The organism is Photobacterium sp. DNB22_13_2, assembly GCF_052873915.1.
Window position 1 is genome coordinate 287,864 of sequence record NZ_JBNNXU010000007.1, and the last position, 52,454, is coordinate 340,317.

The 52,454-nt window shown below is 44.9% G+C and carries 46 protein-coding genes (1 of these 46 cut by a window edge); 24 read left to right on the top strand and 22 right to left on the bottom strand.

The window, feature by feature from the left end; translation table 11 throughout:
- Both ACVA58_RS13360 and ACVA58_RS13365 read right to left on the bottom strand, forming a co-directional pair.
- A protein-coding gene (locus tag ACVA58_RS13360) for a hypothetical protein (RefSeq protein WP_446510928.1) crosses the window boundary here: on the bottom strand, nt 1-215 show its 5' end (the start). 1,111 nt of this gene lie to the left of the window's left edge; 215 of the gene's 1,326 nt are visible here — the first part of the coding sequence; it begins with the start codon at nt 213-215; its stop codon lies beyond the left edge, outside the window.
- A 333-nt stretch (nt 216-548) separates the two neighbouring features.
- Nucleotides 549-1,472, bottom strand: coding sequence for a M14 family metallopeptidase (locus ACVA58_RS13365; RefSeq protein WP_446510929.1), 924 nt, complete (start codon nt 1,470-1,472; stop codon nt 549-551).
- A gap of 250 nt (nt 1,473-1,722) precedes the next feature.
- On the opposite strand from ACVA58_RS13365, the gene ACVA58_RS13370 reads away from it, so the two are divergent.
- The 4 genes from ACVA58_RS13370 to ACVA58_RS13385 all read left to right on the top strand — a co-directional run bounded on the left by ACVA58_RS13370 (nt 1,723) and on the right by ACVA58_RS13385 (nt 4,853).
- Nucleotides 1,723-3,171, top strand: a complete 1,449-nt coding sequence (locus ACVA58_RS13370) for an NAD-dependent succinate-semialdehyde dehydrogenase (RefSeq protein ID WP_446510930.1) — start codon at nt 1,723-1,725, stop codon at nt 3,169-3,171.
- Between the two features lie 134 nt (nt 3,172-3,305).
- On the top strand, nt 3,306-3,839 hold the full coding sequence (gene mog, locus ACVA58_RS13375; protein ID WP_039465743.1) for a molybdopterin adenylyltransferase: 534 nt from the start codon (nt 3,306-3,308) through the stop codon (nt 3,837-3,839).
- Between the two features lie 266 nt (nt 3,840-4,105).
- Complete coding sequence (locus ACVA58_RS13380) at nt 4,106-4,402, top strand: hypothetical protein (RefSeq protein ID WP_446510931.1); 297 nt, start codon at nt 4,106-4,108, stop codon at nt 4,400-4,402.
- On the top strand, nt 4,395-4,853 hold the full coding sequence (locus tag ACVA58_RS13385) for a GFA family protein (protein WP_446510932.1): 459 nt from the start codon (nt 4,395-4,397) through the stop codon (nt 4,851-4,853). The genes ACVA58_RS13380 and ACVA58_RS13385 overlap by 8 nt, the downstream gene beginning before the upstream one ends.
- Nucleotides 4,854-5,102: 249 nt before the next feature.
- Here the strand turns inward: ACVA58_RS13385 and ACVA58_RS13390 are convergent, their stop codons facing one another.
- Nucleotides 5,103-5,903, bottom strand: a complete 801-nt coding sequence (locus ACVA58_RS13390) for an AraC family transcriptional regulator (RefSeq protein WP_446510933.1) — start codon at nt 5,901-5,903, stop codon at nt 5,103-5,105.
- Nucleotides 5,904-6,063: 160 nt separating this feature from the next.
- Here ACVA58_RS13390 and ACVA58_RS13395 point away from each other — a divergent pair, with 160 nt between their 5' ends.
- The 5 genes from ACVA58_RS13395 (at nt 6,064) to ACVA58_RS13415 (ending at nt 11,269) form a co-directional block, all read left to right on the top strand.
- Nucleotides 6,064-8,517, top strand: coding sequence for a DMSO/selenate family reductase complex A subunit (locus tag ACVA58_RS13395; protein ID WP_446510934.1), 2,454 nt, complete (start codon nt 6,064-6,066; stop codon nt 8,515-8,517).
- Between the two features lie 14 nt (nt 8,518-8,531).
- Entirely contained in the window at nt 8,532-9,158 is a 627-nt protein-coding gene (locus ACVA58_RS13400; RefSeq protein ID WP_446510935.1) for a DMSO/selenate family reductase complex B subunit, read from the top strand.
- Entirely contained in the window at nt 9,155-10,000 is an 846-nt protein-coding gene (locus ACVA58_RS13405; RefSeq protein ID WP_446510936.1) for a dimethyl sulfoxide reductase anchor subunit family protein, read from the top strand. The genes ACVA58_RS13400 and ACVA58_RS13405 overlap by 4 nt, the downstream gene beginning before the upstream one ends.
- An 82-nt stretch (nt 10,001-10,082) precedes the next feature.
- The gene (locus tag ACVA58_RS13410; RefSeq protein ID WP_446510937.1) at nt 10,083-10,751 is read left to right on the top strand and encodes a TorD/DmsD family molecular chaperone; all 669 of its coding nucleotides are present in this window, start codon (nt 10,083-10,085) and stop codon (nt 10,749-10,751) included.
- Nucleotides 10,751-11,269 carry a 4Fe-4S dicluster domain-containing protein gene (locus ACVA58_RS13415; protein ID WP_446510938.1) on the top strand — a complete coding sequence of 173 codons (519 nt, stop codon included), beginning with the start codon at nt 10,751-10,753 and terminating at the stop codon, nt 11,267-11,269. Before ACVA58_RS13410 ends, ACVA58_RS13415 begins: the two co-directional genes overlap by 1 nt.
- A gap of 105 nt (nt 11,270-11,374) precedes the next feature.
- Here ACVA58_RS13415 and ACVA58_RS13420 read toward each other — a convergent pair whose 3' ends face one another.
- The 5 genes from ACVA58_RS13420 to ACVA58_RS13440 all read right to left on the bottom strand — a co-directional run bounded on the left by ACVA58_RS13420 (nt 11,375) and on the right by ACVA58_RS13440 (nt 17,820).
- Complete coding sequence (locus ACVA58_RS13420; RefSeq protein WP_446510939.1) at nt 11,375-12,823, bottom strand: class-II fumarase/aspartase family protein; 1,449 nt, start codon at nt 12,821-12,823, stop codon at nt 11,375-11,377.
- 120 nt (nt 12,824-12,943) lie between these two features.
- Entirely contained in the window at nt 12,944-14,434 is a 1,491-nt protein-coding gene (locus ACVA58_RS13425; protein ID WP_446510940.1) for a DASS family sodium-coupled anion symporter, read from the bottom strand.
- A 340-nt stretch (nt 14,435-14,774) separates the two neighbouring features.
- Nucleotides 14,775-15,677, bottom strand: coding sequence for a LysR family transcriptional regulator (locus ACVA58_RS13430; protein WP_446510941.1), 903 nt, complete (start codon nt 15,675-15,677; stop codon nt 14,775-14,777).
- A 661-nt stretch (nt 15,678-16,338) separates the two neighbouring features.
- A complete protein-coding gene (locus ACVA58_RS13435; RefSeq protein ID WP_446510942.1) occupies nt 16,339-16,845 on the bottom strand; it encodes a dihydrofolate reductase in 507 nt (168 codons plus the stop codon).
- Between the two features lie 282 nt (nt 16,846-17,127).
- Complete coding sequence (locus tag ACVA58_RS13440) at nt 17,128-17,820, bottom strand: helix-turn-helix transcriptional regulator (RefSeq protein WP_446510943.1); 693 nt, start codon at nt 17,818-17,820, stop codon at nt 17,128-17,130.
- A 511-nt stretch (nt 17,821-18,331) separates the two neighbouring features.
- On the opposite strand from ACVA58_RS13440, the gene ACVA58_RS13445 reads away from it, so the two are divergent.
- A complete protein-coding gene (locus ACVA58_RS13445; RefSeq protein WP_446510944.1) occupies nt 18,332-18,928 on the top strand; it encodes a tyrosine-type recombinase/integrase in 597 nt (198 codons plus the stop codon).
- Nucleotides 18,929-19,061: 133 nt separating this feature from the next.
- Here ACVA58_RS13445 and ACVA58_RS13450 read toward each other — a convergent pair whose 3' ends face one another.
- From ACVA58_RS13450 to ACVA58_RS13490, 9 genes are all read right to left on the bottom strand, one after another.
- On the bottom strand, nt 19,062-19,547 hold the full coding sequence (locus ACVA58_RS13450; protein WP_446510945.1) for a VOC family protein: 486 nt from the start codon (nt 19,545-19,547) through the stop codon (nt 19,062-19,064).
- Between the two features lie 345 nt (nt 19,548-19,892).
- The gene (locus tag ACVA58_RS13455) at nt 19,893-21,149 is read right to left on the bottom strand and encodes a cytosine permease (RefSeq protein ID WP_446510946.1); all 1,257 of its coding nucleotides are present in this window, start codon (nt 21,147-21,149) and stop codon (nt 19,893-19,895) included.
- Between the two features lie 78 nt (nt 21,150-21,227).
- Nucleotides 21,228-21,626 carry an allophanate hydrolase-related protein gene (locus ACVA58_RS13460; protein ID WP_446510947.1) on the bottom strand — a complete coding sequence of 133 codons (399 nt, stop codon included), beginning with the start codon at nt 21,624-21,626 and terminating at the stop codon, nt 21,228-21,230.
- Between the two features lie 48 nt (nt 21,627-21,674).
- Nucleotides 21,675-22,631 carry a carbamate kinase gene (locus ACVA58_RS13465; protein ID WP_446510948.1) on the bottom strand — a complete coding sequence of 319 codons (957 nt, stop codon included), beginning with the start codon at nt 22,629-22,631 and terminating at the stop codon, nt 21,675-21,677.
- A gap of 9 nt (nt 22,632-22,640) precedes the next feature.
- Nucleotides 22,641-24,053 (bottom strand): oxamate carbamoyltransferase subunit AllG family protein, encoded by a 1,413-nt coding sequence (locus tag ACVA58_RS13470; protein WP_446510949.1) that lies wholly within the window; start codon nt 24,051-24,053, stop codon nt 22,641-22,643.
- A gap of 13 nt (nt 24,054-24,066) precedes the next feature.
- Complete coding sequence (fdrA, locus tag ACVA58_RS13475) at nt 24,067-25,620, bottom strand: acyl-CoA synthetase FdrA (protein WP_446510950.1); 1,554 nt, start codon at nt 25,618-25,620, stop codon at nt 24,067-24,069.
- Between the two features lies 1 nt (nt 25,621).
- Nucleotides 25,622-26,494, bottom strand: a complete 873-nt coding sequence (locus tag ACVA58_RS13480; RefSeq protein ID WP_446510951.1) for a DUF2877 domain-containing protein — start codon at nt 26,492-26,494, stop codon at nt 25,622-25,624.
- Between the two features lie 9 nt (nt 26,495-26,503).
- Nucleotides 26,504-27,166, bottom strand: coding sequence for a cysteine hydrolase family protein (locus tag ACVA58_RS13485; RefSeq protein WP_446510952.1), 663 nt, complete (start codon nt 27,164-27,166; stop codon nt 26,504-26,506).
- 298 nt (nt 27,167-27,464) lie between these two features.
- Nucleotides 27,465-28,367, bottom strand: coding sequence for a LysR substrate-binding domain-containing protein (locus ACVA58_RS13490; protein WP_446510953.1), 903 nt, complete (start codon nt 28,365-28,367; stop codon nt 27,465-27,467).
- 242 nt (nt 28,368-28,609) lie between these two features.
- On the opposite strand from ACVA58_RS13490, the gene befA reads away from it, so the two are divergent.
- The 3 genes from befA (at nt 28,610) to ACVA58_RS13505 (ending at nt 31,106) form a co-directional block, all read left to right on the top strand.
- Nucleotides 28,610-29,380 (top strand): beta cell expansion factor BefA, encoded by a 771-nt coding sequence (befA, locus tag ACVA58_RS13495; RefSeq protein ID WP_446510954.1) that lies wholly within the window; start codon nt 28,610-28,612, stop codon nt 29,378-29,380.
- Between the two features lie 260 nt (nt 29,381-29,640).
- Nucleotides 29,641-29,919 carry a hypothetical protein gene (locus ACVA58_RS13500; RefSeq protein ID WP_446510955.1) on the top strand — a complete coding sequence of 93 codons (279 nt, stop codon included), beginning with the start codon at nt 29,641-29,643 and terminating at the stop codon, nt 29,917-29,919.
- Between the two features lie 167 nt (nt 29,920-30,086).
- Nucleotides 30,087-31,106 carry an adenosine deaminase gene (locus tag ACVA58_RS13505; RefSeq protein WP_446510956.1) on the top strand — a complete coding sequence of 340 codons (1,020 nt, stop codon included), beginning with the start codon at nt 30,087-30,089 and terminating at the stop codon, nt 31,104-31,106.
- A gap of 289 nt (nt 31,107-31,395) precedes the next feature.
- Here the strand turns inward: ACVA58_RS13505 and ACVA58_RS13510 are convergent, their stop codons facing one another.
- Entirely contained in the window at nt 31,396-31,944 is a 549-nt protein-coding gene (locus ACVA58_RS13510; protein ID WP_446510957.1) for a hypothetical protein, read from the bottom strand.
- A 137-nt stretch (nt 31,945-32,081) separates the two neighbouring features.
- On the opposite strand from ACVA58_RS13510, the gene ACVA58_RS13515 reads away from it, so the two are divergent.
- Nucleotides 32,082-32,564, top strand: coding sequence for a glutathione peroxidase (locus ACVA58_RS13515; RefSeq protein WP_446510958.1), 483 nt, complete (start codon nt 32,082-32,084; stop codon nt 32,562-32,564).
- A gap of 86 nt (nt 32,565-32,650) precedes the next feature.
- On the opposite strand, the gene ACVA58_RS13520 is transcribed toward ACVA58_RS13515, so the two are convergent.
- Entirely contained in the window at nt 32,651-33,622 is a 972-nt protein-coding gene (locus ACVA58_RS13520; protein ID WP_446510959.1) for a CHAD domain-containing protein, read from the bottom strand.
- A gap of 275 nt (nt 33,623-33,897) precedes the next feature.
- Between ACVA58_RS13520 and hppD the strand changes: the two genes are divergently transcribed.
- The 4 genes from hppD to ACVA58_RS13540 all read left to right on the top strand — a co-directional run bounded on the left by hppD (nt 33,898) and on the right by ACVA58_RS13540 (nt 38,624).
- Nucleotides 33,898-34,974 (top strand): 4-hydroxyphenylpyruvate dioxygenase, encoded by a 1,077-nt coding sequence (gene hppD / locus ACVA58_RS13525; RefSeq protein WP_446510984.1) that lies wholly within the window; start codon nt 33,898-33,900, stop codon nt 34,972-34,974.
- Between the two features lie 757 nt (nt 34,975-35,731).
- A complete protein-coding gene (locus tag ACVA58_RS13530; RefSeq protein WP_446510960.1) occupies nt 35,732-36,088 on the top strand; it encodes a hypothetical protein in 357 nt (118 codons plus the stop codon).
- 100 nt (nt 36,089-36,188) lie between these two features.
- Nucleotides 36,189-37,202 carry a LacI family DNA-binding transcriptional regulator gene (locus ACVA58_RS13535; protein WP_446510961.1) on the top strand — a complete coding sequence of 338 codons (1,014 nt, stop codon included), beginning with the start codon at nt 36,189-36,191 and terminating at the stop codon, nt 37,200-37,202.
- 273 nt (nt 37,203-37,475) lie between these two features.
- Complete coding sequence (locus tag ACVA58_RS13540) at nt 37,476-38,624, top strand: carbohydrate porin (RefSeq protein WP_446510962.1); 1,149 nt, start codon at nt 37,476-37,478, stop codon at nt 38,622-38,624.
- 123 nt (nt 38,625-38,747) lie between these two features.
- Here ACVA58_RS13540 and ACVA58_RS13545 read toward each other — a convergent pair whose 3' ends face one another.
- Both ACVA58_RS13545 and ACVA58_RS13550 read right to left on the bottom strand, forming a co-directional pair.
- The gene (locus ACVA58_RS13545) at nt 38,748-40,004 is read right to left on the bottom strand and encodes a maltoporin (RefSeq protein ID WP_446510963.1); all 1,257 of its coding nucleotides are present in this window, start codon (nt 40,002-40,004) and stop codon (nt 38,748-38,750) included.
- A 170-nt stretch (nt 40,005-40,174) separates the two neighbouring features.
- Nucleotides 40,175-41,074 carry a LysR family transcriptional regulator gene (locus ACVA58_RS13550; protein WP_446510964.1) on the bottom strand — a complete coding sequence of 300 codons (900 nt, stop codon included), beginning with the start codon at nt 41,072-41,074 and terminating at the stop codon, nt 40,175-40,177.
- 215 nt (nt 41,075-41,289) lie between these two features.
- Between ACVA58_RS13550 and ACVA58_RS13555 the strand changes: the two genes are divergently transcribed.
- Entirely contained in the window at nt 41,290-42,939 is a 1,650-nt protein-coding gene (locus ACVA58_RS13555) for a glycoside hydrolase family 13 protein (protein ID WP_446510965.1), read from the top strand.
- A 97-nt stretch (nt 42,940-43,036) separates the two neighbouring features.
- On the top strand, nt 43,037-44,131 hold the full coding sequence (locus ACVA58_RS13560; protein ID WP_446510966.1) for a tyrosine-protein phosphatase: 1,095 nt from the start codon (nt 43,037-43,039) through the stop codon (nt 44,129-44,131).
- A gap of 54 nt (nt 44,132-44,185) precedes the next feature.
- Here the strand turns inward: ACVA58_RS13560 and glgX are convergent, their stop codons facing one another.
- Entirely contained in the window at nt 44,186-46,135 is a 1,950-nt protein-coding gene (gene glgX, locus ACVA58_RS13565; RefSeq protein ID WP_446510967.1) for a glycogen debranching protein GlgX, read from the bottom strand.
- 358 nt (nt 46,136-46,493) lie between these two features.
- Between glgX and ACVA58_RS13570 the strand changes: the two genes are divergently transcribed.
- From ACVA58_RS13570 to ACVA58_RS13585, 4 genes are all read left to right on the top strand, one after another.
- Nucleotides 46,494-47,879 (top strand): carbohydrate porin, encoded by a 1,386-nt coding sequence (locus ACVA58_RS13570; RefSeq protein WP_446510968.1) that lies wholly within the window; start codon nt 46,494-46,496, stop codon nt 47,877-47,879.
- Nucleotides 47,880-48,014: 135 nt separating this feature from the next.
- Complete coding sequence (locus ACVA58_RS13575; RefSeq protein ID WP_446510969.1) at nt 48,015-48,932, top strand: MalM family protein; 918 nt, start codon at nt 48,015-48,017, stop codon at nt 48,930-48,932.
- 141 nt (nt 48,933-49,073) lie between these two features.
- Nucleotides 49,074-50,897: an alpha-amylase family glycosyl hydrolase gene (locus ACVA58_RS13580; RefSeq protein WP_446510970.1), complete on the top strand. Its 1,824-nt coding sequence runs from the start codon at nt 49,074-49,076 to the stop codon at nt 50,895-50,897.
- A gap of 243 nt (nt 50,898-51,140) precedes the next feature.
- A complete protein-coding gene (locus ACVA58_RS13585) occupies nt 51,141-52,328 on the top strand; it encodes a potassium/proton antiporter (RefSeq protein ID WP_446510971.1) in 1,188 nt (395 codons plus the stop codon).
- The last annotated feature ends 126 nt before the right edge of the window (nt 52,329-52,454 follow it).

The window sequence follows — 52,454 nt, forward strand, 5'->3', positions numbered from 1 at the left end:
TCCAGTACCGGCAGGTCAAATCGGTTAACAATCAGATTATTGAATTCCGCCTGGCGCTGGCGAGTAGCGAGCTGAGCCGTGTAGTCGAGCCATTGACTGCGATCTCTGTCGGTGGTCACTTGTTCAAGTTGTGATTGGCTGAAACGGTCAAAAGCAAGGTAGGGGAATGCTTTGTTATTGAGCACCTGTACATCATTAACTAGCTGTCGTTGCACTTCCTTTTTGAAAGCAGTTAACTGGTTGAGACAGCCTTGTAGATCTGCTGAATAGCCCGTGTGATAGGTACTAGAGCATGCGCTAATGAAAATAGCCATAGCTAACAAAAAGAATATGCGCATAGTTACCAATATTTATAACCTATTGAAAAATATTAATTATAGAAGGTTTGGTGGCTAAGTGCTGAGTTAAAACGGGAGATGCGTTGGAATTTGTACTACGGATTGAAGCGAATGGTAGCTTATGACAATCGTCGGAGGGGTTACATAAAAGAAAGCTGGAGTATAGTGCTCCAGCTTCTTGCTTGTATGGCTATATCGCGAGTGCGAAAATTAACCTAACTGCTTAATCACGTAATCCAGCGCGCCGGTAACCGCGGCAACTTGAGCAATATTGCATTCTTGGTCGGTGACTTTGTCGCTATCTGGGTATACTTCCGTCGTCGTGCCATAGGTACAATCAGACAGGCCATTACACAGGCTTAGATCTTTTAGCGGGTAGTTGATTACGCCTTCTTGCGTAACAGGTGAGCCGATGATTTTGCCGTTAGCATCTGGCGGAGCGATATGAGTGACTTTGCGAACCGAGTCAATTATGGCTTTTTGTAGTTCAGGTTGTGGGTTTTCAGTATCCCCCACGGTGTAGAAGCCATCAGGGATCATTTCTTCAAAATGATCTAAGCCGTCTCGTGCTGCGCGAGCGCGTCGGAATTCAGTTTCATCAGAGTCTGTCGTTTCGTGCAAGTCGACATGTACCAAGATCTCTACGCCAAGCGCTTTCACCATAGCCATTAGGCTAGCGGCTTCTTCCGATGGGCTGTTCTCGAAGAATGAACGGTTTGGATCAATCGCTTGTGGGTTCCAACGGTTGATCACTTCATAACCCCAAGGGCTAACACAAGGCGCGATGACGATATTGAAGTGCTCTGCGTATTTTTCAGCTTCAGTATCAGCAAACAGTAGCGCACCGTGTACACCACTGGTTTCGTAACCATGTACACCACCGGTTACTAACGCTGTTGGCTTATTGTTACTCCAGTTGCGCGATTTAATAACCAATAGTGGATAATTGGTTGGGTCATAGCTGAGTGCGCCATATTGGGAGATATCAAAACGCTCGCGAAGGGCGTCAATCTTTGTGACAACTTCTTCTTGGTAAGAGCGTTGAATTTCTTGCTGAGCGAGCCATTGCGCCTTCTCTTCGTTACCCCATGGCGTGCCTGGTGTTCCAATTGGATAGTTGTTTTCGCGTTTCATTCGATTGTCTTTTGTTGTGTGTGTTTGTCTTTGTTTAGACAGAATAATTTACTGTGTAATTTGACGCAATCGTATTGATATCTCAAATATGTCTCCGTGGTTACTATTTTGTGAATGGATGTGACGAGTTTCTTAGATACTTAGTCACAAATTGTCACTACTGTCTGAAAACACGATCAAGCTAACTTCATTATCCTTCACTAAGTCTTTATGCTGGTTACTAAACTGATGCCCTCGAGAGGAATAATTCGTGAAGCTACATGATCCCCAACTTTTAAAACAGGCCTGCTATGTAGCAGGTAACTGGGTGAGTGCGATTGATGATACCTATACACCAGTGACAAATCCCTCAACAGGAGAGCTGATTGCAAAAGTGCCAAGTTTGGGTAGGGATGAGACGCTTTCAGCGATTCATGCTGCCGGTAAGGTACAGGGTGACTGGGCTGCACGAACAGCAAAAGAGCGCGCGATAGTATTGCGCCGCTGGTATGAATTGATTGTCAAAAATACTGAAGATCTGGCTGCGATCCTCACCTTAGAACAAGGAAAACCCCTTATCGAGGCAAAAGGCGAAATTACCTATGCTGCCAGCTTTGTCGAATGGTATGCCGAAGAAGCGAAGCGTTCTTATGGTGAGTTAATTCCAAGCCATAAGTCTGATGCCCGTATATTGGTTTCCAAACAACCGATTGGTGTGGTTGGTGCTATTACGCCTTGGAACTTTCCAGCGGCAATGATCACACGCAAGTGCGGGCCTGCTTTTGCTGCGGGGTGTGCAGTGGTATTAAAACCAGCTCCTGATACACCGTTGACTGCGCTGGCGCTGGCTGAGCTAGCAGAAAGGGCTGGAATCCCTGCAGGTTTGTTTAGCGTAATTACAGGCGATGCGGTGGCTGTCGGCGGGGCCCTGACCGAAAGCCCAGTAGTGAAGAAAATATCTTTCACTGGCTCTACTGAGGTTGGCAAGCTGCTGATGGCGCAATCGGCCGCTACAGTGAAGAAGTTAGCGTTGGAGCTGGGTGGTAATGCGCCGTTTATTGTTTGCGATGATGCTGATCTTGATAAAGCCATTGCTGGGGTGATGGTTGCCAAATTCCGCAATGCTGGGCAAACCTGTATTTGCGCCAACCGAATCTATGTTCACGACAAGGTTTATGATGAATTTGCCGCGAAGCTAGTTGAGAAGGTCAAAGCGCTTAAAATGGCAGATGGTTTTGAAGAAGGGGCTAATCTTGGACCACTGATCAATACGGCAGCTGTTGAAAAAGTACAAAGCCATATTGATGATGCGATGGCGAAAGGTGCGACGCTTGCTTATGGCGAGCCCCAACCTGAAGGCACCCATTTTTTCCCGCCCCAGGTACTGACTGAAATGAACGATACTATGCTGATTGCCACCGATGAAACTTTTGGCCCGGTTGCAGCATTGTTCCGTTTCTCTGAAGACGATGAAGTGATCCGTCGAGCCAACCATAGCAGCTCTGGGCTGGCGTCTTATGCCTATACTCAGTCTCTGTCTCGTGCCTTTAAGTTCAGTGAGTCACTGGAGTATGGCATGGTAGGTATCAACGAAGGATTGATCTCTACCGAAGTTGCACCTTTTGGAGGGGTAAAAGAGTCAGGTTTGGGTCGAGAGGGGGCAAGACAAGGGCTAGAGGATTTTCTAGAGGTTAAATATACCTTAATGGGCGGCTTATAGTTGAGTTAACTCCGATTAGGTGTTTAACAATCCAAGAGAATTTCTTAAACTTGCATGCATGCATGAAGAAACATTACTTTCCTGCTTGCATGAAAGTACGAATGGATAACAAGGCCCAGCCTGAGGAACAACCAATGACTAAAGCAAAAATCGGCATCGTGACTGTCAGCGACCGCGCTAGTGCAGGTGTATACGAAGACATCTCTGGACAGGCAATTATCGATACACTGAACGACTACCTGACGTCTGAATGGGAGCCGGTATACGAAGTCATCCCTGATGAGCAGGATGTGATCGAAGCTACGCTGATTAAGATGGCCGATGAGCAAGACTGTAGCCTAATTGTAACTACAGGCGGTACCGGTCCAGCGAAGCGTGATGTGACTCCTGAAGCCACAGAAGCAGTATGTGATCGCATGATGCCGGGTTTTGGTGAACTAATGCGTGCTGAGTCATTGAAGTTTGTACCGACTGCAATTTTGTCGCGCCAGACTGCTGGTCTGCGTGGTGATAGCCTGATTGTTAACCTGCCGGGTAAGCCGAAATCGATCCGTGAGTGCCTGGATGCCGTATTCCCTGCGATCCCTTACTGTATCGATTTGATGGAAGGCCCATACCTTGAGTGTAACGAAGCGGTGATGAAGCCTTTCCGTCCAAAGAAAAAGTAAAAGAGAATAGCGAACGGCAATGAATACGCGCACGACGCTTAAATTGACCGTGTAATAAAGACAAGCCGACTGAAAAGTCGGCTTTTTGCGTATTACAGCAGTTGATTTTACAACCAATTAACTTCACGTTGTCACACTAGCGTTGTGAAGTGATTTGGATATAACGCTTTCTTGACCACTTGATCCAGTGCATATTGCACAGGGGTAGGATTTAGGTAACATCAGTCTCGTATGTTTATTCGTTGATTGAAATGGAATCCATCTTTATGTTGTTGGAACAAGCTGTAGAAATAATAGAGTACACAGATAGTGATACTCTGGCTCAGGCAATGGACGCTTTTAATGAAACAGGCATCGTTTCAGGTACAAAGTTTCCTTTTTTGAATACGGTATTTGATAATGCACCAGTTGAATTGAGTGAGCGTCTTGGTGTTGTGGGTTTTAAAGGGTGTATTAATCTCGCTGAAGTAATTACCCGCCAGGATATTAGAGGTTATGTGATTTTTGATTCCGAGCGTTTTAGTTTGGCAGAGGCAGTCAAGTGGGGACAAACTAATGACTAAAGTTACGGGAAGTTGCAGCTGTTGTTCTATCAAATATCAGATCACAGGTCCTGTTCAAAAAGTGGTTAACTGCCATTGTGATCACTGTAAAAAAATGAATGGTTCGGCCATTTCGACGTATGTAGCCGTGCTTGATAGCGATTTTGTTATTACCCAAGGTGAAGTAAAGCAATTCGCTATCTCAGAAAAAGCATCTAAATACTTCTGTGGCGATTGTGGTACGCCTTTATTCAATGAGTACATTAAACACTCAGGATTGAAAATGCTGCATCTTGGTGGCTTGGATTCAATCAATGATTTAACGCCGAGTATGAATCTATACAGTGAGTCACAAACAGGTTGGATTGGTGATGTTAGTAATATTCCAAGCCTGAAACAGAAAAAAGAGAGTGAGAGTGCAACTGATTGTTCAAGTTCTCGCTTGACGTGGAGTGATCTGGCGCTTAGCTAGAGGAGACAAACGACTTCTCATAAGTACAAGGACTGTACTGTTAACGTCCATCATCTTTCTATTATGGCTTTTGGGGCATTCCCTCAAGCCATAATGTTTCAATAATCTAGGTTATTGATAGCGGGTATTTTGAATAATCTAGATGATCCTTTGTTGGTTTCTAACTTCTTTTTAGAGGCGGTTGATAAAGTAGTCTGGCTTGAAAAATATTACCGCTATTATCAGTAATATTAAGGTTTATAACTAGCTTCATCGCCTGAATCGGTTGCTTTCCGAGATATATTTCCCTGGGGATTTTCCCAGCGCTTTACTGAACATCCTAATAAATGCACTGACCGACTCGTAGCCCAATTCATCTGATGTCGCTTGCACCGAGACATTATCAGATAACCGTTGTAATGCTTTAATTACGTGTAGCTGCTGTCGCCAACGTCCGAACGTTAAGCCAGTTTGCTGTACAACTAAGCGAGCCAGAGAGCGCTCGCTCATGGCAACATATTCAGCCCATTCTCCTACTGTGCGCCTGTCTGACGGATGAAGCCTCAATATGTTGGCAATGGTTTGAAGGCGTTGATCATCAGGGATGACAAAGTTGAGTTGCTGTACTTGCATGGTCGTTAGCTGCTGAATCAACACATCCATGATGCGGTCGCTATCATTATCCGGCGTTTCAAATTGATCAAGAGCTGCAAGGTGTTCTATTAGTTCTCGTATCAGAGGGGTAGTAAATAGTGTGCAGCACTTCTGTGGCATTGCTTGGAGCAGATCAGATTGAAAATAGACAAAATGAAAGCACGACTTTGTGGAGGGCTTGTTGACATGAATTTGCCCTGCAGGGATCCACAAGGCTGATTGGTTTGGCACCATCCAGATACCATCCTCCACTTCGCTGGTCATTGCCCCAAAAACAGGAAGGACGAGCTGATCCTTGTTATGGCTATGTCGATGATACTCCCGACCCTCAGGGTAATCGGTAAAGGTCGCTATGACCACTTTTCGGTCATACAGGTCAGGGTCAAACCCTTTAATCGTACTGTGATTTTGACTCATATCAATCCAAAAAAACCTTGGCTGTTTTTAGCAAGTTGAAGTCAGTATATGCAAATTATACATGCGATGAAACTGATAACCTGCGCTTCAATGTGTTCGTATCGGCACATTGCAAGATAACTAACCTCTTAGTTTTATGAGCAAAAATAGGACTCCCTATATGACTAGCTGGATAGATAAAATAAAAATACCAGAGATGAAACGACGTGAGTTCATCAAGTACACCTCATTATTTGGTGGGGCAGCGGTAGTGGGTACAGGGCTTCCTCTTAAAATGATGGCGGCCAGCAAGGATGATATCAATAGCGCTCCGGACCACACGGTTTGGAATGCCTGTTCGGTCGACTGTGGTAGCCGCTGTACTCTGCAGGTTCATGTCAAAAATGACAAAATCACTTACGTGGAAAGTGACACCAGAGGTGATGATAAGGTATTTGGACAGCACCAAATCCGTGCCTGTCTTCGCGGGCGATCCATTAAGCAAAGGGTATATAACCCTGATCGACTCAAGTACCCGATGAAGCGCATTGGTAAGCGGGGTGAAGGCAAGTTCGAGCGCATAAGCTGGGACGAGGCGTTAGATCTGATGGCTGACAAGCTGAAGTACACCATTGATACCTATGGCAACGAGTCTATCTTTGTCACTCGTACATCTGGCACCCTAGGCCGTCGTGTTGATGGCATTTACCCATTCCAACGATTCTTCAATATGATTGGTGGTTACCTAAGGCACCATGGTAACTACAGTAACTATCAGCTATTCAAAGGTATTCCATGGACATACGGGCCAAAGGATAACAGTACGACAGGATGGTTTGCCTCCAACTTCATGGGCAGTTATGCCAGTGAAATTGCCAATACCGATCTGCAGGTGATATTTGGTTATAACCCCGCCGAAACACGCATGAGCGGTGGTGGTATGGTGTATGAAATTTCACTTCAAGACCGTAAGCGCAAGCAGCGTAAGATTATTATCGACCCTCGATATACCGATTCGATGTTAGGTAAAGAAGATCAGTGGATTCCTATTCGCCCAGGTACTGATGCTGCGCTAGTGGAAGGTATTGCACACGTTCTTATCACTGAAAATCTGGTAGATCAGCCTTTTCTCGACAAGTATTGCCAAGGCTACGATGAAAAAACGCTGCCTGAAGGTGCAGAGAAAAATGGCCACTACAAGGCGCATATTCTAGGTGCTGGCCCAGACGGTATCGAAAAGACCCCTGAGTGGGCATCAAGCATTACCGGAATTTCTGTTGAAACCATCGTCAAACTGGCGCGAGAAATTGGCACAACGAAGCGAGTCTTTATCCATCAAGGACAAAGTATTCAGCGTCAAGCGGCTGGCGAGCAGCATTGTCGCGCAATTACGATGTTGCCTATTCTGACCGGTAATATTGGTTTGCCGGGGACGACGACTGGTGACATTCTCGCTTCCTATGGCTATCCCTTCCCGAACATGCCAACCGGTGATAATCCGGTCACTGCCTCGGTACCAATTAATATCTGGACTGATGCTGTTCATCGCCCAAGGGAGATGACGCCAGATCATGATGATCTGATGGGCACAGAGCGGTTAGAGCACGGCATTAAGTTTTTCTTCCAATATGCAGCAGGTCACTTGATCAACCAGCACAGCGATATCAACCGTAGTGCAAAAATCATCGAAGATGAAAGCATGATGGAGTTCATCGTGGTGGTTGATAACCATATGACACCTTCTGCCCGCCATGCCGATTTGATCCTGCCAGACATAACGATTCTGGAGAACAACGATGTGGCGAACGACTTCTACAACTCGGGTGCAATGGCGACGGTTCAGCCGATGATGAAGGCGATAGAGCCGATGTTTGAGTGTCGCAGCGCCTATGACATGTGTACCGATCTCGCCGAGCGCTTCGGTATTAAAGAAGCCTTTACCGAAGGCCGTACTCTCGACCAGTGGATTGAGTATGTCTACCAAGGTGCCCGTGAAAAAGATCCAGCCCTACCAACGTTGGCAGACCTAAGAAAGAATGGACCTTACCAGGTGCTGGCGCCGAAAGAGGATCATATTGCACTGAAGTCTTTCAGGGATGATCCGGCAGCGAACCCGTTGAACACGCCATCAGGAAAAATTGAGATTTACTCTCCTAGGCTGGCAGACTTGGCAAATACCCGCAAGAAGGAAGAGGGAGATGCGATCACGCCTATTCCCCAATATGTCACGACTTGGGAAAGTTGGCTTGATCCGAAGATCAAAAAGTATCCGATGCAACTGAGTAGCTACCACTCCAAGGCACGTGTCCACTCCACTTATGCCAATGTGCCAACGATAAGAGAGGCGGTAATGCATGCGGTTTGGATTAACCCATTAGATGCTGAGCCGCGTGGTATCAGCAACGGCGATATGGTTAGGATTTGGAACGACAGGGGTGAGACGCGTGTGCAGGCGAAGGTCACGCCAAGGATCAGACCTGGTGTGATGTCGTTAGCCGAGGGGGCGTGGTACAAGCCTGACCGCAAAGGTATCGATCATGGAGGATGTATTAACGTATTGACTAATGCCAGGCCAACAACTTTGGCAAGAGGGAACGCCATGGGAACCATGCTCGCCGATATTGCCAAGGTTTAGGAGGGGAATAGACAATGGCTCAACTAGGATTTTATATCGATACCAGTAAGTGTACCGGTTGCAAAACATGCCAGCTTTCATGCAAAGACAAAAACGATCTGCCTGTCGGTGTTAACTGGCGCAGAGTCTATGAATATGCAGGAGGCTCTTGGGTTAAACAAGCTGATGGTAATTATTCCAACACGGTGTTTGCCTATTACACTTCTATCTCATGCAATCACTGCGCATCTCCGGCCTGTACAAAGGCATGTCCAACCGGCGCGATGCACAAGCGTAAGAAAGATGGCTTGGTGGTGGTGAATGAAGATGTGTGTGTTGGGTGCCGCTATTGTGAAATGGCTTGCCCGTACGGCGCGCCGCAATACAGCGAAGAAAAGAAGCACATGACCAAGTGTGATGGCTGCTACGAGCGGGTTGATCAAGACAAGCAACCTATATGTGTTGAATCCTGCCCACTTCGTGCTCTTGAGTTCGGGCCTATTGATGCGCTTCGAGCAAAATATGGTGACACTGCGGATATTGCACCTTTACCGGATCCATCCATCACACAGCCATCACTGATCATCGGCACCAATCGGCATTCGCGCAAAACCGGCGATACAACCGGTGAAGTTTCCAATCCAACGGAGGTGGGGTTATGAGTGATTTGTCGTTAGTCTTTTTTACCGTTCTGGCCCAAAGCACCGTGGGGGTGTTTATTACCCTTGGATTGGTTGAGTTGGGAGCCAAACCAAACAAAAAAGCCATGAATCTGGCATTCGTTGCCCCGTTGGTGTTGCTAGCGATTGCTGCAATGGCTTCGGTAACCCACCTAGGGCAACCGCTGCGAATGCTCAATGTGATGTTCGGTTTGAAACATGCGTCAGCACTGAGCCTTGAGATTGTCGCGCTTAGCTTGTTCGGCGGTGCGGCGGCAGCCTATGCTGCAATGCGTTGGTTCGGGCGGTATGAGGCCTACCAAAAGTGGTGCTTGATGGCAGCGATGTTATTCGGGCTTACCCTTATCGCTGCGATTACCAATGTATACACCTTGGATACAGTGCCGGTATGGAACAGCAAGTGGACGTTCTTCCAGTTTTTGATGACAGCTGGTGTTGCCGGCCCTGTAGGGGCGGCTGCTTTACTAAGGTGGCATTCCGATAAAATTGGGGATAGCCATGAAAACATGGAGAAAGTGCTGGGCTTGGTTTTTCTGGCTGCGCTGTTTATCTCCATACTGGGCTATGTTGGTTACCTGTTCTGGTTGGGCCACCTCGATGTTGCTGGAAATCCGCTGATGATGATGGGCTACCATCCGAAGTTGGCTGTATTACGGATTCTATTGCTGATGGCTGGTTTGACCGCTGCTGCAGTTTCAGCTCTGCGTGGCAGTAAACAAACGACTTGGGTAACGCTTGTTTGCTTTATTACTGTTATTACAGCTGAGTTATTGGGTCGAGTTTTCTTTTTTGATATCTACATTAATGCCAGCTCTGGGCTGTAGCGTTTTCACGGTATAAAAAATAGTAAAGACAATAGGGTAGCTTGGGTAATACAGGCTACCTATTTTCTAGGAACAACGTGTTATGAATGAGTACCAAATAGAAAAAACGGCAGGATTTCACTTTGCTAGTTTATTCTTTTATCGATTATTTCATCAATCACCTGACCAGCAATGGATAGACAGCCTGAAAGCAGACGCTTTGTTTGAACAATGGCCGCTTGAACTACCGGCGGAACAGCAAACTATTTTGCGCCGTGTGAGCCTGTCACTTGAAGCGGATACCAGTGACTTGTCTCAACAGCTATCACAAGATTTTGCCGATCTTTTTGTCGGTCCAAATCAACTCCTGGCCGCACCGTGGGCATCGGTCTACTTGACGGCAGAGCAGCTTAATTGTGGTTTGCCGACTTTACAGGTCAAAGAGTGCTACGAGAAATTTGGTTTAACAATAGATACCGGTGAAGTGGAGCCTGAAGATCATATCGGACTGATGTTTGCCTTCTTAGCCTACCTGACACAACAAGGTTTGGAAGCGGTTGGGCACGAACAAAGTGCTGATGTATGGGTGTCCGGATGTAAACACTTTTTGGAAGCGCACCTGCTTACTTGGGCTCCTCGATTTCTCGAATTTGTTGAACAGCATGCCAATACTGATTTCTACGTGAGTTGTAGTCAGTTGTGTCGAGTCATGCTGGAACAACTCACGGTTTTCTATGGGGCAGATGTTAAGCCTGCAAGGCTGTTCAGATAATGTCGGATCCCACTCACTCGCCTTCGCGCCGGGGATTTCTAAACCATTTTCGCCCCAAGATCGAATCAGTATTGCCTGAGTCACTTTATGCCAGGCCTCCGTGGGCAAGGGAAAATGCAGCGTTTCTTGTCCACTGTACTCAATGTCATGAATGCATAGTGGCCTGTCCGCAAAAGGTACTTAAAGTCTCTGACGAGCAGGAGCCCGGGTTAAGCGGGCGCCCCATTTTATCGTTGGACCATGGTGTGTGTAATTTCTGCGGACAATGTGTTGAGGCGTGTGAATCCGGTGCTTTGTCAAAATTGCAGGGCCAGAGATTGCAGGTCATAGTCGAGGTAAGCAATCATTGTGAATCTGGCTACGGCCAACCGTGCAGTATGTGCGTTGAAACCTGTGAATCCGGTGCACTATCAGTTGAGCTCAACCAAAAACCACGGGTTGATGCCAACTTATGTTCGGGATGTGGTGAGTGTGGGCTCAGCTGCTACAGTACGGCAATATCCATGGTGAAGCGTTGATATCGCAAGCAAAAAGGCACCTGAACAAGGTTCAGGTGCCTTTAATCTATTAGCCTCTTTGGTTTAGCTCATTGGTTTAATGACTGATAGAGATCTGGTTACTCACTAATATTTACTTTTCACATATTCAACGGAACGTTCAACGATTTGCACCGATGAACCAAGGTAATTACTCGGCTCCATTATCTCGGCAATTTCCTGCTCGCTCAGGTGCTGGTTGATGGAGTGATTATTCTCAATCACATCAAGCAAGCTATCTTCTGGATCCGCTTTTTTAATGGCGTTCTTCACTAATTTGTAAGCTTCAGAGCGCCCAAGCTCATCAGTGAGGTGGTTCATCAGCGATTCTGACATCGCATAGTGATTGGCGGCCCCAAAGTTCTCGCGCATTTGCTCTTCATTGACAATCAAGTTGGCAAAAAGACGCTGGGCACGCTCAATAGACGCCGATGTCACCATGAAGCTCTCCGGAACCACCGACCATTCGAGAATCCAAGGGGAGCCCTGGCGGGCATCGGTGTGGCTCATCATGTCGAGTGCTGCTGAATTATACATCTTACCCATGCGGTAGAACCCACCCATGAACTCCGAGGCACGAGGGTTACGCTTTTGTGGCATGGTGCTACTCGCGCCGCCTTCACCTTCTTGCAGTTCATTTACCTGGGTGCGGCTGAGGTTATTCACATCATCCGCAACACGGCCTAAGGTGGCATTCACCATCGCTAGCGTCTGTACAGCTTCGGCAAAGACATCTCGGCTTGGGTTCCATGGGGCAATAGGTGCATTCAAGCCTATTTCGTCTGCATAGGCTTGCTGAAGAGCCAGCCCTTTATCACCGTATGGCGCTAAGGTACCCACGGTGCTGCCCACCTGAACAGTAATCCGTGATGCTGCTTCATCAAGCCTGTCGATGTTTCGTGCCAGCTCCATCATGTAAGTTGTGAGGTGAAGACCAAAGGTTGTCGGTATCGCATCTTGGCCGTTAGAGCGCGCAAGCATGACTGTTTCTTTGTGCTCTTCAGCTATATCGGCGATTTGCTTGACCAGTTTAACCAAGTCAGCACGGAGTAATTGTATCCCCTCGTGTACTTGAACCGCTGTCGCTGTATCCATAATATCTTGGGTGGTGCTACCAAAGTGCAAGTAATCCGACACGTTTTCATCACCGGCTTGCTTGAATTGAGCGACAAGGGAGCTAATCCCACGACCAACCTTATTGGTGCCTTTTTTAAGCTCAGCATAATCAATGGTCAGGCTTTCACCTGTTTTGGCAATTGACTCGTAAGCTTCAACCGGAATAATCCCCACATCTGCCTGTGCTTTGGCTAATGCGACTTCCGCTTTTATCCAGTTATTGACCATGGCTTTATCACTGAAAATGCGGCGCATTTCAGGTGTGCCGAATAGATCACTATATACTGCAGACTCAAATACACTGATACTTTCTGTCGATAAGTGTTCTTGTGCTATTTCTTTATTACTTTCACTGGCAGCGGTTGCCGAAAATACAGCACATAACACAGCGAAAGCGGTTTTCTTCAGTTTTATATTCATTTGATTGCCTTTCCTTTGGGTGCACAAAACCGCGAATCTGTTTGTAAGATCCACAGCTTTAAAACACCTAAATCGATTAATGATTAATTAGCATTGCTTTTTATTCTGCTTCAATTTAACTTAAATAATGCCCAGTAGGTTCCACCAAATTAAACCCACGGTCATAAAGACAATGAAGCCAGTAATAGCGATAACCATACCGACTTTCATCCATTCGCTATCAGTGTGGAATCCATAACCCATCAATAGCGGGTTACGAGCATGGCTGTAGGTACTGAGGTTACAACCTAGGTTGGTGATACCCGCTACCGCCAAAACAGCAACGAGCGGCGATACACCCAGTGTCATGAGTGCACCGATGATCACTGGCGCCAAGGCAACCACTTTGGCCGTTGCAGAAGCAAAGAAGTAGGCAGTGAACAGGTAAAACGCCATCATAGCCGTCAGGAACATAGTCGCACTTGCCCCGCTCATGCCCGTAGACAACAAGTCAGAAACCCAGTCGCCTACCCAAGCTGTAAAACCAAGTGCTTTAAGTTGACCCGCCATCCCCATTAGTACGGCAAACCAGATGAGTGTATCCCATGCCCCTTTTTCTGATTTAATGTCATTCCAAGAAAGTACGCCCATTAATAGCAAGGCGGCCAGTCCGATAAATGCAGCAGAAGTGGAGTGTAGGCCAAGTGTTTTACCTCCAACCCACATCACAATCAGAGCGATAAATACGCCAACTAATTTCCATTCACTGAATGACATGCCACCCATTTGCTTTAGTTCTTTTTTAGCAAAAATAGGAGCTTCTGGTGTTTGTTTGGTTTCTGGCGAAATCACGCGGTACAGCACAAATGGCATGACAGCCAAAAGCGCTAATGCTGGCAATAACAAGTAGAAAGCCCAATCTGCGAAGCTAAGGGTGATGCCAGCAACGGTTGATGCGATACCGACCAGTGCAAGGTTTCCGGCAAAGCCAGTTTGGAAGCCAACGGCAGAGGCATCGTTCATCGCACTAGAGCTGGAAATTAAATACTTGCCTAGCTTTTTGTCAGATTCGTTGATGGTCTTGGCAAGGGAGTTAGCAATAGGGGAAACAATCGCCGCACGCGCGGTATTACTTGGCGTTGCGGGGGCAATAAGAAAGTCGGCGATGCCTAAACAGTAGGCTACCCGTAGTGAGGAATGTCCGAATTTGCTCAGCAGTAATAATGCAATGCGTCGGCCTAATCCAGTTTTTGCAAAGGCTCTTGCAATCATAAAGGCAATAATAATGAGCCAAATGAGTGAGTGGTTAAAATTACTCAGTGCCGTTTCAATCGTTTCTTTCGCGGTTGTTTCACCCCCCGGCCTTAATAGGGTGTAAATAGCTAAGCTGATAATCGCGATTGAACCTGTCGGTAATACGTTTGCGACAATAGCGGCAATGGTCGCAATAAAAACAATGGCGGTTTGATAAGCGACAACATCGAGGCCGCTGGGTGGGCTAAATTGCCATAAAAGGGTACTGATTAATAAAATAAGACTTAACGGAAAGACTTTCGCAACAATGAATGGCTCAGAGTTAACGGCTTTACCTGCTAACCCTTCAGGCTCTGGGGTTGCGGTTATGTGACTCATATATATCCCTCTATATTATTTTCACCAGTTAGGCAGTGTGCTATTTACCGCCATTGCGTGAAAAAATAGCAACCGGGATTTCTTTCAACAATCGCAATTAAAACAAGCACTCTTGCATCAAATACAACTATTACTGTCCAATTAATGCCTTCATCTGAAACATGTATTGATGTAATGACTAACCATCTGATTAAAAAGCAAAATGATGTGAAGGAAACTGCTGGCTTACGTGCGCATATACCGTAAGTTCGCTCAGTTAAGACTGATTCGTAAGCCAAGAAAAGTGCGGAAATGAGAGCTAGCGCAAACTAGCCCTTAGTGGTTAGAAAGGAGGGGGATGCTAAAAACCATGTTTATTCTTATATTCGGCGGCCACGGCTTGTATATTCTGTTTAAATAACTGAGATGCTTCAGAAAGCTCAAAGTTAGTTGGTTCAAAAAAAGCAAAGTCGAACATAAAGTCGGTGTTGAGAGGCACAATAGAGACGTTCTTTTCGCCCAAGCTATGGGCGGTAAGTGGGTCGCCAATGGTATATCCATATCCTGATGCCACAATGCTACATGCGCTATAAGACGTTGCGACTTCAATCACAGGCTGACTTTCCCGGCCTTCAGTGTGATATAGCCCCTCGATATCTTTTGCTAGTAGAGTGTCTTTGATCATTGATACCATTGGCATACCATCCAGATCGGATAACGTAAGCTCAGAGCGCTTTGACAAAGGATGGTTATACGGCAACACAACAACGGTTGGCAGTGAGCAAAACGTCTCGGTCACAATTGCGGGGTGTCTAGTGGGTACACGTCCCAAGCCAATATTAAACTGGAAGCCCGCCACCCATTTCTCCAACGTCCTCATTGCTTGTATCTCAACGTGTACTTGCAAATCTTGACGTTGCTGGCAAGTCCGCGCAACGGCTGGCGAAAGAATATGCCTGACCAAACGCGGAATACCGACGACTCGCAATTTCGTATTTTCGTTACGCTTAATGTCTTCGATAATATCGGGGATGTTATCGAAACCATATAAAATACGGCGAACCTCTTTGTAAAACGCCTCACCTTTGGCTGTAGGTTTTAGACTGCGCTTTTCACGGGAAAAGAGTGCAAAGCCGATTTCAGCTTCTAGCTGGCTGAGCTGACGGCTTGCCGCCGATTCACTCAAACAATGTTGGTCGGCTGCTTTGGCTAACGATCCCTTTTCCATGATAGTCGCGAAAATCTGTAATGACTTCAGATTCATATATCCATACTCTTAGACTTTTAACGCCAGTAGAATATACGAAATAGAGAGGTAAGGGCAGGGGAAGCCAGAAGGCTATCGCATCTTAAGCAACTGACGTTGGGATGTGATTCAAATAGAGTAATATGGGGAGATCATATTCACACTCTTAGTGAAAGACTTAAGCCCATATAGAGGAAGTACACGGTTACTTTCTCTGAGTTGGCTGTGGCTGTGTTTAAGACAGCGATGAGGACTTGGCCTGTATAAACTAGATTCAATTGTAGGCTTGAATCGTTTTTGCCCCTTTCCTTGTTTCAGCTTGCTGACAGTTAACTTCATCTAAGCGTTATTTGACTTACTTTCTCTCATGTCAGTGACGAGATCCTCAAGATGCAAGAAATTACTAATTTTTAGTTGGGTCAGAATGCGGGTAGCAGGTCAGAGCCTGAGAAGAGGTAAAAAGCAACCCCAGAATTAGTCCGCATCCTTACTATAACATTAGTAATGGTGGGCCAAATGTAATACTAACCATTACAATGCTGAGCCTTAACGACTTCTGTTTTTTTAAAGTCAGCGATTGGAATTTCTGGCTTCATAAGACCCATCAACAGGCTAATGAATCAGACATAGTTTAATCCATTAACCTCCATAAACTTGTTGATAAATAAAAACAGATGAATTATTTATCAACTTTATAAGTAATGGTAGATCCGCCTTCCCAGAATACACGATCTACTTCTGTTTTAGCGATATTTCTCCATGAGTCAAATAGAATATCGCCAGGAGTCAATACGTTGTCTGTGTAGACAACAACCATTTCATCAGCATATGGCAGGAATAATTCCCATGTGGTTTTTCCGCCTGTAACAAGCAGCGTTTCGTCACTATCACTGAATTTCTCGACCAGTTGTTTAAAATCAGTCACAACCTTCGCATTGTTGTTTCCCATGAGATCAAAATCTTCATCCTGAGATAAAACGTAGATGTTCATTCCTTCTACTTCGTTGGCGTAAAAGGCTGGATAGGTAATACCTCCGCTGGCGATATTCTCACCGTAGAAAAGTCGACCTAGCTCTGCCTCAAAGTCTTTCCCTTTTGGCCATTTTGCTACCCTGTTTTGCATATCCTGAGGATCTTTGCAGCCAATCATATTGCTGTCATCGGTCATAAATACTAGTCGGATCATGAAACGCTCCTATATTTGTTGTTTGTAAAATGTTTTATAAACGCAAAGTGCGTCTGCTATTGCATTATGAAATTAAGAACACTGTGTATTTTAAGAAGGCACTCAATATTCAGATTGAGATATTCTCTTTAAGTAAAATTCTTCAAGTCCTGTTACTATGAAATAACTGGCGATACTGGACTCTCATCTGCCTTAAGTACCTGCCTGCATCACCACATGACTGCTCTAAGTGCAATGCCCATCACAATGGCGTACGCTGTAAGTACACAGGGGTAAATACGTTTAAACTAAATGGCTATTGATGCACAGTGAAAGACAATGCGGCAAAGATTTAGACTCTGTCAGGCTGAATGCTTCTTCAAGAACCGACAATTGTTCGATTCGATCGAGATGAAAGTGGCGATAATCATCACTTTGTTCGCACCATGCCACTAATGTCCAGTTGTTTCCCCAGAATATCTGCCCTAATGGCTGCAGTACGCGCTCAGTCACAAGGCCATCTTCAGTTATGTAATGAACTGAAACTTTATGTTGCTTATCAATTGCATGCCTTAGTAACTGCCCCCGCTTGGCGATATCAGACGGAATATGATTGTCAGCAACAGCCATCGGGAAGGACTCGATTTGCTTCTTTACTCTGTCCGGCAGCACTGACTGTATTTTGGTTGACGCACTTTGAGCGGCTTTTGCAAGTTCTTCGTCTGACCAAGCTCGAACCATGCGCATACCCAGTTCAAACGCTACCATCTCTTGCTCTGTCAGCATCAAAGGAGGCAGGTGTGAACCAGCTTGTAGCATATAACCTACTCCGGTTTCTCCCTGAATGGGAACACCGGAATTTTGCAGGGACTGAATATCGCGGTAGATAGTCCGTTCACTCACATTCATTACTTTCGCAAGCTCAGTTGCGGTAACGGCATAGCGCTTTGAGCGTAGCACTGTCAGCAGGTCAAAAAGTCGTTCTGATTTACTCATATCAATTTCTATCCACCCGAACTTAGGGAATTCCATTTATTTTAATTACTTGGTGATTAATAGCTAACGATTCAAAACCGATAAGTGACTTTGCTCGCCAGTCGTTCGTGCAAATCAATTGTTCAGTCGAGCGCGGATATTTTTTACAACTACTGTCAGTTATTTTTAATGAATGTTTATAGCTCTGCTCAAGAGGCGTCTTCTCTCTGACCATGTCGTTGGCGTTGAAATAATAGTATCTGACAGGAGTGTCAGTTTCTGTCAGTAGTGTGGACAAATATTCTATTTTTAAACGCTGTCTGCATTTAAGGTGTTGATTATATTTGATTTTTATGGGGAAATTTGTTTTTCAAAAATTCTATCTATATTCTTCAAGGAAAGTTGCCTCAAAGTCGGTGAGCTATTTTATAGCGTTAGTGTTAACTCATTTTGTCCATGACTTTCCTAGCTAGAGTGTCCCGCTAGCTTTCCTAATATCCTAGTTGGCCAATAACATTCGAAGGAGGTCTACATGAGGAAGCAATCATCAAGGGCATGTAGCGGCATAAAAAGGCCATTCAAGCTTGAAGAAATCTGGCGAATCAGAACTCGATTAGAGCTTGAAAACGATTTGATGCAGCTTGCACTGCTTAATCTGGCAATTGATAGTAAATTGAGAGCCAGCGATTTACTTCAACTCCACGTATACGACGTATCATCCCAAGGAGTGATCTACGAAAGGGTGCAATGCATCCAGGAGAAAACTGGTACTGATGTGCATTGCGAGATCACGCCAAGAACGCAGCAAAGTATCAGCCAATGGATCTATTCAGCCTCTCTAGAAGCAAGTAATTACCTTTTCCCGAGTTCTCGACGAAAGGGGCAACCTATAAGCTACTCTTTTTATCGTTCAATAATCAGGAGTTGGGCGAGCAAACTGGGGTTGAATGCAGATTATTATGGAACGCATTCCATGCGTCGCACTAAAGCCACATTAATCTACGCTCGGACAAAGAACATCAGGGCAGTGCAACTCTTGTTGGGGCATTCTAAGTTAGATAACACTGTTCGTTACCTTGGCGTTGAGTTGGAAGACGCTCTGAGGCTTTCAGAACAAACCGACTGCTAGAGATAGCAATTCAGGCTTTTCTATGTGCTGAAAAGTCTGTGCCCCGAAATGTATAGTGTCAAACCAATAGGGCTGACACAACGTGCCAGCCCTTTTAGATTTTAAATGTTACGCTGAAGCGGAAACTTTGAGTTTACTCGTAATCTGACGCGTAAGTTTCTTCGTAAGTGTGCGAGTAAAGCTCGAATAAGTTGCCAAACGGGTCTTCTAGATAAACCATTTTCGCTTGCTTGCTGTCATCTTCTGGGTGGTAACGCATGATGTCCATGCGAACCTTACCGCCAAACTCTTCAGTGCGTGCAATCACACCTTCGAAATCATCAGTTTGTAGGCAGAAGTGGAAAATACCAATGCGAGAAAAATCAACTTCGTGTCGTTCTTGGCGTTCTTTCATTTCGAACAGCTCTACACCAATTCCGTCATTTGTTAATAGGTGGGCAATGTTAAAGCCTTTAAAGCCTTCACCGAAAACAGCAATACACATGCGGCCGATAGCGGTTTCGCGCTCTTCTTCAACCTGAGTGTTGTTCATGACAATCTTAAGACCTAGCGCTTTAGTATAAAACTCAACCGCTTTATCCATATCACCAACCATGATACCAATGTGATTCATTTTCATAACTTGCTCCAATTCAATTCTTATGTTGCTTATTTAAGTGAACTGCATCTGTAATGCGTTTCGATGGGAGAAGTATATGGATAACAACCTAGAATTAAAAATTATCAAAATTTATTTTTTTGATAATTATTTGTTATGATTGGGTGTCGTAATTATGTCTCTATGCGGCGATACCTTTAGCTCGTTTTTGTCCAATTATGTTTTACTCGTGAAGGTGTGACACATAATTATCAATCAATTATACCTTTCACTTAATAATCATTTCTTCGCTACAACTCAAAAGATTCCCTCAACAATGCTAAGGGAATCTGGATTAAGATTGATTGTCTAGGTTTATCCTATTGATTATGCCTGCTTGGTTTCTAGCTTATTTTTGGAGGTGACAATTCGAGAAACTAGGAAGTATCCGAGTGATGCGACCAAAATAGAATCTAATGACGGGATACCCGTGAGGGTGAACCAACCATTGACGGTACAAAAACCAACAAGTGAACCGACACCCCAAGCAACAAACGTGTATGGCTTAATGGCCGGATCGTTTTCCAGACTTACTTCGTCATAGCCTTTACGGCGATTGATAAAGTAGTCGGCAATATAGATGCCTGATATTGGTGGAGTGGCAATACCAAGGAACAATAGGAATGGAATAAACCATGCCATGATGTCCATGCTGCCGACGATAGTCGCAAGAATACCCAGTGCAACGGTTATCTTCCATTTAGGGAATTGAGAGAATAAGGTTGAAACAACGAGTGTGCCTTGGAACATATTTCCGGCATTACCAGTGATGCAGGCGAAAACCAACAAAATAGCAGCTGGAAGCGTGGTACCAATGACCGCCATTGCTGTTAGTAGTGAACCTTCTGAGGTCATTGAGCCCGGAACCGCACCGACCAAGAACAACACCGGATAAGCTAAACCAAACGTCAGGATACCCGCGAGTATGGCGTGTTTACGGTTGCGTACAAAGCTGCCAAAGTCAGGAGAGGTTGCGACCAGAACAATAATGGTACCCACTACTGAAGAGACTGCGGCGCCAAAGCTCAAGCTACTGAGTTTCTCTGCCACAGAAACGGAGCTGTTAAGTGCCAAGTACAAGATAACAAACATCAACAGGGCAATGATTGGCACTGCAAATTTTGACACTTTCCCCAGCGCTTCAAAACCAAAGGCCGTAGAGGCAACGAAAATGACACAGCCAACTGCAACGATAACTGGAACGGGTAGATCAAGGCTGAACTGGGTTGCAAGCAGATCGTGCACACTATGGCCAAACATATTGGCAGTAACGGCTATCCAGCCAAAGAGGCTGATGGCCATAATAATATTGATGGCCGTTGCCCCTTTGCTACCGAAGGAGTATTTCACGATACCGTAGGTGGGCAAGCGGGCTTTTTCACCAATGGATATGTTGATGACAGCTAGTACGGTTAAGATAATGCTACCCACTGCGATAACAACAGCAGCAGTACCTAAATTTAATTGGCTACCCAAACTTGAGGAGGCCAGCAATACTGGTGTCACAAGTATCCCCAGCAGGATCATTGCTATTTGGAAGCCAGACGCAGTATTGGATAAATCCGTTTTATTTCTACTACTCATATGATTATGCCTTTCGTTCACGATTTAATTCGGTTTGAGATGTTCCATGGGCAATAACGTGATGGTGTACTGTTGTCTTTATTCTTCCATCACGTTTTGGGCTTCGGTGTAGCTGCGCCAGCCACCGGTTGCGGTGATTTCACGTTGACCCTCGACTAGCCAAGGTTCGCCAAGAACGCCCAACACTTCAGAACCATCGGCTAGTTTCACTTTGCCGATAGATAACCCCGCAGGTTCATTGCTAAGTACAGATGCGAAGGCTTCCATTGGTAGCTCCCAAACTTCAAGCTCAACACTGTTGCTTGCTTCTATGGTGCGGATCATCGCAGGGTGGACATCATTGATAGACCACAGGCGGTAGTGGTTGTCGGTTTTGTCTTCACGAATGAATGTCCCGCCAACATTGGTAAGGTTTGGGTTTAGCTCAAGGCCGCGCATCAAGGTGCCGTTTACGGCTAAAAGGGTAGTGTTTGACATCAGGTGTACTCCGTTAAAAGGGGCCCGGTCATGCCGGACCCAATTGAATTAGTGGTTGTTGCGAATCCAAGTACCTGTCGTACCATCAATGGCTTGGATTAATGTGCTGGCTTTGGTGATCACACCTGCGCCGATGGGGTTACCGTCAAGAAATTGAAGCAGAGCATCAACTTTGGGCTTCATTGAGCCTTCACCAAATTGGCCTTGTTCCCCTAGTGCTTTGGCATCACTTGGCGTGAGCTGATCGAGCCATTGTTGCTCGGGAGTACCAAAGTTGATGGCGACTTTCTCGACGCCCGTCGGGATGATCAGCATGTCGGCCTGCAACTGTTTGGCAAGTAACGCGGAAGAAACATCTTTGTCGATTACCGCTTCGACTCCGATCAAGTCCCCACTTTCATTGCGCTCAACCGGAATACCACCGCCGCCGCCGGCAATAACCAATGAACCGCAATCCAGTAAGGTTTTGATACTTTCGAGTTCAATCACTTCCTGCGGGCTTGGGCTGGCAACACAGCGACGCCATCCACGGCCAGCATCTTCCATAATGTGCCAACCTAGCTCTGCAGCATGTTTCTCGGCTGTCGCCTTATCCATGAATGAACCGATGGGCTTATTCGGTGCCAGGAAAGCCGGATCTTGCGGATCAACACGAGTTTGAGTTACCAATGTGACTACTGGGCGAGCCAGTCCACGGCGTTGTAATTCATTGCTCAATGCTTTTTGGAACATGTAGCCGATCGCGCCTTGGGTATCTCCGACGGCATAGTCGACCGGAACTGGGGCAACTTCATGGGCAGCCAGTTCTGAGCGGCGCAGAATAAAGCCGACTTGCGGGCCATTGCCGTGAGTGAGCACCAGATCCCATCCACGCTCGATTAAATCCACCAGGTAACCAACGTTATTGGTTACGGTTTGATACTGATCCTGAATAGAGCAATGTGCGTTATCGTCAATCAGGGCATTGCCACCGAAAGCCACAACAGCTAAAGGTTTTTTATTCATCTCTGGCTCCTAGCGGTAGTGTTGGGTTGCGAGTGAACGTAATGCATCAACAAAGCATTTCATTGGCGCGGTGGTGATACCGGCACCAATTTGTCCCACACCGGCTTGTTTGTGTGCGATACCGGTATTGATAATTGGCAGTACGGAATGATCAGCGACCTTGCGGGCATCAATACCTGCAGCCGTTGGTGCAAAATTCAGTGCCGGAAGGGTAAAGGCCGGATTGCCCCCCAGTGTGATGGCTTGCATCGAGCGACTGTTGTTTGTTGCATCGGCTGGCGTGCCACCAACAAATTTTACGATGGCAGGTGAAGATGCCATGGCAAAGCCACCGACACCGGCGGTTTCGGTGATGGCGCTGTCACCCAAATCGGCCGCCGCATCATCGACGCCGTAACCGGGGAAGAAGAGTCCATCTACAGGGTTTGCTGGTGCTTGGAACCATGTGTTGCCAGTACCAGAAAGGCGGATACCGAAATTGACACCGTTGCGGGCCATCACGGTAACCATGGTGCTGTGTGGTACATTTTCAGCCGCTTTTAGCATGCTCTTACATGCAGCCATCGACAGGTTCAGGAAGAAATGATCGTTGGCAGTAACAAAACTCACTGCACGCTGAATTTGATCTTGAGGTAGTGAGGATCTCAGTAGTGCCGGAACCAGTTGCTTGAGTAGTAATCCCGTTGCTGCCGCATTGCGGTTGTGGACTTCATCTCCCATATGGAGTGCTTGCGCCATGATCGGTTTCAACTCGATCGGACCGGACTCTACCAGCATGGCCTTCATGGCCAGAGCAAGCTCGGTCCCCATCCATTCAAGGCGCTCAATAACCGCTTCGCTGTTAGCACCAAAGCGCAAGACTTTACCAAGTCCCTCATTGAAGTTGCTGTATACACGCTCATTATTATTTGCTGGGTTTTCAACGACCCAAAGTGGCATAGAGCGGCTGATGATGCCTGCCATCGGGCCTACGGCGTCATAGTGGTGGCATGGTTCAAAGTTGACCTCTCCTCTAAGGATGAGAGCCTCTGCTTGCTCAAGATCTTCTGCCCATTTTTCAAATAGAATAGCTCCCAAGATAGCGCCCTGAACCGGTCCACACATATCTTGCCAAGCAATAGGCGGACCTGCGTGCAATATCAGTTTGTTCGCTGCCAGTGCCGGAATTGCTTCGCCTGCTAGCATGACATCAACAAGCATTGGCTGGGCAGCAAGGTAGCGTTCCATGGCCGTTTGGTTTGCCAACTCAACCTCAGGTTGGTTTAGTAGACTCGCAAGGGCGAGACCGCCGTCACGGTCGCCACCTGCTGGTGGTTGCCAATTCATGGCAATGGCCTCACCACCGGCACGTTCAATGTTAGAGGCAAAGCTCGCGAGACCGGCATTAAGGACCGTAAGCTTTTGAGTGAAAAGTGCTTTCATTGGAATTACCTAATTAGCCAAGTTGAGAGACAAAATGAGCAGCAAGGTGCGCAGCATCAGCATTACTGTTTGCGACAAAAACACCGGTTTCTGTCAGTGAGTGACGGATCAATTCACGAGATTGAGGATCAAGCTCTGTACCGCAAACATGTGCAATAAAGGCCGGAGGATTACTCAGCTCGGTCTTAATCTTGTCAATAATGGCTAAGAGTTCGGATAATGGTTGCTCCGAGGCGCCATAGCCAAGCACAACATCAAATAGTACAACTGCAGTATTGGAGTCTTGGGCCTCTTGAAGAATGCGCTGATTACGCAAACTAGGGTCAATCATTGGGTGCGGGCGACCTTGGGTGAAGTCATCATCGCCTAGATCAACAATGGTATGCTGTTGGCTGTTCCAAACATCAGCAAGCAGGTTATTGCCCTTGCTTGGGGTGTTTGAGTATGCGCTAAGCCCATATTGAGATGCGATGATCTGAGCTTCATAGCAGAAGGTACCGCCAGCAAAGACTCCTCTGATATATCGCTGAGTTGCGGTGAGTTGGCTGTTTAGTTGTGTAAGCTGCAGCTCAGTCTCTTTTAGGTTCATTTGTGTCAGAGTTTGGGCTTGTGGGATCGCTTGTTTGTTGAGAATTGCCACAGCGACTTCAGCGGAGTGCGCCAGTGAGTCAGCCATGTATACATTGCTAAGTGAAGAGCCTGTGTCATTGGCACCAAGGAAATGAACGACAACAGGCTTCTTGATTAGCGAAGCGGTTTTTAGGATTCGCTCTGCAATGGCTTTTGCTGGTGGCTTCGATATCAATACAATGACTCGTGTATCATCATCGTCTGCTAGCGCTTCCAAACCATGTAACATAGAGACGCCACCCACCTCTTGGTGCAGGTCATGACCGCCAGTTCCCAAAGCTTGAGAGACGCCTTCACCAAGTTGATGAATACGACAGGTTGCTTCTTGTAAGCCGGTGCCAGAGGCAGCAACGACACCAACTGCACCGCGACGGACAACATTGGCAAAACCTAGTGGAATACCGTTAATAATGGCAGTGCCGCAGTCTGGTCCCATGACCATTAGTTCTTTCTGTTGTGCCAGCTGTTTGATTCGTTTTTCATCTTCAAGTGATACGTTGTCACTGAACATCATGACATTCAGACCAAGGTTCAGTGCTTTTATCGCTTCAGCTGCAGCATATTCGCCCGGTACAGAGATCAAGGCGAGGTTAGCATCGGGATGCTGCTCCAAACCAAGCGCAAAACTGGTGAGAGGTTGTGATAATTGCTTGCCATCATTGCTGGTATCTGGCTTGGCTGTCAGGGCCGTATGTGCCTGTTCGATGGCTTCATCACAGGCTTTTTCATCACCTCGAACTGCAATCACGAGGTCGTTGGGCTTTGCCGAGATGTCAGTACCAAAACCGGCATCAACCATGCGGGATAAGTTTGCCTCGGTACCCATAACGACCGAAGCTTCTTCGATGCCATCAATTTTATTAAGGCGGGCTGAAATCTGCATCAGGGATACAGAGTCCTGATAGAGGTTTTCAAACGCTTTATATTTAATAACCATATTAATACCAGTCAGTTTTAACTTGTTTACTCAGTAATAATTTCTTTATGCAGTACATAATGCCTGCAACCGTGTCGGCACCAGAGCTTGAACCAATATTGAGGTTGGCTGTTATTGTTGCTTCAATTATTCGTCTGTCTGTTGCCGTAAATAAGTGATAAATCAGCCATTGCACAGGCTTTGAAAAATGCCGTGATAGTGCCAGTGATAAATAATGGGCACTGATATCTGTTGTCTTCGTAATACCTTGTGGTACGAGTTGCTGCAAACGCTGGTAGGCTAGGTCTGCCGCAGGGTTTAACCTCTGTATACTGGCCAGCACGGCCATAACGCCGATCAGGAAGTCATCTCCGGATGGTGTCAGTCCTCTGCCATCACCTATGTTTTCAACGAGCGTCTCCGGAAAAGAGTGAATACAGCTCGGTGTGATTAAACCTAGGTGCTTTATATATTCATCAACAGAGCATAATGGCTGAATTTCTTTTTCAGAAACATGTTTAGTCAATACACTTTCCGCGATGAGAATGTTATTTTTAACGCTCTTTATATCTATGTTTAATAAAGGCGGTGCTTGCGGCCAATTAGTGGCTGATGAGGTGTTTATTGTCAGCGATGAAGGAGAACTAAAGCGTATAACACCTCCTCGCATAAATACCTTGTCACCCTTATTTACTTGTATCGTTAAATCTTTTTGTGACCCCAAATCGCACTGATAGGCGGTTGGGGTCGCAGGTAATGAGTCGTCAAGTAGGGATACCCAAGGTGTTTCTGTATGGTCAGTGATTATATTTACCGACCGACGAAAGACACTGTGAACGGTGCCATTGAATGGCTGGGTTGGACAAAGGTATCCCTTTGTAAGCGCAAAGATCATGTCAGCAGCTTACTTAAGTCCCTCGATAATATTTTCAGCATTAGATACCCAGCCGAAAATTGCACCCTGGGCTTTGATCATTTCCAGTGCATATTTCTGGAATTCAGGGAAGTACGAACCTACACAATCTTCTGGAATAATGCACTCATAACCGCGGTCATTGGCTTCACGCACTGTTGTGTTGACGCAAACTTCGGTTGTTACGCCGCAGACAATCAGTGTCTTGATGTTGTTGTTTTGCAGTATAAGGTGGAGATCTGTTTGGTAGAAAGCGCCTTTACCTGGCTTATCGATAATAGGTTCACCAGCGATAGGATAGAGCTCAGGAATAATGTCATGGCCTTCTTCGCCACGAATGAGAATACGGCCTTTTGGACCCGCTTCACCAATAAACGTCTTACCGCCGCGAGTTAGTTTCGCTGGTGGACAATCGCTAAGGTCAGCACGGTGACCTTCACGAGTATGAATAACCATCATTCCGGCATCGCGCGCTGCTTGTAGTACTTTTCCGCAAGGCTCAATGGCTGAGCGAACTAACGATACATCATTACCAAGGGCTTCACCGAAGCCGCCAGGCTCAACAAAGTCACGTTGCATGTCAATAACGACTAACGCTGTCGTTTCAGGGGTAAACTCGAGGGCAAAGGGTTCGGCATTAAATGTTCTAGTCATAGTTCAATAACCTTTAATTATTGGGTCAGGCTAACTCTTAGTGGTTAGCACAGGACTGATATTATCCAGCTATGACTAATTAAAAAAGTGAGTAAATTAGACCTGTGAAATCAAAGATTTTGATGAGTCAGGCTTTGATGTGTGACTCATCACATTATTATGGTGTTTAATGGCCAAGGTAGGGGGAAAATCACAGTTTATTTGCAGACATCGAAAAATCTGATGTGTCATTTCAGCTTTTTGGTGGGTGAAAAGGCCGAAAACCTGAACTGGATCACGGCGTCTTTAGAGGCGCTAATTAGTGGCACCACTGGTTCAGGTTTTCTGGTTGCATTAAGTACTCAATACACCAGTTCAATACTGGGCTTTCACGATTAGCGTGCCAGGCGTAGAACAGTTGTGTAGGTTGTTTGTGCTCGACAATAGCTTTCTTAATGACAGAGCCTTGATCGAGTAAGGTGTTGATGCGGTGGTGAGGCATATAGCCGATCCCGACACCTCTTTCGATCATCTTTATCGCCGTGGTTATTTCCGGAGCATAAATGACTTTTTGCCCCGTGAGCGACCAGGTGTCTTGTGGTGAAATATGTTGTGAAGTGTCTCTGACGACAATTGCGGGGTAATAACGCAATTGTTCGGCGGTTAATACGGTAATCTGGCTAGCTAGCGGGTGAGATTGGGCAACGATGAAATCCCATTCAATGTTACCTATAGAGTGATAGATGATCCCTTCCATTTTTGGTGCCGAGTGGGGGGCTCCTATGACCAAGTCTGCTCGCCGATCATATAACGCATCCCAACAGCCATTATAAACTTCCGCTTTGACTGAAATTTGTGTCGAAGGAAATTGATGATTTAGTTGTTCGATTAAATCAATGAGGCCATCTCGGTTAATTATATTATTTATAGCAATAGAAAATGAGACATCAACCCCTGTACTGATCATGGCGGTATTGCGAACTAACTCCTCATAGGAGTCGAGCATCCATTGGCTTTGGTCGATAAAATATTGCCCTGCAGGTGTCAGCTTTACCTGCCGACCAGTTCGGTCAAATAATGAAAACCCAAGCTCCTCTTCCATTTTTTTTACGGTATAGCTAACGGCTGATGGTACACGGTTGAGCCGCTCAGCGGCAACGGCAAAACTACCTGATTTAGCGATGACATGAATGGTTTTAAGCGCGTCTTTAGACAGAGGCATGCTGATATCCGAAATAGCGAGGTTGGTGAAATTATATGTTTTTGGCGATGACGATCAACGTTTTGCAACCATTTACAAGCTCAGCTTCACAGCTTGATTTCAATGCCATTCAAAATAGTTTCTTCATTTGAACGTCTTCTTTAGACTGCTTTCCACACATATGTACCTGAATCATGCTGATAGCCAGTTGTTACAAATTATAGAGGAGCTACTATTAACGTGAACGTGCGAGGAGAATTCAAATGAAACTGAAAATTGCTGTTGCGTTATTGGCACTTGCTATCACTCCGGTTCATGCCGGCTGGGAAGAGATTAAAGATGCGGCTTCAAATTTGGGCGAAGAAGTCGGTAAAGGCTCAAAAGAGGCCTGGGATTCAGTGTCGGACTTTTCCAAAGAGACATGGGACTCAGTTTCTGAATGGGGTGAGGATGCCTATAATACTGCCGGTGAGTGGACGGATGCCTCAGTAGAGAAAAGCAAAGAGTGGTTGGATGTTGCTGATGCAAAGCTTGATGAGATGCTTGAGCCAGAAACCCCAGAGGAAGCCCGTCTTGCCTTGAATACCATGGCTGATACGGCCTTGGTTCGGTTATTCAACGACCAGCCTTCTGCCAAACTTCTGTTTGACAGTGCTTATGGCTATGCCGTGTTTGATTCTCGTAAGTTCTCGCTCATGCTCCATACCAACCAAGGGGCCGGGGTCGCTGTTAACCGCACAACAGAGAAACATACCTATATGAAGATGTTTGGTGCCGGTCTTGCAGCTGGCTTTGGCGGTAAGTTTTACCAGCAGGTGATTTTCTTTGAAGACAAAGAAACCTTTGATGGCTTTGTTACCGACGGTTGGGAAGCGACTTCAGAAGTTGGTGCCGTAGCCGGGACTGAGAGTGCTGAGCTGGCAGCCAAGTACAATGGAGGAATGGCCATTTACCAGATTGGTGAAAAAGGCCTGTTGCTCGATGCTAATATATCTGGCTCTAAATACTGGATAGATACTGATTTGACTGAGTAGCAGCGATATACTCCCAGTTAGCGTTAATATGCTTATTAAATATCTACAAGATACCCAGTCAGTGTGCATTTGATTGGGTGTCTTTTCCATCTCAACGCCTGCAGATACAGGCCTTAAGATAACTTTTTGTGTTTTTTTGGGGATCTCGTTCATAAAATTGTCAATATCGTCTGATATTTTCATTTTTCTACGCTATGTTGGCCTTAGAATAGTGTTACAACACTATCATCCACGCAAAAAACAAAAAGATTAGGCTAGAAATGGACATCAAACGTACTTGGGGATTTCTTTCATTACTTATTGGTAGTGTTTCTCTTATTTTTGGCTTTATAACTATTGGCGGAATGATTGGCCAAGCGCAGGTTGTCTCTGATATGGGCTCGTTTATTAGCGCTGGTGGGGGAGATTATTTCCACTCTTTTAGCTCCCAATATGCCGCTAGTGAAGTTAAGCATAAATATCAACTATTGCTTAGCAGCGGTATTGTCATGATGGCACTTGGTGGCTTAATGATGCGCGGTCAGTGGTACCGCTACTAATACCAACCTACATAAATATTTGAACAGTCTTGCAGGTAAAATCGCTGTTTGCATAGGTATGCCTTGTCTATGACTTGGGGAAGGACCTAACTTTAACTACACTACTTTCAATACTGTCAGAGACTCCAAAGGGTAGAGAGCTTCACCCTTTCTGTGGAGGAAGAGTAATGAAAGGCTTTATCAGTGGTTTGCCCAAGGTTGAACTTCACCTTCATCTTGAAGGAACACTCGAGCCTGAGTTGATGTTCACTCTGGCCGAGCGAAATAACGTCACGCTTCCCTATTCATCAATTGAGTCGCTAAAAGCGGCTTATCAATTTCATGATCTCCAAGCTTTTCTCGACCTCTATTATCAAGGTGCCATAGTTCTCCAAACTGAAGAGGACTTCTATGATCTGACTTACGCGTACCTTAAGCGTTGTAAAGAAGAGCACATTATTCACACCGAGGTATTTTTTGACCCACAAATCCATACTCAAACCGGTATCCATTTTGATACCGTCGCAGGAGGGATAACACGTGCTTTGAAGGACGGAGAAGCCAATCTTGGCATCTCATCGGGTTTGATTATGTGTTTCCTGCGCGATCAACCAGAAGAAGACGCCATCGAAACCCTCAAGCAAGCGATAACTTATAAGGATGATATTGTGGCGGTGGGGTTAGATTCTTCTGAGTTGGATAATCCACCGGAAAAGTTTGAGCGTGTATTTGCGATGGCGAGGAATACGGGTTTTAAAACAGTCGCTCACGCGGGAGAAGAAGGGGCAGCCGATTATATTTGGGGTGCGATCGAAGCGCTTCACGTTGATCGTATCGATCATGGCGTGCGATGTACTGATGATCCTAAGTTGGTGCAATATTTGATAGACCATCAACTACCATTAACGGTATGTCCATTATCTAATGTAAAACTAAATGTTTTTGGTGAGATGACAGAACACAATATTGTCGATCTATTGAAGCAAGGTGTATTGGTTACGATTAATTCGGATGATCCCGCTTATTTTGGCAGTTATATAAATGACAATTACTTGGCTGTTGCCGAGACATTTGGTTTGACTAAACAGGAAGTGGCAAGATTCAGCGAGAATGCAATTAAAGCTAGTTTTTTGAGTGAGGAGAGGAAACAGTTACTGCAACAGAAATTAGCACATTATCTAGAGATTCAGTTTAGGCCGATTATCTAAAAAAAACGCCTATCAAATCCATGATAGGCGAGCAATAAATCGTTTAAGGAACAACATATTTGAAGTGTGATAATCATACAATCAGGGTAAAAAGCGTGCAACGATCGATGATGTAAAAGTTGTATGTTGTTTTGTTAAATGCCTTTATGTTGAACTGGTTAGCATAGATTAAATATTCAAACTATTTTATTGCCTGGGTACACCAGTTAATATCCTTTATTTTCCAATGGTTAAAGGAAGAGTATGTTCAAAGCAAAGCAGTTATGGTTGTATTTATTCGCTAAGTGCTTTAATTAAAAAGCGATTTTACGGCTTTCTGTAATGTTAATAACCAGCTTGGTTTCGGTTTGATTATGTGAGGCTGATCAACTCCTATGTAATAGGATTGCATGAATTGCTGTCGGACTTCTTCAGCATGCTGGCAGCTGTTTGTCGCGAGTAACTCGCTTACTTCTGTAGCTTGGTCATTGGCATAACTAAAATCAATGCCATTGAAGCCCTGACATAAAAACCAAATCATCCCAATGGCCTTCACCTCTACTTCATTCATTGTATGGAATTTCTGAGCATGCTCTTTCCCTACATGCTGTTGGAATAGTGTATCCATTTCTGAGATTTTGCTCTGCGTCGCTTGATACTCATCCAATACTTGTTGGAAAGACTGAGTAAATAAGCCCAGAGCAAGGTCTTGCTGTGGCTTTTCAGCTTTTTGTTCGCATACGCTGAGGAAAAACTCAGCGCGAAAATCAATGAACCCGTCAGCAAATTCTCGCTCGTCGTCACTAAATGGGAGTTGCTCAAAGCCAAATTCGTTCAATAAATGTTTTAATGGTTTCATACTGGGCTATTGGTAAATGTACGCTTAAGGCAGTATACGAAAATTAGAGCTAACTTTCTAAATCATTCACTTAGACTGTATAAACAAGAGGTTTGTGTATTTAAACACGACGTCCTAATTACTCAGAGGGAAATGTTATGTCAGGCTTTTATGGGCTTTCTGCCAGCAAGATCAACGGTGATGTTGTTGATATGAGCGAGTTTGAAGGGAAGGTTGTCTTGGTTGTGAATACCGCAAGTGAGTGTGGCTTTACGCCTCAATACAAAGGCTTACAGACGCTATTTGATAAGTATCAGGATAAAGGGCTGATTATCCTCGGCTTTCCTTGTAATCAGTTTGGCGGCCAAGAGCCGGGCGAGAACAGCGAAATCGAACAAGTGTGCCAGTTAAATTATGGTGTTAGCTTTCCGATGTTTGAAAAAGTGGATGTGAATGGACCAGATAGCCACGAAGTATTCAAATATCTAGCTAGTGCGCTGCCAGGCTTGATGGGTAAGAAAATCAAATGGAATTTTACAAAATTCCTGATTGGTCGTGATGGTAAGCCGGTGAAGCGTTTTGCCCCAACTAAAACGCCAGAGGCGATTGAAAAAGACATCGTCCGCGCGCTTAACCGCTAATACTGGTGTTAGCCCATACCTTTGTATGGGTTAACACTGCTTGCAAGGGCGATAACTTTAGTATTGTTCTATGAAAGGTGTGGCTATCAAGATGCAGGCTCTTGATACAAGGTATAGAAAAGGTCAAGGTTCTTGGGATGCCTAAAAAGGATAAGCTGTTCCACCGTTAACTGTTTTGCTTTTAAGTGATAATCCATATATATATCAATCAATTCCTCAATTGCTTTGTAGCGCCCGCTTTTTTGTTTCTGCTCTGTTAAGTAGTGTTTGAAAAAATTCAATTGGACTGATGAATCATTAAAGCTGCCGAGTCTATCCTGCAGAATCTTGAGTTGGGATATCTGCTGTTCAGTTTCTTTCACTGGTAAAACCGGGGCAAAGTATTCTAATAAATATCGGAATTTTTTACAGTCGATACGTAGCTGGTGGATGATAGTATCATCGCTATTGTCATCTATGTTATGGCACTGGCTTTCTATCTGTTTGAACTGGTGCCATAAAAAGCTATGTGCTGTGGTGTTGCATTCTAACTGTCCTTCGGCGGTAGGGTTGTCCCGCATGTTGTCAAACTGGGTAATTATCTTCTTGCATACAGACTTATATTCACCGGATTTCAACCATCCTTTGAGGTATTTCAATGATTTCCTACGCTGGGATTGAATATCGTCAAAGAAGCGGGTCAAGCCTTTGTGGTGCTGATGTTCGAGCAATGAAAAATATTGCTCCATATTTAGCAAGAAGACATCTAGGTCACGCATCAAATTGGTATGCTGCATCAGCTGCCTCAGGCACTCTTTCAATACCTCTTTTTCCTGCCTATGGAATAGGGGGCTGAGTTGGTTGATTAGCGAACGAGTCCTTCTCAATGCAACTCTGTATTGATGAATAAATTCTTCGTGATCATCTCGGATTATTCCCAGCTCGTGCCTTCTGGCATGCTCAAATTCATTAACAAGAAAATGGTATGTAGGCAGGTGTATTTCTACTTCGGGTGAGAGTTGTACCGCTGATTTTTTGCGTTTGGGTAGTTTGAGCTGGTCCCGCTTTGTCACTGTCATATCATATTTTCCTCCTTCATTAACTGTAGTGTGAATTTGATCTTTTTGGTGATGAGACAAGGAAAATCTCACTGACAAATAAGAAGAAAATGCAATTTGTGACGACTAGCTCATGAGTACTCAAAAATGAGTGATTGAAATTGGCAATGAGAGTTTACGTCTTTGCTTTACATTTCTGCAACAGGGTTTGCGGCACGAATTTCTCATCCTATAACGGAACTGCTAATTCTTTAGATAAGGTCATACGACCATGATGATTGATGACAGAAAGGATGATGAAGATGATTGAGAATCCATTAGGGACAGACGGCTTTGAGTTTGTGGAATATACCGCTCCAACGCCCGAAGGGATCGCAAACCTCAAACAACTCTTTCACGATATGGGGTTTGCTGAAGTCGCCAAGCACAAACACAAAATGGTGTGGCTATACCGCCAAGGTGATGTCAATTTTATTATCAACGGGGAGTTACACTCTCAGGCGGCAGGTTTTGCCGGAGTCCATGGTGCGAGTGTCAATGCCATGGCGTTCAGGGTTACTGATTCCGTTCAAGCTTTGGCATATGCGGTAGAGAAAGGGGCGACAGCTTGCCCTCCTCAGGCTGGGCCGATGGAGCTAAATATTCCCGCTATCTACGGTATTGGCGAGTCACTGATTTATTTGGTCGACAGATACGGTGATAGCAACATCTATGATATCGACTTCGATTTCTATCCCGATTACCCGGACCGCATGCAAGAGTGTGATGCAGGATTGCTCGTGATTGATCATCTTACCCATAATGTGAAACAGGGAAACATGGATTTATGGGCGAGTTTTTATGAACGTATTGCCAACTTTCGGGAAATACGACACTTTGATATCAAAGGTAAAATGACGGGATTGCTATCGCGGGCGATGACGGCACCCTGTGGCAAGATCCGGATCCCGATCAACGAGTCTCATGATGATAAGTCGCAAATTGCAGAGTACCTTAATCAGTACAACGGGGAAGGGATCCAGCATATTGCCATGAGTACTGATGATATATTCGGGACAGTAATGAAGCTGAAGTCGGGGGGCTTGATCTTCATGAACACACCCGATACCTATTATGATGGGATCAATAAACGTGTGCCGGGACATAATGAAGATGTTGCTAAGCTGAATGATTTGAAGATCCTGATTGACGGTGATGAGACGGGTATATTGCTACAAATATTTACTGACACTGTTATAGGACCTGTTTTTTTTGAAATTATCCAGCGTAAAGGTAATGAAGGCTTTGGGGAAGGTAACTTCCAGGCGCTGTTTGAGTCTATCGAGTTAGATCAAATCCGCCGTGGAGTACTCAAAGCTGAATCTGGTTCGTAGGTGGGCGGGGCGGATACCCATTTTAATGTTGTTAATTTTTTGCAAATGGCCGGTTTCTACCGGCCTTTTTGCGTCTGAAGTATACAAAGTGTTGATTATCAACTTATCTCTGTAGCTCTATTTGGCTCTCAGCATAAGGTGAAGTTGGATATGTTGGCAGTATTGCCACTTTGGCCTTCTTTGAGATTGAAAACGTCAGACTAATTCGTTAGTACAAGGACTTGTACTTGCCTGTGTAATAAAATTACACGACATAATGCTGTTGGTATGAAGCTATGAATACACTGTTTTTTGAGCGAAATCTAATCTGATCTCAGCCTCACATACAAAGTCATACTTAACATATCGACTGTTTTGTGATTAATGTCACTAATTTGCTTTGGGTGTGATTTTGTTATTTGCGATACCGATCAATATTTTTTTATTGATAATCTAGCAGGTACTATAATGTTGTAAAATTTCAGGTTGTTTTTGTGTTATCTGTCACGCTAAAGGTGGTTTTTTGGTTTTATATTGTGATGTTTATCGCAAATATGCTGCCACAGAATCGATGGGAGCATTTTGTGATATGTTGTTTAGGTATTAATTGAGTTGTCAGTTATACAGTTGTGGAGCTTTTTGTAGCTTGCAAGGCAGTGAGGTCGGTGTTCCCCCTCTGACCTCGCTGCTTCCCTTCCAGCCTAAATAAACCATCGGGGGGGATGGGCCAAGTCGAATATTAGCTTTGAAATGGTTAGTTGCAGTGTTGGAATCCTATATGGAACAGATGAAGAGTAAATTCAGTATTGAAGATATGGTCTCTGTAAATGGTGGTATGGTTGATCCTGATTTTGGTCAAGAAATTTCAGGGTGGATTGGAACTGTAGAGAGCATTCGCTACGCAGATGGGGTTGGCTATATTTACACCGTTCGTTGGAGCAATGAGACCTTGTGTGAAAATAGTGTTTTGCGTGTGTCTTGCGAAGAGTTGGGGCTCGACTTTGAAACTATGCAATTAATTGAGTCTGATGTGTGTTTATACTCGTCAGCACGGGCAAAGCATTTTGTTAAAGATTGTTTGTTTTTTCCAAGACGAGAGCGTGCGTATTCTTACTGTGATTATTCTTTCTGTTAGTCAAAGTTGACTCTAACCTTAACTTTTGATCTGTTTTACTTTTCATTTTTGTACTCTGTCAACATAATGAAAGCCAAGACAAAGCTAAAACGGGTTAGTTGTGGAAAAAAGAAAACGTATAACAATCGCCGATATTGCCAAACTGGCTGGGGTTTCCAAAACAACCGCTAGTATGGTGCTTAATGGTAGAGCATCAACTTTTCGGATCAAAGACGAGACTCGGGAAAGGGTTCTTGCTGTAGCGAAAGAGCAAAATTACTCGCCGAATGTTCATGCTAAATCTCTGCAAGCTAAACGCTCCGATGCGATTGGCTTGGTGATCCCCGATCTGACAAACTTTGGTTTTGCTTCTACTGCTCGAGAGTTAGAGCGTTTATGCCGTGAAGCAGGATTGCAGCTTTTCATTGCTTGCTCAGAAGATAATCCCGCTATCGAACAACAAGCTGTCGAGGGCCTGATCAAGCGCCAAGTCGACGGATTGATCATTGCCTCAAGCCAGACTGATGATCAGTACTATCAAGCGTTAACCAAACAGATCCCGGTGCTACAACTTGACCGTCATATTGGCCAATCATCTTTACCCATGGTGATCACCGACGCTACCAAGGTCACCGCCGAATTAATCAGTAAAACAGCTGAATCTGTCGATGAGTTTTATTATTTTGGTGGTCAGTTAGAACTATCACCGAGTCGCCACCGCATAGCTGGTTTTCAACTTGGGCTAAACCGGGCAGGTCTTCAATTAGATGATAAGTGGATTCGTCACCGCGACTACCAAACTGAGTCAGGCTATATTCTAATGGAGCAACTCCATAAAGAGCTTGGCCGGTTGCCTCAGGCACTGTTTACAGCATCCTATACCTTGCTCGAAGGGGTGTTACGTTATCTCAATGAAAATAACCTGCTAGATGCATTGCTTAATAAAGAAATGCGTCTCGTGACTTTCGATAATCATGATCTTCTTGATTGCTTACCTTGGAATATCGACTCCATTGCGCAAAATAACGAAGAGTTAGCCAAACGAAGCTTTCAGCTTATCCAGCTATTAATGACTAGCCAACATGTCAGCCCGACCATGTTTGCTCTGGATGCGTCTATTCGTTGGCGTAGCTAACTAGGCACAATCTTATTCCCACCAGAACTATAGGGCTGCTTATGCAGCCTTTTTAATGTCCTTCATGATTAATTTATTCTTCTAGCGTGTTTATGTGATCTCAATATGTGTAAGTGCAGACATATCTTGAGATCACAGTTTTTAAGAAAATGTCATTACGATCACAAAGCTAAACTGTTTTAGCAGCTTTTTCTCGATCAGCTAAACCGATTTAGCAATAATCACTTCGTACACAATGATTAGCATATATAACAATTATCCGGAGTGACATTTATGAAACGCAGTGGTCTATTCAAACTATCCCTAGCGGCAGTAGCAGTAGCTACATCTCTAACTGCAACAGCAGGGATCAGCATTGTCGATAATGAGCAAGGTAACTTTTCGATCGGCGGTGATGTTGAGTTTGATTTTAACTATCAAGACAATGATCAAGCAGATACGCTAAATACAGAAAATAAAGATTCTAGTTACAACCAAACTGGCCGTATCCTGATTGAATTTGCCGGTGAGCGTAAAACAGAAAGCGGTCACTACCTGGCAGTTAAGGCTCAACCGCTAATGGATTCTAACGGTGACGTTAATCTGGATGATGCTTATTTCTCATTCGGTGAGCAGGGTGGTTGGGATTTGCGTATGGGACGTTTTGAAGCCTACGATATGTTCCCTGTTGGTCAAGATACATTCCTTGAGTACTCGGGTGATACTGCCAATGATCTTTACCGTGATGGTGCGGGTTATGTGTATCAGATGAAGGAAGCGCGTGGCCGTGCCACTTCAGCGGGCCAGCTGATGTATAGCCAGAGTTTCGATAACTTATATGTTGAACTTGCCAGCGTGATTGGTGAACGAGCTGACTTGTTCGGGACTAATACTGAAGATGCCGGCGTTACCTATCACGGTCGTGAAGTTATTTCGAACAAAGATGCGATTGTTCTACGTCCAGTCGTCGCTTATCAGATGGGTGATTTTACTATCGCCGGTGCAATGGAAGCAAACCTTGTAAAAGACGCAGTAATTGATACTGAAGGCAATGATGTTAGTGACCGTATCGGTTACGGTATTACGGCAAACTATACACTGAACGACTTGTCTGTGAATGCAAATCTTGCTTATCTTGATGCGCTGAATGAAAAAGACACATCTATCGGTCTTAACGTGTTGTGGAAAGGCTTTGGCCTAGGTTACATCTATGGTGTGAATGACTTCGATGCGAAGTCTGATTTCTACGATGGTAAAGTGAAAATCGACACTTTCTATGCTTCGTATGAGTTTGCTGACGTGTTTGATGTAGAAGACTTCTCTATTTATTTAGGTGCTTTCCACACTAGTTTGAATGAAGAAGGGACGCGATTGAACGATGGTGCGATGTTTAGCGAGTTAGATGACAAAGGTGCTCGTGTGCGCTTTAAGTACTACTTCTAATAAAGCTTCTTAATAACTGTTATCTATTGTTCTTTTCAGTCCTTTTTTGGCAATAGGAAATGCTAATGCCGTTTTTTCTCGGGAAGTGATTTTCACTTCCCGTTTTTTATGTCGATTGGTCTATTACCACCAAGCCTCGAACTGAACACCTACGTTGAATTCAGAATCCACTGTTGAGACGACATTGTTGTCATCGATGCTATCAATGTTCGAGAAATAAGTACCGTATAGACGAATTTCAGGGCGGGCAAAGAAATCTTCTCCTGCATTCCATGCTTGGGCAAAAGTGATTTTCTGGCCGGAAAGATCCTTGCCACTGGTATCTTGGTTGTTGAAGTAACCTGCTTCAAAAATGGTTTTGTGGTGTTTGTCCCAGCTATAAACAGGACGAACCACGGCTGAAAAGTAAGTCAGGTCGTCATTTTGATTGGTTTCGATATCATCAATGGTGGATGACCAGAGCAGTTGGTGGCCCAGCTCAATATTTTCGGTTAGGTTGATTACCCCCCAGTTGATCAAACGATAGGCACTACCTCCATTTTCAGTATTCGCATGGTAAGTTGTACCTGCACCAAAGGTAGCCAGCTCGGTGGCATAACCTTCTGTACCGTATTGAACCACGGTTTTGTTGAAGCCGTTATCGAGGTTTTGCGTGATTTGGGCTGTCGCCATCACCCCATCTTTACTGTCTTTGGCTTCTTGGGATGCATCATCTGACGGATTGGTTATTGCGTAGTTAATGCCGAACTCTAAATCGGCATTGGTCCAAAGATCAATCCCGGCATAACGCATGTCGATGACATTGACATTGAGCCCCTCGCCACGGTTACCGATGTCTTCGATCATATTGTCATCGTTGCGGATCACCGCAAATGAGAAGCGACCATTACCCAAGTTTAGGTTCTCGATACCAGCACCAGCGCCTGAAGTATTCCAATAATAGAAATCAGTAATATGGATATCATGACGTTGGTAGTAGCGCTTACCTGCCCATAGGGTTGCCTCTGGGGCAAAGTTCAAAATACCGGTTGCTTGTACATTCAACTGACGAAAATCAATAAAGCCGTTTTCTTCATCTTCCTTTAGGGATTCAAAAATATTTGAGCCATCACTGCCTACAGCCAGCATTGAATCAACAAAGAAACGAGCACCGTCTTCATTGTAGATTTCTTTACCTAAGCCAAATTCTGCAAAAGTATCCGCTTCGTTACCTAGGCGACCAAGTTGTTGCTTATTGAATTCAACATTCTGTCCGTTATCACCGCTAATCCCGATCCCTGAGCGTGCATAACCGTGGAATACAAAGGTGTCATCGGCGAATACGCTAGGAGTAATTAGGGCCGCTGAAATTGCCAGCGCGGTAAGGTTCATTTTCATCATTTTTTATCCCTTCAATGGAAATGTGTTGATATACATATTGGAATTATATTAATGGGAATGTTCCCATTTGGTGTGGCGGATAATGGCAAGGAAGTGCGCTCACGTAAATGGGAATGTTCCCACTTCGTGAATCGGTTCACACTCTGTTTAAAACTAGGAAAGGTGAAAGGCTACAATGAAGATAATAAAATTTCTTTTACATCAGTTACATGCAAGGCTAGAGGTTCATTGAGATGATAAATGCCAACGATGCCAGTTTGTGGTGTAGATGTGCAGGGCAGTGGGACGATGTCAAATTGCTCGAAGTAGTCAGCCATACTTTTGGTGTATGGCATGATGGCTTTGGAGCTTGTCAGTAAATCCAAGCTGGCACTGAGGGAATTGATTTCATAGCTAATGCGCTCTCCAAGTTTTTTTCGCTCTTGCTCTTGTTGCTTGGGCTGTGGGTTTTCGATCAAGTGCTGATAACTGTCTTGGTCTGGCGTGACTTGCAGCAGTGGGTACAAGTGGGTGTCACCATCGGCATAGCCGCTGATTAATAAGGGGTGGGAGCGATGCACGAACTGTGCTTCTTGATCTTGTAGTATTGGGGTGAATAGTACATTGCAGCGACGGGATAGGCCGTGAATTTCGTGCCCTATGAACAAGTCGATATGACCGTGGATTAGCATGTCCATTAGCTTGAGGTGGTTACCAAATTCAAGCTGAATAGAGATACCTGGGTGCTGCTTGCAATAGCTTTGTAAGGCGGATTTTACAAAGACTTCCCACCAAGCATCTCCGGTACCCATTTTGATCTTTTCGGTCTTCCTTGCTTTGAGATCGGCAAGTTTATCCAGCATGGTATCGTGGCGACGGCTTAGCTCCTGCACTTGCTCTTGGAATAACCTACCGTATTCGGTAAGTTCCACTCCTTTCGAACGGCGGGTGAATAGGGTGACATCTAAGCTTTTTTCCAGCTTCTTCATATTGTTGGTGAGTGTGGGCTGACTCAGGTTGAGTTGCTCAGCAGCAGAGCTGATATTGCCATGTTCAGCAATGGCTAGAAACTGTCGGTAGTGCTTGTCCATTGATAAAACCAGTGAAAAATCTTTGCAAGCAGTCTCACATTTTTTGAAATCCATCACAAAGCAAAATGGTTCGAAGTTGTGATCCCCATCGGCAATAATCTTTGTGATATAGAAAAAAGCTATATCACTGATGGGGGGCTGTATTTTTAATAAGGAAGGTAACGGCATAAGATATTGCTAATTACGATACCATGACTTCTTATTGAGGGTTTCCCATGAATATTACGCCTAAATGGTGGCACGATGCTGTTGTATACCAGATTTACCCACGCAGTTTCTGCGATAGCAATAATGACGGTATGGGTGATCTTCAAGGAATTATCAGCAAGTTGGACTACTTGAAAACCTTGGGAGTTAATGTCCTTTGGTTGTCTCCGGTGTACAAATCACCGATGGATGACAATGGCTATGACATTTCCGATTACCAAGATATCGCACCAGAATTTGGCACCATGGCTGATATGGATGAGCTGCTGGCTGAAGCGAAGAAACGCGATATTCGCCTCATCATGGATCTGGTGGTAAACCATACTTCCGACGAGCACCCTTGGTTTATCGAAGCGCGTAAATCAAAAGATAACCCTTACCGTGACTATTACGTTTGGCGGCAACCATCAGAAGATGGTGGGGTACCGGATGAAATGGGGTCCGTCTTTGGTGGAAGTGGCTGGGAGTTTGATGAGCAAACTGGCGAATACTTCCTGCACATCTTTTCTAAGCGCCAGCCTGACTTGAACTGGGAAAACCCTAAGGTTCAAGAAGAAGTGCATAAGATGATGAACTGGTGGATCGATAAGGGCATCGGAGGCTTTCGTTTAGATGTTATTGATCTTATCGGTAAGGAAATTGATAAGAAAATCACCGGCAACGGCCCACGTCTGCATCCGTTGATCCAGCAGATGAATCGAGCGACCTTCGGTGATAAGGATTTGCTGACAGTCGGTGAAACGTGGGATGCCACGCCTGAAATTGCTAAGTTGTATAGCGATCCAGCCCGTGAAGAGTTTTCGATGGTCTTCCAGTTTGAGCACATTAGCTTGACTTGGAAGCATGGTGATAAGTGGCAGCCAATCCCGCTTGATCTGCCAACCTTCAAAAAGGTGTTAACTAAGTGGCAGGTTGAATTAGCCGACGGCGGTTGGAATTCATTGTTCTGGAACAACCACGATCTTCCTCGTGTTGTATCGAAATACGGCTGTGATGGCCAATACCGTGTCGAGTCGGCAAAAATGCTTGCAACGACTTTGCATATGATGAAAGGCACACCTTATATCTACCAAGGTGAAGAGATCGGCATGACCAATGTCGCCTTTGAGAGCATTGATGAATACCGTGATATAGAGACGCTGAATTTCTACAAAGAGCGGACAGAGAATGGGGTCGCTCCAGAAACTATGCTGGCTGCGGTACATGAGAATAGCCGTGATAACGGCCGTACCCCGATGCAATGGAATGGCAGTGATAACGGTGGTTTCTCGTCTGTCGAGCCGTGGATCAAGGCTAACCCGAACTACCCTGTAGTCAATGTCGGTGCAGCGTTAGATGATCAGAATTCAGTGTTCTACCATTACCAAAAACTGATTGAACTACGTAAGTCCTTGCCGGTTATAGTATACGGCGAGTTTGAGCCTGTATTTGAAGATCACGACAAAGTTTTTGGCTATGTCCGGTCTGATGCAAACCAGCGTTTGTTTGTGCTCAATAACTTTACCGCAGAAGAAATCACATTGGCGCTGCCAGAGTATTTACAAGCAGATCAAGTCGAGTGTGTCATTGCTAACTATGCTCACCATCAAGTGCTACCAGCCACTATTACGCTGAAGCCGTATGAATCTTTTGCTGTACTGCTACCTGAAAGTCGTTAAATCCAGTTAACTGCCGTTAATTGTCATTACTATTGTTAGGTTTGGCTCTATTTCATCACTGGAATAGAGCCCTTTTTTTAGGGAGGAGATGTAAGCTATGCATTATAAAATTGAAGGTGATCATGTTCTATTTAGTCTTTCTAGCACATGCGAAAATTTATATTTAGTTGGAACGTTTACGAATTGGAAGCTTGATGAAGGTTTTCGTCTTGAAAAACATGGTGATGTTTGCCGCTTGACAAAATACGTCAATGAAGTGAATAAAATTGGTAATTCAGGTTTTATTGAATACGTTATTTGGAATGCAGAGGTACAGACTCCGGTTGAAATAGAGAACTTTCAAAATGGTTACTATTTTAATAACCAAAGCAACGGTGGATTTAACCATTTATTGTTTCTTGAAAGCCCTTCTGAATGCCAATTAAAAGAGATATCAGAGGCATCTAAGCAATCATTCATTATAAAAAACCAAACAACAGACTTTTCTTCAGACTATCAACTGGCTAATTTTCGGCCTGTAGTCGGTGGTGAGTTAAAACCCAATTGGCTCTTTCGATCTTACCATCCCGTGACACCGTCTAGGGCAAATCATTCAGAGCTAAAGGTGATTGAGTCTGTCAGACAAGAGAAGGCGATGGTACTGATCGAGCAGCATCAGATTTGTAGCGTTATTAATCTATCTGATAGTGAAGAAGCACTTACCCAGTCGATGCCAACGTCACCTAAAAGCTATTATCAACGCTGTTGGCAAGAGGGAAACGTACATAGTGTACCAATGGCTTACGAGACCGTATATTTCATGTCTGACAGAAATGAGGCGCTCAATGATGATGAGTTGGGTTTTGAAGATGGTATTCGGCGTTTGATTGCCATTGTTGCCAGACACTCGGGGCCATATTTAGTCCATTGTCGGTTAGGATCAGACAGAACAGGCGTCACTTGTGCGTTTCTTCAGCTATTTATGGGTGCTTCGGAACAGGAAATTGCTGATAATTATCTCAAAACTAACCTGCTTGGTATTGGGGAGTACCGAAGCTTTAGGCTGTTGGAAAGGGCGTTACAAGCCGCGATAGGTGAAGATTGCTTCTCTGATGGTGCCCAGAAAGTGCAAGCGTATTTGAAGCGCCTGAACATACCCGAAGAGTTAATTATGAAAGCGAAAGCTAACCTGTCAGAGGAAAAGGGGGAATAAACTCAGCCCGGCCTACATAGTTAGGTCGGGCTGAGTCGTTTTGGGTATAAAGGTCTAGTCGCGGTACAAAATTGTCAGTGACTGCGCACCTTGCATATACGTTGTTTGTACTTGGTGAGCCCCAAGTTTTGCCTCAGACGTATCGCAAATAACTTGCCATTTGCTACCTTCTGGCAATCGGTAGCGGGTAGGGACTGCGGAGCTATTGATTAAGAATAACAGCTCTTTGCCTGAATCAAATAAGCCAAGGTAGAGCGAAAAGGCTTCAAGCCCATGCCAGTCCTCAGCATTCATTGAATGGCCATCTGAGCGGTTCCAATGTATCCGGTGATGGCCCCTATTGTGACCGCTGAAAGCGCGAATAAACGGTGACATGTAGGTTTTGCGCCGTTCAAGCATGGTAGTCAGCCACTGGCTGAACTCGTTTTTATCCTTGCAGGGTGTCCAATCGGCCCAACTAATTTCGTTGTCCTGACAATAGGCATTGTTATTTCCCCCTTGAGTGTGGGAGAGAGCATCGACAGCCAGGATGTGCGGAATACCAAAGCTAAATAACAGGGTTGTCATGAGGTTGCGCTTTTGACGCTCCCGGCGGCTTAGAACTGCAAAATTAGCCGTCTCCCCTTCAACACCATGGTTGTTCGAACGGTTGTCACCATGACCGTCTCGGTTGTTTTCACCATTTGCGTGATTATGCTTGTGATTGTAAGACACCAAATCTTGAAGGGTGAAGCCATCGTGGTAGGAAATGAAATTGACGGGCAGTTTGTCGGGCCATTTTCCAGCGCTGAACAAGTCTCGCGAGCCCATAATGCGGGTTGCAAACTCCTTGACGTTGTTCTCTTGGCATAGCCAGTAGCTTTTCACCGTGTCACGGAACTTGTCGTTGCACTCGTTCCAGCCGCGCGGGAAATAGCCCAACTGGTAACCGTCAGGGCCGATATCCCATGGTTCGGCAATCAATTTCACCTGTTGCAGAATAGGATCTTGTGCGACGGCCTTAAAGAAGGCGCTATGTGTATCAAAGCGGTCCCCATGACGGCCCAAAGTAGCGGCCAAATCAAAACGGAATCCATCAATTTGGTAGTGGGTGACCCAGTGACGCAAAGTATCGAGTACGATCGTTAAGCTGGGTTGGTAAGTGAGATCAAGGGTATTGCCACAACCGGTATGGTTTTTGTAGTTCTTGTTCGAGTCCTGCAAGTAATAATTCTTATCCAGGCATTTAAAGTGGAATTTAGGGCCGCCTTCACCGCCTTCGGCTGTATGGTTGAACACGATATCCATGATCACTTCAATACCGTGGCGATGGAGTTCCCTGATCATCGTTTTCATTTCGGTAACGGGATCGTCCGTCGCGTAGCGTGGCTCTGGAGCCATAAAGCATAAGCTGTTGTATCCCCAGTAGTTGACCTTGTCCATTTTCAACAGGTGAGGTTCGGACATGCATGACGTCACAGGGAGCAGTTGAAGGCTTGTGACGCCTTGCTCTTTGAAGTAGTTGATCATCTCCGGCTGGCACAAGCCGAGGTAGGTACCTTGATACTTATCTTCGATTTGAGGGTGCTGCTTGGTAAACCCTTTTACGTGCGTTTCGAATAGAATAGTTTCTTCAAATGGTACTTGGGGCAGAGTAGTGTCATCCCAATCAAAGCGGTGATCGACTACGACCGATTTAGCAAAGTGCCAACTCCTATCGGCGGTAAATGGTTCTATATAGTAGGGGGCCTTACTTAGTGCCTGAGTATAAGGATCGAGTATAAAACGGTATTCATTCTTGTCTTTTATTTGGTAACCGTATACCTGACCCTCTTTGATTCCTTCTACAAAAACATAATGTATATCTAAGTGTTGATTTTCTAATTCAAAAAAGGTTTTTTTGTTGTTGTTATCAAATAAAACCAGTTGGATCTCTTTGTTTTCAGAGCAATGAATCGAAAAATTACAACCCTGATCACATAACGTAGCCCCTAGTGGAAATGGTTGAGCTAATTTAGCGAACATCCTGTACATCTCTTTGCTAATTTTACATATCTATAGTGTTATTTAAGCGAGAAAATATTTTCAGTCAAGGAAAGTTTTTTTTTAAAAAAAATTGAGTTACCAATAATTTCAATAACAGTAAATAAAAGTGACTGGCTTCGTGTTTTTCTGGCACGTTTTGTAATTTACTTTCAGTTTTACGCCTAACCTTCGTGAGGCTTATCACGGAACCTTTCTCCACCCTATTTCCTACGCCCCTCTCATCCTCCCTCCTCCTCCCCGGCTTAGGATGATGTCGAAAACTGTATCAAGACTGAATATGAGTCCCGAAAAGATTGCTAGAGAGCAATCATGATAAAAATATAAAAGGGACACTCCTATGAAACACAAGTTAGTACCTGTAGCAGCGGCATTACTTACCGCGCTAGCTTCACATAATGTAGCCGCTGAATCTGCCACTGATATCATCACTGATGGTTGGTCAGTTAATGGTTATGGTTCTATGAACTTACGCTTTGATGAAAACTTCGCAACGTTTGATGGCGATATGGGTAAAGAAGATTACCGCTATGCCAACACCGCTACTAGTGAAAGTACCAACCAGGTTGAGTTCGTTATCAAGAAGCACACTGAGTTCGCAAATGGTGTGTACAGTGATTTCGTGATTCGTTCAGAATATGGTAACGGAAATACTTACGCGTATTCCTCTGAGGGTTCTCAGAAGAAAAATACTGATGCACAGTTTGAAGTAAAAGAGGCGTATGTTGCTCTAGGTAACTTACCTTATTTACCAGCCAACTCTGAAATCTGGGGTGGTCAACGTTTCTTAAATCGTGCTGCAGGTATTCTAACTGGTGAGTTCTGGAAGCAGTCTTCAGGTGTTGGTGCAGGTTTTGAGATGAATCTGGATTCTGGTCATAAAACGGGTGTGGCAATGATGTCTGTTGACCCAGATGCTGGCTCATCTCGAGATTATGTATTTGGCTGTGTAGATGCCGATGGTAATCAATCTGATGATCTAGCAGATTGTGATGTTTCAGTACCAGATCCAGGTGCACGTCAAACTGCAACTTCTTTGGACTTCTACTACTACGGTGTTCAAGCGCTTGGCGGTTCATTTGATTTTGACTTGAAACTGATGCGTGCCTCTCGCACTAACCCTGAAGTGGGCTCTGATGATGCTGATCGCGGTATTGGCGGTTCTATCACGTATAACCGTGATTACTACGGTTTCGATGGTTGGACACAAACTGCAATTGGTTATGGTACAGGTTTAGCATCAAACCGTGGTGTTAACTACGGTAGCTGGAGTGCAGGCGGTGCATTTAGCGAAGATTCTAAATCGCTATTCATCACGTCTTACGGTGTAGCGAATATCGGTGAGAATTGGCAGTTAGGTACTGAGGTAACATACTGGGCACCTGAAAATGTTGACTGGGGTATCACTGGTGACAGAACTGATGAGGTCGAGCGTTTAATCTTTGCTGCACGCCCAACATACAAAGTAAACGATAACTTGCGTCTTGAGTTTACGGGTTCTTACGCAATTGAAGACCTAAACCAGAAAGCTTGGGGTCGTTCAGATGAGAAGACTGCTTTCTACAGCCTAGAAGCAGCGACAGTGTTTACAGTTAATGCTGATTACTTCGGCCGTCCGCAAATTAAGCCATACGTAACTTGGTTTGGTGCTGATGATGAAGCAGCAGCAAATAATGGCGAGAAGAGCCAATATGTAGTCGGTGTTCACACTGAAATCTGGTTCTAAATCACATTTTTACCAAGGCAGCCCTCGGGCTGCCTTTTCAAGTAACATTGGCTATATACCTATTGGCTTTTTTAAGTAGATTAGTGAAAGCAAATAGATATATACCCACCCTGTAGTATGGGTGTAGGAGATAAAATGAAAATAATGAAATTAACATTAGCAGCGCTGCTGACCGCTTCATTGGTTGGTTGCGTAAGTTCCCCGACGACAGAAACTGTAAAAGACGTTACGATTTCTCATCCTGCTTGTTGTAATGCTTATAGTGAGTTTGCTTGGATCCCGATGAGTGGTGACAGCATTGACTTTGCAGTAGATGAATACTCACAAATTGGTGAATTCCCTGAAGGTAAAAGCTATTTCGCAGGGTTCGTTCTAACTGAAAATGTTGAACGTATGCGCGTTGACCTAAAGAGCTGGATGCGTACATCGGGTGTTTTTGCTCCAAAAGTGCTTTTACTTAGCCCAACATTCCAGATCGTAGAGTCTTATGACCTGACGGACTTTGAATTTAAGCCTTCATCTATGTTCCAGCTCAATAGCTACCATAAGCGCTTTGAGATGAACCAAGCGACTACCCCATACATGGTTGTTTATTCACCGCTTGAATACCGTGAGGGCCAGATTGAGGTTCCACACCCAGAACGTATTCGTGCTGAAGAATTAGGCATGGCACGCCCAATGGTGACCGACCCTATTATCCAGCACCAGAAATTCGGCTCGCTTGAATTAGACATGAAGCCAACGGCGCTGCGCTCATACCGCGCCAGTGAAGCGCCGAAAGCGGTAGTTGCAACGCCGGTTGTCACCCAGCCAAAACCTGCAGTCGCAGCGGCGGCGACATCAGTGCCTGTAGTAGCTACAACTGCCAGCGCGGCCGTTGCAGCGCCTTCATCAGCTAAGATGCTACCTGAGAGTGAAGCTTTCTATAACAGCCAGATTAAAGCTGCAGTAGAGAGCAATGATATGCAAAAAGCCCTTACCCTAATGGAAGAAGCCAAGCGTGCGGGTTCAAGTACCGCAGAAGCGATCTTCCTTGAGTTGATTAAAAAGTAAGGACGTAGTTTTAAACAATACCTACTAGGGCAGGGTGTTTTTCGAATCCTCACCTTGCAAGCATTGGGTATTTCGGGCAGGCAATCGTCTGCCCGTTCTCTTATCTATATCGATTTCATTTGCTTTTATTGAGTTAATTTCATGACAGAACCTATGCATTCATCTGCTATCAAGCGCACGACAAAGCAAAATAAAGAAGTGGTTTACCAGGTGTTCACACGCCTATTCGGCAATACCAACACGACCAATAAGCCGTGGGGTACGCTGGAAGAAAATGGTGTTGGTAAGTTTGCTGATTTTACCGACAAGGCATTAAGCGAAATTAAGGCCCTAGGGGTGACCCACATCTGGTATACCGGGGTGCCGCACCATGCTTTAGTGCGAGACTACACTGGTTACGGAATTGAAAATGATCACCCAAGTGTGGTTAAAGGGCGTGCTGGTTCTCCTTATGCGGTTAAGGATTACTACAATGTTAATCCGGATCTAGCGGTTGAACCAGAAAACCGACTTGAAGAGTTCAAGGCGCTAATTGGGCGCTCGCACAAACATGGCTTGAAGGTGATTATTGATATTGTGCCTAACCATGTCGCGAGGCGTTATCATAGCCTGACCAACCCGGAGGGCATTGAAGATTTCGGCGCCTCTGATGACACCAGTATTATTTACCATAAACACAATAACTTCTATTACATTCCAGGCGAAGTCTTTGCGGTTCCAGAGGCTCAAAATGGTTATAAGCCGCTTGGCGGAGAGCAGCATTCTTTGCTGGTAGAACCATTTAAAGAAAACCCTGCCAAATGGACCGGTAACGGCTCGCGTTTGGCTAAACCGGAGTTTGATGACTGGTATGAAACCGTCAAGGTTAACTACGGCATCCGCCCTGATGGCCGCAAGGATTTTGATGTACTGCCAGAAGGGTATGATCAGCAAGATCATGCCGCGCACTTTGCCTTTTGGCAAGATAAAGAGGTGCCAAATTCCTGGGTCAAGTTCCGTGATATTGCGCTTTACTGGCTTGCCATGGGAGTTGATGGTTTCCGCTATGACATGGCCGAGATGGTACCGGTTGAGTTCTGGAGTTATATGAACTCTTCAATTAAACAAGTTAACCCTGATGCTTTCTTGATGGCTGAAGTGTATCAGCCGGATTTGTACCGTGATTACATCCATCTAGGCAAAATGGATTACCTCTATGACAAGGTTGATCTGTACGATGCCTTGAAGTTGATCATGCAGGGCAAGGGCTCCACCGATGCGATTGTCGAGGTTCAAGAGCAATTGATGGACATCGAGCATCATATGCTCCATTTCCTTGATAATCATGATGAGCAGCGTGTTGCGAGTCCGGAATTTGCAGGTGATGCCAATAAGGGCAAGCCAGCCATGCTGGTATCAACGTTGTTGAGTACCTCGCCGACCATGCTTTATTTTGGTCAGGAAGTCGGTGAAGCTGGGGCTGAAGATGCAGGCTTTGGCTTAGCATCTCGTACTACCATTTTTGATTATTTCGGTGTACCTAACCATCAACGTTGGATGAATGACGGTGAATTTGACGGTGGGTTGCTGACAGAAGAAGAGCGTGAACTGCGAAATTTCTACCAGCGCTTGATGAATTTCTCTTTGACTAGCTCTGCATTGATGGGGGATTACCAAGAACTGCATACTCACAACCGTGAGCATGGGGAAGGGTATGACGATCAACTGTTTGCTTTTAGTCGTTTTAATGATAGCGAGAAGCTAATCATATTGGCTAATTTTTCGGACACGGCAAAAGGCTTGGTGACGTTGTCACTACCTGTGGAATTGATTGACCGATGGCAACTTGCTGATGGTGAATATGCTTTGGTTGAACAACTCTATGCCAAGACTGATGCAGTACTGGTGGTAGAAAACGGCTTGGGGAGCATCCAACTTGATGTGCAGGCACTTGACTGCTTGGTATTGTCGTTAGCCGCTGAGTAATTACAGCTCGTTGCTTGTTATACATTCCGGAAGAGGCCACAGCGATGTGGCTTTTTTTATTGAAACGTTATTATGCGAAGCAACTATATATGGATGTAGATCACAAAAATAGTTAATGTTTGGTTACATCAATTTTTATAATAATTTCAATTTGTCAGCAAACATTAGCCTCTAAGCAATGCTGCGCATGGTACAATTTGAGTTACCAAGTTGTTATTCATACGTGTTGTTGGGAGAAGTCTATTGAGTACAGAATTAATCATGTTAGGGATGTCGGCCTTGATTGCTATCGGGATCCTTCTTCATCAACCGTCAAAAACATTGGGCTTGCCTTCATTACTGATATTCATCGGTGTTGGCCTATTGTTTGGTAATGGTGAATTTAATTTTGTTTATGACGATTTGGCCTTAACCTCATTTATCGGCTCTTTAGCTTTGAATGTAATTGTTTTCGTCGGGGGCTTGAATACCTCCAAGGCCAGTATCAAGGTGGCCTACAAAGAAGGTGGGGTACTTTCTAGTGTCGGGGTGTTATTTACCACGGCCATTTTCGGTGGTTTGCTGTACTACATCACTGATTTTAATATCATCACGTGTTTGTTGTTCGCGGCGGTTGTCTCTTCGACTGATGCAGCTGCCGTATTCTCTATCCTTGAATCAAAGAAACTCAAACTTAAAGAATCAACCGATACTATTTTGGAGTTTGAGTCGGCAACCAATGACCCCGTAGCCTTGCTACTGGTAGCTATTCTCACGGAAATGTTGGTGAATACTAACCAGCAGATAAGTGGTCTTAGCATTGGAATAGAGCTTGTTCAGCAAATCATTGTTGGTTTAGGTGCTGGTTATCTTATCGGTTGGTGTTGCGTTTGGTTACTTAACAAAATCAAGCTTGAAGAGTATGGCTTGATCCCTGTGTTTATTCTTGCCAGCTTTTTTATCGCGGCTTATGGAAGTGATCTACTGGGTGGGAATATTCTTGTATCTTCTTATGTCGCAGGTGTCTTTATTGGTAATGAACTTAAGCGAGGGCGAGAGGTAAGTAAGCACTTCTTTAACAGCTTATCGTGGCTTGCGCAGGCGCTAATGTTTATTATCCTTGGCTTGCAGTTTTTTCCGAAAGAGCTATTCGGCGATATGTGGGCAGCCATTATTCCAGCTATCGCGTTGATCTTTATCGCAAGGCCGCTGGCGGTTTTCCTTAGTTATCTGCCATTTAGAAAGGTCTCTTTTAAGAAGAAATTATTTATCTCAGCAATTGGCTTAAAGGGCGCTACACCAATTGTGTTTGCCTTGATCCCGGCTTCTGCTGGCGTTGCGGGTTCGCAAGAGATGATCCATATGGTGTTTTTTATTGTCCTGATCTCAGTTGTTCTGCAGGGGTGGGCCATTGAACCGCTTTCGAACAAGCTAGGGCTCGTGGATAAATAACTTTCCCTCAACTATAGCGGCCATAGAGAATGGTCGCTACAGTGAACACTCCTTTCATACTTCATTATTTTGTGCTCGTATCCTCTTTTTTCTGATATTTTCATTAATGATTTGTTTTTTGATGAT

Coding starts and splice junctions, on each gene's coding strand:
- ACVA58_RS13515 (WP_446510958.1), top strand. CDS start 32,082: ATGTCAGGCTTTTATGGGCTTTCTGCCAGCAAGATCAACGGTGATGTT.
- ACVA58_RS13555 (WP_446510965.1), top strand. CDS start 41,290: ATGAATATTACGCCTAAATGGTGGCACGATGCTGTTGTATACCAGATT.
- ACVA58_RS13395 (WP_446510934.1), top strand. CDS start 6,064: ATGACTAGCTGGATAGATAAAATAAAAATACCAGAGATGAAACGACGT.
- ACVA58_RS13560 (WP_446510966.1), top strand. CDS start 43,037: ATGCATTATAAAATTGAAGGTGATCATGTTCTATTTAGTCTTTCTAGC.
- hppD (WP_446510984.1), top strand. CDS start 33,898: ATGAAGATGATTGAGAATCCATTAGGGACAGACGGCTTTGAGTTTGTG.
- ACVA58_RS13440 (WP_446510943.1), bottom strand. CDS start 17,820: ATGAGTAAATCAGAACGACTTTTTGACCTGCTGACAGTGCTACGCTCA.
- ACVA58_RS13420 (WP_446510939.1), bottom strand. CDS start 12,823: ATGAATATAAAACTGAAGAAAACCGCTTTCGCTGTGTTATGTGCTGTA.
- ACVA58_RS13410 (WP_446510937.1), top strand. CDS start 10,083: ATGAATGAGTACCAAATAGAAAAAACGGCAGGATTTCACTTTGCTAGT.
- ACVA58_RS13465 (WP_446510948.1), bottom strand. CDS start 22,631: ATGAATAAAAAACCTTTAGCTGTTGTGGCTTTCGGTGGCAATGCCCTG.
- ACVA58_RS13505 (WP_446510956.1), top strand. CDS start 30,087: ATGAAAGGCTTTATCAGTGGTTTGCCCAAGGTTGAACTTCACCTTCAT.
- ACVA58_RS13500 (WP_446510955.1), top strand. CDS start 29,641: ATGGACATCAAACGTACTTGGGGATTTCTTTCATTACTTATTGGTAGT.
- ACVA58_RS13415 (WP_446510938.1), top strand. CDS start 10,751: ATGTCGGATCCCACTCACTCGCCTTCGCGCCGGGGATTTCTAAACCAT.
- glgX (WP_446510967.1), bottom strand. CDS start 46,135: ATGTTCGCTAAATTAGCTCAACCATTTCCACTAGGGGCTACGTTATGT.
- ACVA58_RS13435 (WP_446510942.1), bottom strand. CDS start 16,845: ATGATCCGACTAGTATTTATGACCGATGACAGCAATATGATTGGCTGC.
- ACVA58_RS13575 (WP_446510969.1), top strand. CDS start 48,015: ATGAAAATAATGAAATTAACATTAGCAGCGCTGCTGACCGCTTCATTG.
- ACVA58_RS13400 (WP_446510935.1), top strand. CDS start 8,532: ATGGCTCAACTAGGATTTTATATCGATACCAGTAAGTGTACCGGTTGC.
- ACVA58_RS13490 (WP_446510953.1), bottom strand. CDS start 28,367: ATGCCTCTGTCTAAAGACGCGCTTAAAACCATTCATGTCATCGCTAAA.
- ACVA58_RS13460 (WP_446510947.1), bottom strand. CDS start 21,626: ATGTCAAACACTACCCTTTTAGCCGTAAACGGCACCTTGATGCGCGGC.
- ACVA58_RS13545 (WP_446510963.1), bottom strand. CDS start 40,004: ATGATGAAAATGAACCTTACCGCGCTGGCAATTTCAGCGGCCCTAATT.
- mog (WP_039465743.1), top strand. CDS start 3,306: ATGACTAAAGCAAAAATCGGCATCGTGACTGTCAGCGACCGCGCTAGT.
- ACVA58_RS13580 (WP_446510970.1), top strand. CDS start 49,074: ATGACAGAACCTATGCATTCATCTGCTATCAAGCGCACGACAAAGCAA.
- ACVA58_RS13510 (WP_446510957.1), bottom strand. CDS start 31,944: ATGAAACCATTAAAACATTTATTGAACGAATTTGGCTTTGAGCAACTC.
- ACVA58_RS13570 (WP_446510968.1), top strand. CDS start 46,494: ATGAAACACAAGTTAGTACCTGTAGCAGCGGCATTACTTACCGCGCTA.
- ACVA58_RS13385 (WP_446510932.1), top strand. CDS start 4,395: ATGACTAAAGTTACGGGAAGTTGCAGCTGTTGTTCTATCAAATATCAG.
- ACVA58_RS13520 (WP_446510959.1), bottom strand. CDS start 33,622: ATGACAGTGACAAAGCGGGACCAGCTCAAACTACCCAAACGCAAAAAA.
- ACVA58_RS13530 (WP_446510960.1), top strand. CDS start 35,732: ATGGAACAGATGAAGAGTAAATTCAGTATTGAAGATATGGTCTCTGTA.
- ACVA58_RS13480 (WP_446510951.1), bottom strand. CDS start 26,494: ATGATCTTTGCGCTTACAAAGGGATACCTTTGTCCAACCCAGCCATTC.
- ACVA58_RS13455 (WP_446510946.1), bottom strand. CDS start 21,149: ATGAGTAGTAGAAATAAAACGGATTTATCCAATACTGCGTCTGGCTTC.
- ACVA58_RS13485 (WP_446510952.1), bottom strand. CDS start 27,166: ATGACTAGAACATTTAATGCCGAACCCTTTGCCCTCGAGTTTACCCCT.
- ACVA58_RS13425 (WP_446510940.1), bottom strand. CDS start 14,434: ATGAGTCACATAACCGCAACCCCAGAGCCTGAAGGGTTAGCAGGTAAA.
- ACVA58_RS13380 (WP_446510931.1), top strand. CDS start 4,106: ATGTTGTTGGAACAAGCTGTAGAAATAATAGAGTACACAGATAGTGAT.
- ACVA58_RS13365 (WP_446510929.1), bottom strand. CDS start 1,472: ATGAAACGCGAAAACAACTATCCAATTGGAACACCAGGCACGCCATGG.
- ACVA58_RS13450 (WP_446510945.1), bottom strand. CDS start 19,547: ATGAAAATGAATCACATTGGTATCATGGTTGGTGATATGGATAAAGCG.
- ACVA58_RS13470 (WP_446510949.1), bottom strand. CDS start 24,053: ATGAAAGCACTTTTCACTCAAAAGCTTACGGTCCTTAATGCCGGTCTC.
- ACVA58_RS13405 (WP_446510936.1), top strand. CDS start 9,155: ATGAGTGATTTGTCGTTAGTCTTTTTTACCGTTCTGGCCCAAAGCACC.
- ACVA58_RS13445 (WP_446510944.1), top strand. CDS start 18,332: ATGAGGAAGCAATCATCAAGGGCATGTAGCGGCATAAAAAGGCCATTC.
- befA (WP_446510954.1), top strand. CDS start 28,610: ATGAAACTGAAAATTGCTGTTGCGTTATTGGCACTTGCTATCACTCCG.
- ACVA58_RS13390 (WP_446510933.1), bottom strand. CDS start 5,903: ATGAGTCAAAATCACAGTACGATTAAAGGGTTTGACCCTGACCTGTAT.
- ACVA58_RS13550 (WP_446510964.1), bottom strand. CDS start 41,074: ATGGACAAGCACTACCGACAGTTTCTAGCCATTGCTGAACATGGCAAT.
- ACVA58_RS13540 (WP_446510962.1), top strand. CDS start 37,476: ATGAAACGCAGTGGTCTATTCAAACTATCCCTAGCGGCAGTAGCAGTA.
- fdrA (WP_446510950.1), bottom strand. CDS start 25,620: ATGGTTATTAAATATAAAGCGTTTGAAAACCTCTATCAGGACTCTGTA.
- ACVA58_RS13430 (WP_446510941.1), bottom strand. CDS start 15,677: ATGAATCTGAAGTCATTACAGATTTTCGCGACTATCATGGAAAAGGGA.